Below are 46137 nucleotides of genomic sequence, written 5' to 3'. Positions count from 1 at the left end.
CTGGGAGAAAGGAAAAATCCAATTACCATCTAAGATAATTGGATTATACGTGACTGTTATGGACTGGTTTTCACCGATTGATCCATCCAAAAAGAACAGCGAGTTTATTGCCGTGGAGAGCAAAAGCTTCTGGAAAGCGGCGTGGGGAAGATTTAAGAAAAATCCAATGGCAGTCCTCGGACTGGTCGTCATCCTCCTTCTGGCAGTGATTTCCATTTTCGGGCCGATGATCAGCCCCTACGCATATGATGCACAGGACGCAGCCAATCAGTACGCAGGCTTTTCGGCACAGCACATTTTCGGAACCGACAAATTCGGCCGTGATGTATTTACAAGACTCTGCTACGGAGGCCGTATCAGCCTGGCGATCGGTTTCGGAGCAGCTGTCATCAACACCGTTCTCGGTGTGGTGATCGGTGGACTGTGCGGCTACATTGGTGGAAAATTTGATAACTTTGTGATGCGTATTGTGGATATCATCTACGCAATGCCATCTATGATCTACGTTATTCTGATCATGATGGTTCTCGGATCGAATGTACGAAGCATTTTGATCGGTATCTGCATTCCGGGCTGGATCGGCATGGCCCGTCAGGTAAGAGGCCAGCTGATCGCCTTAAAGGAGCAGGAATTTTCCATGGCAGCACTCGTCATCGGAGCAAGTGATGCGAGAATTCTCTTCCGTCACCTTTTGATCAATGCCATCGGACCGATCATTGTACAGATTACCTTCCTTGTTCCGAATGCCATTTTTACTGAAGCCTTCTTAAGCTTCATCGGAATCGGCATTTCCGCTCCGATGGCAAGCTGGGGTTCCATGGCGCAGGATGCCCGACAGGTGCTCACCATGCACCCGGGACAGCTGCTTTTGCCGACCATCTGCATCTGTATCACCATTTTCTCCCTGAACTTCCTCGGTGAGGGAATCGGCGATGCCTTTAATCCAAAGAAAACCAGGGGGTGAAGCGTATGAGTTTACTCGAAATCAGCCATCTCACAACAAAATTTGAAACGCCGCAGGGAACCGTCAGCGCAGTCCGCGATGTTTCCTACCATCTGGAAGAGGGCGAGGTACTTGGTATTGTCGGCGAGTCCGGTTCCGGAAAAAGTGTCGGCATGCTGACCCTGATGGGACTTCTGGCATCGAACGGCAGAGTAGAGGAAGGAGAAATCCTTTTCGACGGAGAAAACATTTCTCCGCCGCACACGAGGGATCGGAAAGAAAAACGGGCGTATGAAAAGAAAATGCAGCAGATCCGCGGAAATCGCATCGGCATGATTTTCCAGGATCCGATGACATTTCTGAATCCGATCCTGAAAATCGGAATTCAGATGACAGAGGGAATTCGAAAGCATCAGAATTGCTCCAAAAAAGAAGCGGAAGCGAAAGCCATTGAGCTGATGCGGCAGGTCGGAATTCCAAGTCCGGAAAAACGGCTCGATCAGTATCCATTTGAATTTTCCGGCGGCATGCGGCAGAGAATCATTATTGCGACGGCGCTGGCGTGTGATCCGAAGCTGATTATCGCAGATGAGCCGACAACCGCACTGGATGTGACGGTACAGGCACAGATCCTGGAGCTTTTGAAAAAGCTGACGAAGGAAAAAGGAACCTCTGTTATCATGATTACCCACGATCTCGGCGTTGTTGCTTCTATGTGTGACCGGATTGCTATTATGTATGCCGGCCAGATCGTAGAAGAGGGAACCATCGATGAGATTTTCTACGAACCGCATCATCCGTACACGAAAGGTCTTCTGAACAGTATCAACAATTCGGCAAAGGATAACGATGAACCGCTTGTTCCGATTCCGGGAACACCGCCGGACCTCTTAAAGCTTCCGAAGGGCTGCGCATTTATGAGCCGCTGTCCTTACACTATGAAGATCTGTGAGGTACAGGCCTCTCCGGTGACAACCTACAGCGAGACGCACTGCTGCAGATGCTGGCTGGAATGTATGGATGAAACAAAAATCACAGTTTCCGGGGAGGAGGCTGCCAATGAGTGAAAATGTACTGGAAGTAAAAAACCTGTGTAAATACTTTGATGTGAACAGAGGAATGAAGGGAGCACAGAAGGTCATTGCCGTAGATGGTATTTCCTTCGAGGTAAAAAAAGGGGAAACCTTCGGACTGGTCGGAGAATCCGGCTGTGGAAAAAGTACACTTGGCCGCACGATTTTACGGATCTATGAGCCGACAAAGGGCGAAATCGTTTTCGAGGGAGAAGATATCTCCAGGCTTTCCCGGAAAAAGATGCTTCCCTACCGGCAGAAGCTGCAGATGATCTTCCAGGATCCGTATGCATCCTTAAATCCCCGTTTTACTGTCGGTGAGATTATTGAGGAGCCGATGGTGATTCATCACATGTACGATGAAAAAAAGCGAAAAGAACGCGTGCAGGAGCTGCTGGAAACGGTTGGATTGAAACCGGACCACATCCGGAGATATCCGCATGAATTTTCCGGCGGCCAGAGACAGCGAATCGGAATTGCGAGAACGCTGGCACTCGAACCAGACTTTATCGTCTGCGACGAACCGATTTCGGCGCTCGACGTTTCCATCCAGGCACAGGTCATCAACCTTTTGGAGGATATTCAGAAAAAAGAGGGTATCAGCTATCTCTTTATCGCACACGATCTTGGCATGGTAAAGCATATCAGCCACCGGATCGGTGTCATGTATCTGGGACACATGGTAGAGATCGGAGAATCCAATGATGTTTACCGCCGTCCGCTTCACCCATATTCGAAGGCACTGCTTTCTGCAGAGCCGATTCCGGATCCGAAGACCGCAAGAAGCAGAAAACGAATCCTGCTGGAAGGCGAAATCCCGAGTCCGATCCATCCGCCGAAAGGATGCCCGTTCCACACGAGGTGCCCCTACGCTATGGAAGAATGCAGCCAGGCCCGCCCGGCAACGTATGATATTGAGGGCAGGAAAGTGGCTTGCTTCTTATATTCCCCGCGGTATTTGAGACAGAGGGAGGGTCTGGCAATCGAACCGCTGCTGGCCGGAGCAAAATAGAACCATTCCGGTGCGGCAGGTTTGGGAACAGAGGTTCCAGGGACCGGAGCTGTGTTTCAAACAAGCATCAGCAGCAAAAGGAGGAGAACATTATGAGGAAATTATGGAAAGCAACAGCGACACTGGCAGCGGCTGTTCTTCTGGCAGGATCCCTTGCCGGATGCGGAAGCAGCGGAGGAAGCAGCAGCTCTTTCGGAGGAGGCAAAAGCGGCAGTACTTCCGATATGATTGTAACAACGATGAATACCGAGGCCGGAAGCCTGGACAGCGCAGGAGAGAGCGGTTTATGGTGGTGGTCCTACGATGATGTGTGTATGGCCCCGATCATGGAAATGAAAGAGGACGGTTCCTGGGATTATATTCTGGCAGAAAGCGTTGATGTCAATGAGGATATGACACAGTACACCGTACACCTCCGCAGCGATGCAAAATGGAGCAACGGAGACGATGTGACAAGTGCCGATTTCAAAAATACCATTGTCCGCGCACTGGATCCGAACTGCAAGAGTGGTTATTCCTCAATGCTTTACCCGATTGCGGGAGCTGAGGAAATGTACAACGGAACCGGCGATGAGAGCGGTCTTGGCGTAGACACCAGCGATGACAAGACCATTGTGTTCAACTTAAAGGAGCCGTGCGCTTACTTCGAACAGCTCTTTGTACTTCCGGTTTATATGCCGACGCATCGTGAGCTTCAGACCGAGACCAACGGCGACTGGGCAATGGGAAATGACATGGATGCGCTGGTAAGCTGCGGACCGTACTACCTCGCAGAGTATGTACCGAACCAGTACAGCGTTTATAAGAAAAATGAAAATTACGTTCAGGCAGACCGGATCAAAACCGATACGATCAAAAAAATGGTTATGGACGATACACAGTCCATCATTAATGCGTATAAATCCGGTGAGCTGAACTTTATCTCAGCAGATTATACCGTTATGGACGAGTATAAAGACAGCGATGAGCTGATTACTTCTCCATCTCAGACTAGTTATTATGTACTGTTCAATGTAAATGAAGCACCATTTGACGATGTCCGCGTCCGCCAGGCGTTCTCTATGGCAGTCAACCGCGATGAGGTAGCTTCCGCGTGCGGTTCCTCTTATGAGGCAAGTGATTTCTTCGTAGCAAAACATCTGAAATCCTCCGCAAGCGGCAAGGACTGGGCAGAGGAAGCAGAGGAAGATCCGATCGGCTTTGATCCGGACAAGGCAAAAGAGCTTCTGGCAGAGGCCGGTTACCCGGATGGAGAAGGCTTCCCGGCCATCACCTACAAATATCCGAGCCTCCAGCTTGACAGCGATATGGCACAGGCCCTGCAGGCACAGTGGAAAACAAACCTTGGCATCGAGGTGGAGCTTCAGGCAGAAGAGCAGCAGGTACAGGTAGCAGAGAGAAGATCCGGCGATTTCCAGCTTGCCCGCATGAGATGGACCGCAGACTTTACCGATCCGTTCACCTTCCTTTCCATGTACCGCTCCAACGACAGCTACAACGATAACAAGACCAACTGCCCGGAGTATGATGAACTGATGGCACAGTCGAATGAGGAAAGCGATCCGGCCGCCAGATTTGAGCTGCTGCACCAGGCTGAGAGCGTACTGGTAAACGACTACTGTTTCGGCGTACCGGTACTGAATTCTTCCAATATTTATCTGGTAAGCACCGACATCACAAACTTTGAGATTGACCCGTCCAGAAACATGATCCGTACCAAATATCTGGTATTAGGAGACAGCTCTTCTGAGTCTTAAGCAAAAAATCGGAAAACGGGAAGGCTCCGCAGATGGCTTAGCAGCTGTTTCGAGGGGAGCCGTAAAACGGTAATTTTCCGGAAAAAAAACAATAGAAGCCGTGGAAACAGGAGGAAATGAATATGGAAGTAAATAAAATCATCAGCCACGCATTACAGAGTATGCCGCCGAGCAAACGTCAGAAAGCATTTGCGAAGGACACCTCAAAACTGATCCATATGGGATTAAACGAAAACAATTACGGAATGTCACCGAAGGCAGTGGCGGCACTGGAGGACTCCATGGCGGGAAGCCATTTTTATCCTGACTTTGCGGCAGTACTGCTGAAACAGAAGGTGGCAGAACAGTACGGATTAAAAGCAGAAAATGTACTGACCGGAGCCGGATCGAGTGCGATGATCGATATGATCGGACTGACCTTTCTGGACGAGGGAGATGAGGTACTGTTTTCCGCTCCGACCTACGGGGCATTTGCCGACATGGCGTATTTAAATGGCGGTGTGCCGGTTTCCGTACCGGTAACCGAGGAGCAGAAATTTAATCTGCCTGCCATGAAAGAAAAAATCGGTGAAAAAACAAAAATTGTGGTGATCTGCAATCCGAATAACCCGACCGGAACGTATGTGCCGATCGGGGAGCTGGAGGCATTCGCAGATACCCTTCCGGAGGACGTGCTGCTGGTGATGGATGAGGCATACATGGAGTTTGCTACCGAGCCGGACTGCTGCAGTATGGTTGATTATATGAAAGCGCATCCGGAAAAACCGATTCTGGTTCTCCGCACCTTTTCCAAATATTATGCGATGGCAGGCCTTCGTGTCGGCTATGCGCTGGGATCCGAAGAGCTGATTGGAATCATGCGGAAATGTTCCGCTTCCTGGAACCTGAATGTCTGTGCCCAGAAAGCGGCAGTGGCAGGCCTGGCAGACCAGGAATATTATCAGGAGCAGAAAGCCAAAATCGTGGAGGGAAGAGAATATCTGGAAAAAGAGATGGCAGCGCTTGGCTGCAGGGTTTATCCGTCCCAGTCGAATTTCATCTACTTCGATACCGGAAAAGATCCTGCCTGGATTCAGGAACAGCTGATGGAAAAGGGCATCCGTATCGGCGCTTTTGAGATGAGCCGTGTGAGCGTGGGAACGATGGAGGAGTGTAAACTTTATATCAAAGCATTAAAAGAAATTCTGGAAGCGGCAGAGTGAAAAAAGGTTTTACGGTAAACGTTAAAAGATAGAATGAAAGAGAAAAAGACCGGATGAGAAGTAAAAAATCTGGTCTTTTTCTGCTGGTATGAGAACAGAAAAAGCGGATCAGCAGGTTGCATATTTCAGGTAAAAAAGGTATACTTATAAGTGATAAAAAGAGAAATATGTTAGCAGCAGCTAATAAGAAAAAAACAGAGAAAAAACATGGTTTTTGCAAATTAGTGCTTGCCATTCCATGAAAATTGGAATATTATATGTGCAAACGCCTATAGATGAAAAAAGATGTATCACATCCTGAAAGGGGAAAGAAAATATGCTTTTTAAAACATACCAGAAGATCACGACGTTATTTAAAGAACATCATGGATATATGAGCTTCGCAGACCTCAGAGATCATCAGGTGACCGTACTGCAGCTGGCAGAAATGGAAGAGGAAGGAAGTCTGGAACGATTTGCACGCGGCTGGTACTGGTGCAAGGACTGTGGTTATGAAAAACCGGAAGACTATCAATATATTGAAATTGCGAAAGTAAACCCACGCGCAGTCATCTGCATGGACAGTGCTGCATGGCTTGCCGGAATGCTGAAAGAAGAGCCGGCTACGATTGCAGTTGCAACAGCACGGACAGACCGAAAAAAAATGGATCTGGAAAATTTTGAAATCAGACGTTTTTATTTCCAGAATGCCGATGTTCCGGGCGAAATCTGTGAGAAAAAGACAGAGTTTGGTTCCTACAAATATTATTCTCCGAAGAGAACCTTCTGTGACTGTCTGCGCATGAACAACAAGATGCCGGAGGAAGTAAAAGAAGAAATCCTCACCTGGTGCCGGAAACAGAAATATTCCAAAGAAGAGATTCTGGAATACGCGAACAAGCTCCGTGCGGTAAAAAATATCGAGGAAGAGTATCAGAAATAAAATTTCACAGGAATAGATAAGGGAAACTCCCGACGGAAGATCTTATACGAGAAATTCTGCCGGGAGTTTCTGCGTGTATATCGGATGGTTACGCATACACGATTTCCTCGTATGTTCCCCTGTGTCATTCGCAAAAATCGCATAAAATGAGAAGCAAAGAGCAATACTTGACTAGCCGAACGGGAAACGTGGCGATACAATAGAGGCAACAAATTTCGGGAGGATTTTACCTATGAGTAAAGAGACGAGAGAGTATGCAAAACAGCTGGTTTCCCAGATGACGCTGGAAGAAAAAATGAGCCAGATGGTCTATCAGTCACCGGCGATCGAGCGTCTTGGCATTCCGGCATACAACTGGTGGAATGAAGCGCTGCACGGCGTGGCAAGAGCTGGTGTAGCAACGGTATTTCCGCAGGCTATTGGCCTTGCAGCAACGTTTGATAAAGAGCTGCTGCAGGAGATCGGTGATGTTGTTTCTACCGAGGGACGTGCAAAATTCAACGAGTTTTCGAGAAAAGGCGACCGCGGCATCTACAAAGGCCTGACCTTCTGGGCACCGAACGTCAACATTTTCCGTGATCCGAGATGGGGCCGCGGCCATGAGACATATGGTGAGGACCCGTATCTGACCGGTGAGCTCGGATGCGCCTACATCCGCGGATTACAGGGACCGGACCCGGATCACCCGAAGGCAGCGGCGTGTGCCAAACATTTCGCCGTCCACAGCGGCCCAGAGGCGATCCGCCATGAGTTTGACGCAAGAGTCAGCAAACATGATCTGTATGACACCTATCTGTATGCCTTCAAACGCTGTGTCAAGGATGCAAAAGTCGAGGCAGTCATGGGCGCGTATAACCGTGTCAACGGTGAACCGGCATGCGGAAGCAAGACATTGTTAAAGGACATCCTGCGCGATGAGTTCGGCTTTGAAGGCCATGTTGTCTCCGACTGCTGGGCAATCATAGATTTCCATGAGCATCACAGAGTGACCAAAAATGTAGAGGAGTCCGCAGCGCGTGCCGTCAACAACGGCTGTGACCTGAACTGCGGCGTTGCTTTCCTGCATCTGCCGAAAGCATACGAGGATGGCCTGGTATCCGAAGAGGCAATCACCGCGGCAGTTGAGCGCCTGATGGAAATCCGCATCCGCCTCGGTATGATGAAAGACTATCCGTCACCGTACGAAGATCTGTCCTACGATCTAGTCGAGTGCAAGGAGCATGTTGATCTGTCCGTCAAGGCAGCGAGAAGAAGTATGGTTCTGCTGAAAAATGAAAACAACATGCTGCCGCTCGATGTGAAGAAGATCCGCAGTATCGCCGTGATCGGACCGAACGCGAACTCGAGAGCAGCGCTGGTTGGAAACTATCAGGGAACATCGTCCAGATACATCACACCGCTGGAAGGAATTCAGCAGTATGTCGGTGATGATGTGAGAGTGACATACGCAGAGGGCTGCCATCTGTATAAAAATAAAGTCGAAGGACTCGGCGAGGACAAAGACCGTTTCAAAGAGGCTGTCATTGCCGCTGAGCACGCAGACGTTGTCGTTCTGTGCCTTGGACTTGATGCAACTGTTGAGGGCGAGGAAGGCGATGCCGGAAACGAATACGCGAGCGGCGATAAGCTGGGCCTCAATCTGCCGGGCTTACAGGAGGAACTGCTTGAGACAATCACAGCGGTTGGAAAACCGGTAGTCCTCGTTCTCTCGGCAGGAAGTGCCATCGACCTGTCCTGGGCTGAGGAGCATGTACCGGCTATTCTTGACAGCTGGTATCCGGGTGCGCGCGGCGGAAAAGCCGTGGCAGAGGCGCTGTTCGGCGATTATGCACCGAACGGAAAACTGCCGGTGACTTTCTATCAGGGAACAGAAAATCTGCCGGAGTTCACTGATTACAGCATGGCAGGACGAACCTACCGCTATACTGATAAAAATATTCTGTATCCATTTGGATATGGACTGACGTATGGAACAATTTCCTACAGCGGCGCAAAAACGGAGCAGGAGACGAGCGCGGTGCTCGACGATGTGACCGTGTGCACGAAGGTGAAGAATGAGAGTGCATATCCGCTGCATGAGAGCGTAGAGGTTTATGTGAAATACAAAAACGCACAGCCGGGTGAGCCAGGCTTCCAGTTAAAAGGCATCGCGTGCGTGGAACTGCAGGCAGGAGAAGAAAAAGAGGTTTCCGTGACACTGCATGCAAGAGATTTTGCTGTTATCACAGAGGACGGCGGATGTGTCGTACGGCCGGGCGAGTATGAAATCTCCATCGGCGGACAGCAGCCGGGCGAAAGAAGCCGCGCGCTGACAGGACGTGAGACAGAGATTCTGACGGTCAGAAAAGAAGGAAATGAAGAGAACGTCGAGTATTAAGTATTAGATAGAAATTGAAAAACGAAGAGGGAGGTGGAATCGTCTGCCTCCCTCTTTTGGTGACAGAATGGACGGCTTGGTGCGATGATCGCTGGAAATCTGCCGAACCTGCTTCATTTCCAGACCGGCGGACTGTATGGTGCTGCATCTTCGTGCACCGAAGGGAAAAGTGTCGGTTGAGGGGATGCTGAACCGTGCAAAATATTTTGACCGTACAGGAAAGGTCAACGATCACACGATTTATCTGAGCGGAAACCTCGGAAAAAATGCCCTGGAATTTGCCATGTGCCTGTCGGCAAAAGCAATGGGCGGCCGTGTGTATACCATGGGTCATACTCTGGTGATCGAAGAGGCAGATGAGGCCGTGTTGTACTTCGGCGCGGACAGTACGTTCCGTTCTGCGAAGGAAGAGGTTGCCGCATGGGAGCCGCGTGTGCAGGATGTGCTGGCAGAGAAGATTACCGAAAAGCTGGAGCGCGCGATGGTGCAGAGCAGAGAACACAAAATCATTCTCCTTCCGGCGCTGCCGAAGGCGTGGGATCATGGAGAAGTGAAAGGCCTGCGGCTGGTTGGAAATGCATCGATTGCACTTGCGTGGGAGAATGGAAAACTGACACGGTGTGCGGTTACGGCGGATCAGGCGTATGAAGGGGAAGTTGTGTATGAAGAGATGCGTCAAGCGGTAAAACTGGAAAAAGGTGAGACAGTTATGCTGGATGCGGTATTGCAGCTGCTTGAATCATAAACATGAAGATAGAAAATGCCGGGCAGAGAAAAATCTGTCCGGCGTTTTCAGCATATGTAAAGATTATAAGGCGATGGAGGAAAAAGAAGCTTCTTCTGCCAGCAGCAGGTGATAGTAATGCTCGGAATAGCGGCAGAGATAACCAGGCATTCCCCGATAAGAACTGGTTTCTAAAAACGCGGCTGCGACGCAGGTGCGGCATATCGGTTGCAAACGGCATTGACAGCATTGGGAACTTAGGGAAATCTTCTGTGCAGCGGCGGAAACTTTTTCCCAGGCGGAAATAAATCCAAGATCAAAAACAGGGGCGGAGATTTCGGATAACATCACACAGGGGAAAAGAAAGCCCTGCCAGTTGATGAAGAAGGAGCAGTTTCCGGCAAGACAGGAGATATGACCATTGCCCCGTGGAAAAGACGGATTGTTGACGCGGTGGATGGATTCATGAACGTACTGCCGGAAAATATCGCTGGTCAGCTGCAGTTTCAGTGTCTGCAGGGCAAGCGCAGCGGCGTCTTCCGGGTTCAGGCGGACCTGAGCATCAAAAGGAAGGGAGCGTTCCCGGACGGCGGGCATCATATAGTGATCGGCATGAACGGGGACTCCAAGCTTTTCTCCGAGAACAAAGATTTTTGGAAAATCATGCGCGTTCTTTTTAGTGACGCTACAGCTGATTTTGACATCAACGTTTCGTTCGCGGAGCAGACGGATGGCGCGGACGGTCTGATCAAAGCCCTGGGGGTAATGGCAGAGACGGTTATAGGAAGCGGCATCGGCACCGTAGAGCGTGATGTTAATGCGGCGCGGCCTGTACTCAGCAAAAAAATCAGCCCAGGATTCGCCCAGCAGGGTTCCATTGGTGTTGATGGTAAGAATCATGCCCATGTTTCGAAGCTCAAGATATAGTGTTTTGAAATCAGGAAAGAGAAGTGGTTCACCGCCGGTCAGAAGAAGAAAAAGTGTACCGGCTTTTTGCATCTGCTGTGCAAGCAGAATCCATTCATCAACTGTGCGGAGTTGTCCCTGACATTCCATTTCTGAACGGGACAGACGGACATAACACATGTCGCAGTTCATATTGCAGAGTGGCAGAAGTTCAAGCGCGCCGGTAATAGGAATGTGCTGCTGGCGCGCTTTCTGGAGAAAAGAACGCTCGAAGGTGGAAGCGTCGTCCATGTAGTTCATAAAGGTTCCTCCGAAAAAAGTGGTTTGATGAACCAATTATTAATAGGTATAGTAAAGGATCGAAACGAGTGGGTTCGATCCTTTTGCTGTGGTTTGAAAAATTATTATTTAGTGGAAAAATCAGGATTTGGCGGTTTCCCAAGTATTGATGTCTAATCTGGTAGTACAATGAACGTTTGTACCATTTTCGGTCCAGATGACAACGGGGGTTGCTTCATCATCGCGGGTAGACTGGTCATCTATAAAACCACTGATAAATCCACTATCAGATTCCGCTTCATGAGTCTTGTTACAAGGATGATATCCAGAAAATTGAGCTTGAGAGCCCCAGCCTCCCCATGAGCCTTCTTTTGCGATATATTTTTTTTGCCCAGATCCATCATAATAATAAACATTATAATTATGACCGTATTGTCCAGCATCGCAGACAAATTTATAAACTTTCCCGCTATCCCCGCAGGCCGCCACATATTCATTTGCAGCAAATTCCTGAACCTCAACAACAGGTTCCATCCACTCTTTCTTCATAACGATATAACCTCCTCTAATAATGCATACCTTAAAGTATCATGCACAAAATTTAAAGCAGAATTTTGAATCGTATCTTCCGCAGCCTCATATTCCTCTAACGCCTGTGCAACGACTTCCGAAATGGTACGTGGCTGCTGAAAAGCATTCCAGAGAAATGCGGCGGTATCGTTTGGAACCATCACTGCATTCGAAATCTGACAGGCAGTCCCAACGGGAATAATCGCATATTCCCCTGCAATTTCACGCAGCAGATAATCGGAATTGACACGATATTTTTTTTCATTTATCTTTTGTAACAAATCCGACCGGGTCGGAGAAGCAATCGGTTCCATCACAAACTCCCCTCTTGCAAAATGCTGTGCCTTTTCAGGCAGAAAGTATTTCTGCAGTCAGCAAGAAAAATATGTAGAATGTTCGCAGAAATAAATTACATTTATCATTACAAAAAGATTATAAAAGAAGAACTAGGAAAAGTCAAGTAAAAACTGGAAAAAGATGGGAATGTAATCTGCTCAAAAACGAATTTTGCGATGTTTACTTTTAGTAGAGATGAAAAGGAGGTTTCGTGATAAGATAGAGAAAGAATTTGAAACGGAGGTACGGACAGTATGGGAAGCTATTTGAACCCCGGAAGTGATCTTTTTGAGATGGCGCTTCGGTCGCAGATTTTTGTGGACAAAAGCGGTCTGATAGAAAAAACAAATCGCTGCGTGCGGACACTCCAGCGATATCTGTGCGTGAGCCGTCCGAGACGATTTGGAAAATCTATGGCAGCGGATATGCTGGCGGCTTATTATAACAGAAGCACAGACACCGATGCACTATTTCGGAATTTGAAAATCGGCAGAAGTGAAACATATTAAAAAACATCGGAATCAGTATGATGTAATAAAAATCAATATGCAAGAATTTTTAAGCGCAACAAGCGGCATTGACGAAATGCTGCGCATGCTGAACGACTATCTGATTTTTGATCTCAGAGAGCAGTACAGTCAGGTGCGCTTCCGTGATGAAAAGAATCTGGTACAGGTAATGAAAGATCTGACATACGATAACGAAAAAGAAAACGTATCCATTCCAAACCGCGAAGTATCCCAGGAGTATATCAACGCAATCAGCAGATTTCCATTCTGCAATACAACGATGAAGACTCGCTGTGGAAGAATATTTTTATCATTATTCTCGGTTCCTGCGTGTTCCGTGTGATCTGGGTGTACACGATTTTCGCGTATTTCCATGCCATTACGTCACTGTATCTGCTATATATCTTTTCGTGGACAATTACCGGTGCGGCGGAGATCCTGTATTTCCGGCATGGCTATAAAACGCTGCAGATCAGTTGAAATAAAATTACGTATTTAATTACAAAATAGACTCTGAAGATTGACGGAGTCTCTTTTTTTTGTTATCATAAATGCGGAAAAAGGGATCGTGATACGCTGCGGAGAGAAGGGAAGATCATGGGGAGAAAGAAGAGTTTTTGATGGAAAAAACATTTCAGACAGGGAGTTTTTCCTTCCGGCTGAAGTTTCCGGAAGAGCTGGTACTTCCGGTGGATATGGAAAAATTTTTGGTGGAAACGGATTCTGTGGACTATACATATATCATTACGGCCGTCGACATATTGCCGGAAGCGGAGGGAGAGCTGATTGTGGATCGGGTCGATCTGCAGGTGTTTCATACAAAAGAAGGATTGGAGAGCCGCCGGATCGGTGTGAAAGGAGAAGCACGTCCTTATGCATTCTACCGTGAGACTGCGCAAAATCGTGCGGAGGTTTTCGTCGGCAGGTGGTATCTGGCAGAAGTTGAAAAGTATGAAGTTGTTTTTCTTTCCCTCCTTGCCCTGGAGCGCCGTCTGGCAGAGCAGCCGTGCCTGATTCTGCACTGTGCATACACGGAGTATCAGGGGAAAGCAATGCTCTTTTCTGCACCATCGGGAACGGGCAAAACCACGCAGGCGGGACTCTGGGAACAGTACCGGGGAAGCCGTACCGTAAATGGGGATAAGGCATTGCTGGAATATGACGGCACAGCGTGGACAGCAAACGGCTGGCCGGTCTGCGGAACATCAGGAGTCTGCGAAAACAAAAAGCTCCCGGTCGGATGCATTGTAATGCTGAGCCAGGCAAAGACGAATCAGGCGTGGCGGCTGCGTCCGGCAGAGGCATTTACGAGTCTGTACGGACAGATCACCATGAACCGCTGGGACAGGGAGGGACTGGTGCACAGTCTCGACCTTCTCGAACAGCTTGCTGGAAAAGTTCCGGTGTATCATCTGGCGTGCGGCATTTCAGAAGATGCGGTGAAAACGCTGGAGCAGGAGATCGGGACCGGTTCGTTCGAAAGTGAAACATATGCAGCTGCACTGCACAAAAACATGATTCAGAAAAGGGAGAAACATGCATGAAAATGATGGATACACGTGCCTATGTCGGAATGCTGAAAGAACTTGTAGAGCAGGGCAGAGAAGTGCGTATGGTGATTTCCGGGAGCAGCATGGCGCCGTTTCTGATTCATGGACGCGACAGTATTTTCTTCCGAGCGCCGGCGCGGGAACTTCGGAAAGGTGATATCGTATTTTACGAGCGGCCAGGCGGACAGTTTGTCGTGCATCGGATCTGCCGCGTTCATGCAGAGGGTTATGACATAATCGGGGATGCACAGACGGAAATCGAGCATCATGTGCAACGGAAGCAGATCTTTGCACGGGTGACAAAAGTGGAACGAAAAGGAAAAATACTTGTGCCGGGAACGTTCTGGTGGGAGTTTTTTGCACAGGTCTGGATTCGCATCATCCCGCTTCGCCCGATTCTGATACATGGATATGCCCGGTTATTCGGTGTGGATAAAAAGAAAAATGATGCGTGCAGAGAAAATGAAAGGAAAAGAAGATGATTACAGCAACAGAAACCGCATTCCTTGCGGTGGTTCGTGCGTTTTTGACGGAAGAAAAAGCAGCTCTGGAAGAACTTGCGGCGCTGACAGAAAAACAATGGAATCATCTGTTTGTCCTCGCGGCACAGCATTCGCTGCTGCCGGCGGTCTACGATGTTGTGGGCAAAACACCGGAATTTGCAGAGCTTCCGGATGAGCTTCGCAGACAGGTAAAAACGCAGGCGATGCAGAGCATTTTGCAGCAGGTTTCGCGTACCGCGCTGTTTCTTACGGATGAAAAGGAGCTGACGCAGCTGGGCGTGCAGCCGCTGGTGATGAAAGGAATTGTGTGCAGAAATCTCTATCCGAAGCCGGATCTGCGCCCGTCCGGGGATGAGGATCTGCTGATTCCGGAAAAGGATTTTGCAGCAGTGGATGCCTATTTTATGAGGAAAGGCTTTGTGCGGGACAAAGAAACCGCAATGCCAAATGGTGCCAAAGACGGTGATGTCCCGGAAGAGATGGGCTATATTCATCCGAAAACAGGAGCCTTCTATGAAATACATACCAGGCTGTTCAGCACAGAATCCTCTGCCTATGGTTATCTGAATCGTGCATTTTCCGATGTTTTCGCGCATCCATCCAAAGTGGAAGTGCAGGGGCAGAGCATCTTTACCTTAGAAGAAACGCATCATCTTTTCTATCTTCTCTGTCACAGCTTCAAGCACTTTCTTCACGGCGGTGTCGGGATCCGTCAGATCTGTGATATGGTACAGATGATTCGTGTATATGGAAGAAAAATAGACTGGGAAATGTTCTGGCAGCTGTGTGAAGAGTATCATATGACGTGCTTCTGTATCAATCTGCTGGATATCGGCGAGCGGTATCTGGGCTTTTCCTATGAAGCAAGTGGGGCAGTCCGTGCCGCAAAGAAGCTTCACCCGGATTCCGAAGCGCTTCTGATCGATATTCTCGATGCCGGTTCGTTCGGGAAATCGAGTGTGGGAAGGATCCACAGTGCAAACATTACCCTGTATGCGGCAGAAACCGGAACGGAAAAGCACACAGCCGGGGGAATCTGGAAATCGCTGGTTCCGGAAGCTTCCTATATGAAAAACAAGTATCCCTATGCGGCGAGGTATCCGTTTTTGCTCCCGGCTGCATACGTGGAGCGAATCCTGAAATGGCTGGGGCAGGGAGAAAAAGGACAGAAATCGAGCATTGAAGTGGGTGCGGGACGTGTCGAGCTGCTGAAAAAATACGATATGATCCGTACCGCAGACGGGAAAAAGAGAGGAGACGCGCATGCAGGAAGAATCCAAAGAGAAAAGTAAAGACGCTCCCTTCGAGTCTCTCCGTATCCTGTCGGAGCGATGGAAAAACGGAACGTTCTCGGAAATCATCGATGACTGGAAATGGATTTTTGGCTACAGCGCGCGCTATAAGGGTGCGATTGTTTTTTATACGATTCTCGGTATCTTAAGCACTTCGCTTGGGCTTGTCGGCAGCGTGGCAGGAAAATACCTGATTGATATCATCACCGGATACCAGATACAGAAGCTCCCGCTGCTGCTTTGCATCATGATCGGAAGCACCGTGTTCAGCCTTGGGTTTGAGAGTGTCATCAACCGCATTTCAACGAAGCTTGGTATCGCCATCAACAACGACATCCAGGCGGATATTTTTGACAAAATCGTTGATGCGGACTGGCTGGAAATCAGCAAATACGCAAACGGTGACGTACTCAATCGTTTCAACGGCGACATTGGAACGGTCAGCGGCAACGCAATCAGCTGGCTCCCGACGATTATCATTGCCGTGTATCGGTTTATTGCCACCTTTTTCGTAATCCTGCATTATGACTGGGTCATGGCACTGATTGCTTTTTTAAGCGCACCGTTTCTGCTTCTGATGTCCCGTTTTATGATCCGCCGTCAGCGGGAATACAGCAAAGAAGTACGCGAGATGAGCAGTAATCTGATGAGCTTTGAGGTAGAAGCGTTCTACAATTTTGATACGATCAAGTCGTTTGGCATCGCACCGTATTACAGCAAAAAGATGCGTTGGTGGCAGGGACTCTTCAAGGACATCAGCCTGAAATATAATCTGTTTACGATTAAAACCAATATCGTAATGTCTATTCTCGGGAGTGCGGTGGAGTTTACGGCGTTCGGATACTGCCTGTTCCGTCTGTGGACGCACGACATTACCTATGGAACCATGACGCTGTTCCTGCAGCAGCGGAGTAACCTTTCCGGCGCGTTTGGAAACGTAATTTCAATTATTCCGTCCTTCCTCAACAGCTCCGTCTCGGCGCACCGGATCCGTGAGCTCGTAGAGCTGCCAAAAGAGGTCCATATCCCGGAGAGCGCCAAGCTCGATCCGCTGGCAAAGGATGGATTCCGGGTACAGATGCATGGGGTAGAATTTTCTTATATAGAAGGAAATAAAGTAATCACCAGATCGGAGTTTCAGGCCGCCCCCGGCGAGATTGTAGCGCTGGTTGGCCCGTCCGGCGAGGGAAAAACAACGATGATCCGCCTGATTCTCGGCCTTATCCGCCCGCAGGAGGGGGAAACCGTGATCATTGCCTCAAACGGAAAAACGGTTCCCATGAACGCCGAAACGCGTCATCTCTTCGCCTATGTGCCGCAGGGAAATACGATCCTTTCCGGCACAATCGCCGAAAATATGCGCATGGTAAAAGAGGATGCGACCGACGAGGAGATCATCGAAGCGCTCAAAATCTCCTGCGCCTGGGATTTTGTTCAGCATCTGCCGGATACCATTAACAGCCGCGTCGGGGAACGTGGCCGCGGTTTCTCCGAAGGCCAGTCCCAGCGGCTTGCCATCGCCCGTGCCGTCCTTCGCGATGCCCCGGTGCTGCTTCTGGATGAAGCCACCTCGGCACTGGACGTTACGACGGAACGAAACGTTCTCCGAAACATCATCCGCCAGCGTCCCAACAAAACCTGCATCGTTACGACGCACCGCCCGAGTGTCCTCGGCCTCTGCCAGAGAGTTTACCGTGTCATGAATGGAACCGTGACCGAACTCGATGGGGCAGAAGGGGCAAAGATGGTGGAAGATTTTTGACAGAAAAAAGACACAAAAAAGACACAAAGGTCGGAAGAGTGATACTTCAAAGTCAAATCAGTTATAGAGTTGCAAGTCAAAATCCTGCTATAATACAACCATCAAAGGTCACACAACACGATACGTGAAAAGGAGAAAAAGTATGAAGAAAAAAGTGTTAGCAGGCATTCTTGCAGCAACTATGGCATTTTCCATGGCAGCATGCGGAAGCACAGGATCCAGTTCTGATTCCGGTTCCTCCGCAGCTTCCGGAAGCACAGCAAAGACAGAGGAAAAAGGCGAGCCGTACACTGTAACTATGGTACTGCAGGGCAGCCAGCAGCAGGATGAAGAGAGAATCGAAGAAAAAATCAACGAGATTCTGGAGCCGGAGCTGAATGCAAAGCTCGATATCGTTGTTCTTCCGTGGGCAAGCGCATCTCAGCAGTTACAGCTGATGCTTTCCGGCGATGAGAAAATCGATCTTCTGTACACAAATGCAACAACAGCTGTACAGTATATGCATTCCGGCCAGATCATGGATATGTCTGAACTGATTGACAAATACGGCACAAACCTGAAAGATATCTATGGCGAGGATATTGCAAAAACAAATCAGATTGATGGGTTTGTCTATGGCGTTCCGAACCAGATCGAACGAGGCAGCATTCCAGCCATCTTCATGAGAAAAGACCTGGTAGAAAAGTATAATATCAATACCGATGAAATCAAAGAGCCGAAGGATATGGAGAAAGTATTTGAGACCGTACAGGCAGGCGAGCCTGATATGACAATGCTGTTCTCCAGCAACAACAGTGATACGCCTCTGAGCCGTCTGTCCCGCGCTGATGGACTTGGCGATGCCAACACGGGCGCTCTGATGGATCAGACCAACAGCACAACCGTAGAAAACTACTTTGCAAGCGACTGGTACAAGGAGACTGCAACTATGCTGCATGACTGGTATCAGAAAGGCTATATCAGCAAGGATGCCGGAACAAACACAGAAAACTGGAGAACCGTATGCAAAGCAGGAAATCTCTTCTCCTTGTTCTTTGCTTATCATCCAGGTACCCCGGTTGAGTTCCAGAGCTCCACAGGATATGAGTTTGAAATCGTACCGTTCTATGATCAGCCGATCATCAACTCATCCTCTTACGGCGGAATTATCTTCTCTGTAGCACAGAACTCCGAAAATCCGGAAAAAGCAATGCAGGTTCTCGATTATATCTATGGCAGCCCGGAGGTCATGAACCTTCTGAACTGGGGCGAAGAGGGAACCGACTACGTAGTAGAAGATGAAGAAAACGGAATCATCAACTACCCGGACGGTGTAACAGCAGACAATGCAGGCTACAGCTTTAACTGTGGATGGGAGCTTCCGAACCAGTTCATCGCATACAAATGGGATGGATCTGACCCGCAGCTCTGGGACAAAATGCAGGAGTTCAACGCTTCCGGTATCGAGTCGAAAGCACTGGGATTTGTCTTTGATAACAGCGAATATGCGGATCAGGTATCAGCCCTGAACAACGTAATCAGCCAGTACAACGGCGCACTTAGCAGCGGCTCCGGAGATCCGGAAGAACTGCTTCCACAGTTCCTGGAGGCACTGGACGATGCGGGAATCGATGATGTCATTGCTGCAAAGCAGGAGCAGCTGGATGCATTTCTTGCAAAGAAATAGGCTAATTTGTAAAAAGAACACGACCGGGGCGGAAGAAAATCCGGTGTGATACAGTAACCGAAGGCTCCACTCTTACTAGAAAAGATGTGGAGCCTTCTCTGTGAAAGAACCTGAAAAAACAGCCCTCATAAAAGGAGACACGCTTTATGAAAAAAGCAGAGGTTAAAAAAGGAAAAAAGAAAAACGTGCTGAAGGAATACTGGCCGCTTTATCTGATGATGCTTCCGGCACTTCTGTATCTGCTGATCAACAACTATATCCCGATGGCAGGTATGGTGATTGCGTTTAAAAAACTGAATTTTGCGAAAGGTATCTGGGCAAGCCCGTGGGCAGGACTTAAAAACTTCAAGTTCCTGTTTGCTTCCAAGGATGCATGGATTATTACAAGAAACACGTTGCTGTATAACGTTGCATTTATTCTTGTAAACATGGTAGTCGGAATTGCCATTGCGATTCTGATTACGGAGGTAAGAAACACAAAGCTCAAAAAGATATATCAGAGTGCGATTCTTCTTCCGTTCCTGATGTCCATGGTTATCTTAAGCTACATCGTATATGCGCTTCTGAGTGCAGAAAATGGTCTTGTCAACAACTCGATCCTTCCGTTGTTCCACATTGACCCGATTCAGTGGTACCAGAAACCGAAATACTGGCCGGCGGTCCTGATCATCGCGAACTGCTGGAAGGGCGTAGGATACGGATGCCTGATCTACATTGCATCGCTGATCGGTATCGATCCTTCCTTCTATGAGGCTGCCAGACTGGACGGCGCAAGCAAATGGCAGGAGATTACGAAAATCACACTGCCGAGCCTCGTTCCGACCATCATCACCCTGCTGCTTCTCAGCATCGGAAGAATTTTCTATTCCGATTTCGGTCTGTTCTATCAGGTACCAATGAACTCCGGTGTTCTGTTCCCGACCACAAACGTTATCGATACCTATGTATACCGCGCCCTGATTGAGCAGGGAAATATCAGTATGTCATCTGCAGCCGGTGTATACCAGTCTCTGGTAGGCTTCTGTGTCGTAATGTTGAGCAACTGGATTGTCCGCAAAGTAGACAAAGACCAGGCATTATTCTAGGAGGATGGAAGTATGACAAATTCAAAAAAAGCAAAACGTTTCCAGTTCTGGATTAATGTAGTACTCATTCTGATTACGTTATCCATTATACTGCCGTTTGTACTCGTATTTATTTCCTCACTGACCGATGAAAACACACTGATCCGCAACGGATATTCGTTCTTCCCGGAGAAATTCAGCTTCTATGCTTACTCCTATATCATCCGCCAGGGCGAGAAAATCCTGAGAGCATACGGAATTACCATTTTTGTAACCATCGTCGGTACCGCTGCAAACCTTGCGATGTCCGCTCTGTTGGCATATCCGCTTTCGATTAAAAAGCTGCCGTACCGCAGAGCAATTACCTTTTTCGTATTCTTCACGATGCTGTTCAACGGCGGACTGGTGCCGACCTACTTGATGTATGTAAAGTATTTTCACATCAAAAACACGATCTGGGCATTGATTGTTCCAGGCTTCCTGTTAAGCGCAAACAACGTGCTGATGATCCGAAGCTACTTTAACACCAGTATCCCGGACGCGCTGTTCGAGGCAGCCAAAATCGATGGCGCCGGACACATGAAGATTTTCACCAGCATCACACTGCCGCTTGGAAAACCGATTCTGGTAACAATGGGACTGTTTTCCGCACTTGGCTATTGGAATGACTGGACAAATGGTTTATACTATTTATCAGGAAATGAAGGCCAGAAGCTTTACAGCATCCAGAACCTGCTGAATCAGATGATCACCGATATTCAGTACCTGGCAAGTGGAAAAGTAACCGGAAATATCGGCGCGGAGGTGGCAAAGCTGCCGACAACCTCGATCCGTATGGCAATCGCATTTATCGCCATGCTGCCGCTGTTTATCATCTATCCGTTCCTTCAGAAATACTTCGCAGAAGGTATCACACTTGGTGCGGTAAAGGGATGATTTTCCATGCAGGAATAAAAAAGAGAAACATTTCGGTGTTTCCGACATAAATCAGAAAAACAGTACAGACTCATGGAAACATGAGGTGTACTGCTTTTCTGCTGTATTATATTCAGAAAAAAAGATCAGTTCGTAAAATCAAACACGGAAAAATTTCGAGCGTACCGGAACAGAAAAAAGGAGGAAACTTCATGCATATTTCAAAACAGACGAAAAAAACAACACTGGCGCAGCAGGGGCGTTATCTTTTGATCTGCCTGCTGAGTATGCTGCTGCTTTTTCTGGCTGGGAGCGTGCTTATTCTGAACCGGACGCAGCGGCAGGTATATGAGCAGCTGGAAGAGATTTCAAAGCTGTATACGGATGAGCTGGATAACCGTTTTTTTCGAATCAGCCGAAACCTGTTCTCGACTGTAATGGACAGCTCCAACCCGGATTCTGCGTTCTGGAAATATATGGATCTGATGGAGAAGGATCAGTATGAGGAATATGTCATTACGCAGCTGCGAAGGAATTATGTATCTGCAGCGTGGGATTTTGGAACGGATTACAATGTTTTTCTCTATACGCAGAAGGATGACAGCTTATATCAGCTGAGCATTTCATCCGACGGGCTTTACGCCGTTGATCCCTATTTGCAGGAAGCGCTGAAGCGCAGGATCAAAAGCCTGTCGCAGCAGACGTATGCAGTTAAGAAAAAATGGACCGTGATGTGCCAGGGAGACGATGTTTATATGCTCAAGGTAGCGCAGAGTCAGGGCGTTGGACTCGGCTGCTACGTCAATCTGAAGACAATTCTGGAACCGTTCTCTGAACTGTCTCTTGGAAAGAGCGGCTATGTCAGTCTCGTTGACCAGAACGGGAAAAGCATCGGAACACTGACGGAAAAAGGAATTGTAACGGACAATTCGAAAATTAATACCGACAATTACACCTTCCGGCAGGAACTTTCGCAGGCGCCGTTTGAAATCCGGATTAAAATCTCCTGGACGGGAGTCTTAAATCTGATGACGGGAAGTGTGTTTGCCCTTCTTGGCGTTGCTTTTCTGATGGTGATTGCCGGTTCCGTGCTGCTGTTCCATCTGAAAACAAAAATCTTAAAGCCGGTCGCTATGTTTACGGAAAATCTTCAAAAATATGACAATGGGGATCTCACCTATCAGATGTCGGAAGGAAATCTGGTAGAGCTGGAGCAGATTGACGATAAATTCCGAAACATGATTCATCAGATCCGACGTCTGAAGATCACGCTGTATGAGCAGGAGCTGGAAAAACAGAAAATCGAGATGGATTACCTGAAAATCCAGATTCGTCCGCATTTTTACATGAACTGTCTGAACTTTATTTACAGCATGATTGACTTCGGACAGTACGACCATGCAAAGTCGATGAGCCGTATTACGTCCGATTATCTCGCCTATATTTTCCGCAATACAAGCGAGATGGTGCCGGTGACGGCGGAGACGAATCACTGCGAAAATTACCTCAAAATTCTGCTGCTGCGCTATCCGGAAAAATTCACCTATTATTTTGAAGTCCATGAAGAAGTGAAAGACGCGGTAATCTTCCCGTTTCTGATTCAGGTGTTTGTAGAGAATGCGGCAAAACATGCCCTGACGCTGGAGACGGTTCCGCTGATTTCCGTGACGGTTTACCCGGAGGACCGCGGCGAAGAAAAGTATGTCAACATTTATATTTCGGACACCGGAAACGGCTTCCCGGAGGAGACGCTGCAAAGGCTGAAAGCAGGGGAAGATATTTCCGAGCATGGAAAGCATATCGGGATTGAAAACTGCCTGAAACGATTCCGTTATTATTATGGTGATACAGGAGAGATTCATTTCGATAACAGCCCGCTCGGCGGAGCGATTGTAGATATCCATATTCCATACAAGACAGGGGGAGAAGAACATGAAACTATTGCTCGTGGATGATGAAGAGTACGTGATTGAAAGTATCAAAAGAAATCTCGATCTTACAGAGACCGGGGTGAGCGAGGTGTACACTGCGTTTTCCGTACAGCAGGCGAAGAACATCATGGGAATGGTGGATATTGATATTGTAATCAGCGATATCGTGATGCCGGGCGGAACGGGATTCGATTTTGTGGAGTGGGTCAGGAAAGAGGAGCTGAAGGTCCAGGTCATCTTCCTGACAAGCTATGCGGAGTTTGACTATGCCAGAAGAGCGATACAGCTGAACAGTGTCGATTATCTGCTGAAGCCCATTGATTTTGAAAAGCTGAAGGCGGCCGTGCAGCGTGCGGCGGAATCTGTTGCGAAAGAAAAGAAAATACAGGATCTCAGGCAGGAAAGCATCAAGTGGAATCAGAACAGAAAAATTCTGCAGCAGGATATCTGGAAAAATGTGCTGAAAAGCGGCTTCTCCGAGGAAAAATTCTGCGAAACGGCAGCACAGCGCCAGCTTTCATACGGACCGGGACACTATTTCCGGCTGATTTGTCTGATGCCGGAAATAAAGAGCAATAAGCGGGAAATGTGGGATACGGCGACCATGGAATTTGTGATCGAAAATGTGCTGTCGGAACTGTATGAGGAAACGGACATTGCGGTAGATACTGTTTTTTACCAGGAACCGGGCAGCTACTGGATTGTTACACAGTCAAAGGAAAAAGCATTCCCGCATGACGGTGAGCGGGACTGTGAAATTCTGCGGCAGTTTGTTGCGTGGATGAATGAAAAAATCTATCCGGAGCTGTGGTGCGGTGCCGGACAGTGGGAATCTGTGCGGGGGATGCAAAAGCAGAGCCGGAATCTTCAGAAAATGCGGGAGGGAAGCCTTTCCGTGCGGAACGAGGTGCTGTTTCTGAACGAATTTCAGGCTCCGCAGACCAGCTACGAAAATAAGGAGCTGGATGTGTGGAAAGCTCTGCTTTCGGAGGAAAAACCGGAGGAGCTGCTGGAGCGGCTGCAGAAATACCTTGACCGGACGGAGCGGGAAGGAATGATTACCAGGGAGCTTCTGGTAGCACTCCGTACCGATCTGACGCAGGTGGTGTATGCATGGCTTTCGGAACGGGAGATCAAGGCGTACGCACTGTTTGCAGATGCGGATATGGAAAATCTGCATCGAAATTCTCTTTACGGAAGAGAAGAGATGATGGAATATGCGGGGGTACTGGTTCGGAAAGCAGTGCAGTACAGACAGTACATCAACAAATCAGATTCGGTTACGAGTCAGGTATGCGCTTATATCGATGCACATTACCGGGAGGAGATTCACCGGGAGGAGCTTGGGGAGCTTGTCTTTTTGAATACGGATTATCTGTCCCGGATTTTTAAAAAAGAAAAGGGTATTTCGATCAGTAATTATATCATCCAAAAGCGGGTGGAGGAGGCAAAAAAGCTTCTGACACAGAGCACGCTGCCGATTAATACGGTGTCGCTGTATGTGGGGTACAGCAATTTCTCATACTTTACGAAGATGTTTAAGGATAATACGGGATACGCACCGCTGGAATACCGAAGAAGCTTTAGTGAAAAATAGCGGAAAGCCACCCTTCACATGTCCGGGAAATAACAGAGGATTTTATCACTTTCTTACGCACCGGAACAACAGCAAACAGGTCAGAATAGTGAAAGAAAAAGGTCGGATCAGGGGATATTTTTTTCAGATCAGATGTGGTAAAATTTCAGTATAAGATTCAGAAAAAACGGAAAAACGATATTTTTCTGACATTTTAGGGGTTTCTGAAGAAGCAGATACAGCAAAAACGAGGTATGGAGGAGAAAAAATGACCGAGCAGAAATTAAAAGAGCTTCTGGCCGACATGACGCTGGAAGAAAAAGTGAACCAGATGAGCCAGGTGGTGGGTGCCTTCTTCAATAAAGATATGGACATCACAGCCATGGGACCGATGGCGGATAAAGGCTTTACGCCGGAAAATGTAGCGCTTTCCGGTTCCATCCTGGGCAGCATGGGTGCAGAAACGTTAAAGAAAATCCAGAAGGATTTTGTGGAGCAGCACCCGCATCACATCCCGATGCTGTTCATGCTGGATGTCATCAACGGCTTCAAGACCATTTTCCCGATTCCACTGGGACAGGGCGCAACGTTTGAACCGGAGCTGTCCGAAAAGTGTGCGGCAGTTGCTGCAAAAGAGGCAGCTGTTTCCGGCCTTCACGTAACCTTCGCACCGATGACCGACCTGGTCCGCGATGCAAGATGGGGCCGTGTCATGGAGTCTACCGGTGAGGATCCGTATCTGAACGGTCTGTTCTGTGCCGGAATGGTGCGCGGATTCCAGGGAGACGATCTGAAGGAGCCGTACAAGATTGCTTCCTGTGTGAAGCATTTCGCAGGCTATGGTGCTCCGACAGCAGGAAGAGACTACAATACGGTAGAGCTTTCCGAGCATACCTTCCGTGACTTCTATCTGCCATCCTACAAAGCCGGTATCGATGCAGGCGCAGCGATGGTAATGACTTCCTTCAACACGGTAAACGGTGTTCCGGCAACCGGAAACAAGAAACTGATGCGCGGCATCCTGCGTGACGAGATGGGATTTGACGGAGTTCTGATTTCCGACTGGGCGGCAATCGAGGAGATTATTTACCACGGCTACTGCGCAGACCGTGAGGAGGCAGCTGTCCGCTCCGCCGAGGCAGGCGTCGATATCGATATGATGACCGGCATTTACTGCGAAAACCTGTGCCGTCTTGTAAGAGAGGGTAAGCTTTCCGAGGATCTGATCGACGAGTCCTGCATGCGTATTCTGGAACTGAAAAACAAACTGGGACTGTTTGAAAATCCGTATAAAGACGCAGACGAGACGAAAGAAAAAGAAGTCATTCTCTGCAAAGAGCACCGCGCCCTGGCAAGAGAAGCCGCAAGAAAATCGTTTGTCCTGCTGAAAAACGAAGAGAAAATCCTGCCGCTTGGCAAGGAGAAAAAAATTGCCTGGGTCGGACCGTATGTCCACAGCAGAAACCTGATGGGCTCCTGGTCCTTCATCGGAGATGCAAAGGATGTGACAAATCTGGAAGAGGCCGTAAAAGCGCAGGCAGATACGACAAACATGAGCTTCCATGCAGGCTCTCCGATGCTTGGCTCCGACATCCGCCTGGAGGGCTTCGGCGAGGCGATGGAGCAGTCCACCACGCCAGAAGAGGAAGAAGCAATGCTTCTTGAGGCTGTAAACGCAGCAAAAGAGGCCGATGTTGTCGTTCTTGCGATCGGTGAGGATCGTCTGCAGTCCGGCGAGGCAACCAGCAACGCGAACATCCGTATCCCGGAAATCCAGCAGAGACTGCTTGAGCGCGTTTCAAAAGTCAATGAAAACGTTGTCGTTGTCCTCTTCAATGGCCGTCCGCTCGACCTGCGCGATGTCGTATCGAAAGCAAAAGCTGTTCTTGAAGTGTGGATGCCGGGTACCGAGGGTGCCAATGCAATCGCAGACGTTGTTTTTGGTGCATACGCTCCAAGCGGCAAGCTGACCATGAGTTTCCCGTACTCTGTAGGCCAGGTGCCGGTTCACTACAACGAGTATTCCACCGGAAGACCGCACGTGCCGGGCAAGGACAAAGACCGTTTCCGTTCCAAATACCTCGACATCCCGAACGCACCACTGTTCCCGTTCGGATATGGCCTTGGCTACACCAGCTTTGCAATTTCAGATGTGAAACTGGACAAGGCAGAGCTTGGCATGGAAGATGAGATTAAAGCCTCCGTAACCGTGAAAAACACCGGCGATACAAAGGGAACCGAGACCGTACAGCTTTACATCCACGACGTAGCCGCATCCGTGGTACGCCCGGTGAAAGAGCTGAAAGATTTCTGCAAGGTAACCCTTCAGCCGGGAGAAGAAACCGAAGTCATCTTCAAAATCACAGAAGAAGAGCTTCGCTTCCTGACAGAAAATGAGCGTGTAGAAAGTGAAAACGGTGTTTTCGAAGTCTTCATCGGAAGCGACAGCACGACAGAGAATAAGGCAGAATTTGTGCTGAAAAAATAAGAAGCAATACTGGGATGTAGCGTAAGCGGAATCAAGATGGGGGTCTGAATCGCTACGGAAAGATAAAAGAAAAGCCAGCCACAAAAAGCGAAAAGAATTTTGCTTTTGCGGCTGGCTTTTTTCTGCCGGTACCGTATTGACCCTTCTGTTAAAACAAAGTAAAATAGAAATTGGTATTGGGACGAAAGAGAGGAAAAGAAATGGGGTACTTAGGAAACAAGTTACAGGGGAAATACCACAAAGACACATTCCAGACCGCCGTCAACATGGCGTGGCCGGCGATCGTGGAGTCGTTTTTTATTGCATTTGCGGGTCTTGTGGATTCGCTGATGGTAAGCTCGCTTGGCTCTTACGCAGTTGCCGCGGTCGGCCTGACGACACAGCCGAAGCTGCTTGGCCTGGCGTTTTTCTTTGCACTGAATGTGTCGATTTCCGCCCTTGTTGCGCGGCGGCGAGGGGAACAAAGACAGAGTGCGGCGAATGAGACTCTGGTAACTGCGCTTGTATTTATTATCCTTGCGGCAGCTGCATTCAGTGTTGGATTTGTGGCGTTTGCAAGTCCGATCATCCATCTGTGCGGCTCAACGGCGGAGACGCATAACGGCGCAGTAACATATTTCCGTATCATCATGGGCGGTATGATTTTTAACTGTATCCAGATGGGGATCAACTCGGCACAGCGCGGTGCGGGCAATACAAAAATCACGATGCGCACAAATGTAACATCAAATACGATTAATATTATTCTGAATTATCTTCTGATCAACGGCCATTTCGGGTTCCCGGCACTCGGCATTCAGGGTGCGGCACTGGCAACCGTCACAGGAACGATTGTCGGATGTGTGATGAGCATCCTTTCCATCACAAAGCAAGACGGATTCCTGAATCTTGGCTATATTCTGAAGAACAAAATTAAACCGACGATTGCAGCGTTCATTAGCCTGGTCAGGGTCGGGTACAGTGTGTTTTTCGAGCAGGTTTTCATGCGGATCGGCTTTATGATGACGGCGATCATGGCGGCCAAACAGGGAACCGATGCGATGGCGGCACACCAGGTCGGCATGAATATTATGTCGCTTTCGTTTGCGTTCGGCGATGGCCTCCAGTCCGCAGCGGTTGCACTGATCGGCCGGAGCCTCGGCGCAAAAAAGCCGGATCTTGCGAAAGAGTACGGCAGAACGTGCCGTCTGATCGGCGCGGGCATCGCAGTATGCCTCGTTGCGATTTATCTCTTCGGCGGAAGATGGCTGTACAGTCTGTTTTTCGAAGAACAGCATATCATTGAAATCGGTGTCAGCATCATCCATGTCATTATTTTCGTCGTCATTTTCCAGATCTGTCAGGTTATTTACATGGGATGCCTGCGCGGTGCGGGAGATACGCTTTATACGGCAGTTGCATCTATGATCAGCGTTACATTTATTCGTACGATCGTTTCGTATCTCGGCGGTTACACGCTGGGGCTTGGCATCGTCGGAATCTGGTTCGGCGTGCTGGCGGATCAGATGTCACGGTTTATCTTTGCGACGATCCGATTCAAACAGGGAAAATGGGTGAAAATTAAGATTTAATCGAATCAAGCAGCGAAGCGGATTGCGAATATCCGCTTGACGTAACGATTCAGAGCCATGCGAAATGGTACTCTGAATCATTACCAATATAAAACTAAAACAGGAGGAAGCAAAACGATGTACAAATTTGACAGAGAAGCCTATGACAGGCGGATGGAGTGGTACCGCGACGCACGTTTCGGCATGTTTATCCACTGGGGACTTTATGCCATCCCGGCACGCGGAGAATGGGTGCGGAGTACCGAGCAGATTCCAAAAGAAGATTACATGAAATATTTTGAGGAGTTCAATCCTGTTGATTTCGAGCCGCGGAAATGGGCCAAGGCGGCGAAAGAGGCCGGTATGAAATACGTGGTTCTGACTGCCAAGCATCACGATGGATTCTGCCTCTTCGACAGCCAGTATACCGATTTCAAATCCACCAACACGAAATGCGGCCGCGACCTCGTTGCAGAGTACGTTGATGCCGTCCGCGCAGAAGGACTGAAGGTCGGTTTGTATTTCTCCCTGCTCGACTGGTTCCACGACGATTTCCCACATTACGGCGACCGGAACCACCCGATGCGGAACAACCCGGCATACAAAAACGATGACCGCGATTTCGACCGCTATCTGACCTACATGCACAATCAGGTACGCGAGATCTGCACAAACTACGGAAAGCTCGATGTGCTGTGGTTTGACTTTTCCTACGATACGCTGCGCGGCGAAGCATGGAAAGCGACGGAGCTGATCAATATGGTGCGGAAGCTCCAGCCGGATGTCATCATCGACAACCGTCTCGAGGTGAGCGGAGAGGGCTACGGTTCTCTGGCGGCCGGAAATCCGACCTCGTACCACGGCGACTTTGTGAGCCCGGAGCAGATGATTCCGCCGAACGGCATCCAGGATGTAAATGGAAACGATATCGCCTGGGAATCCTGCGTTACGATGAACAATCACTGGGGCTATTGTGCCAATGACCACTTCTTCAAACCGGCACCGATGCTGATCAAAAAGCTGGTCGAGTGCGTATCGAAGGGTGGAAACCTGCTTTTGAATGTCGGCCCGGACGCCAGGGGAAATATCCCGGAGGAGTCGATCGAACGGCTGGCTGAGATTGGAAAGTGGATGAAGAAAAACGGAGAGAGCATTTACGGCTGCGGAAAAGCCGGTATTGAGAAACCGGACTTTGGCCGTGTGACGCGCCACGGAAACCATCTGTATTTCCATGTCTATGAAAATACCGTTGGGCCACTGCCGCTGCCCGGCGTGAAAAAAGAAGAAATTCAGGCGATCCGCTACGTCGCAACCGGCGCGGAAATCCCGGTTTCCACAAGCTGGGTACACAGCGATTATCCGACCATGGCATTCGCCGATCTCGGCGAAGACCCGGTATTGCCGGATGGAGTCGATACAGTCATCGATGTGATTCTGAAAAAGTAGAGGGTAAAGCATCAGCCACAGTTTTCCGAAAGGGTTTCTGTGGCTGATTTTTTGCGTGGCAGGAAAGTTCGCTGAAGTTTCCTGCCACGTAAAATCGGATTTGATCCTGGAGCGTATCTGAAAAAGCATTTCCGCAAGCTGCAAGCCCCACTTTGCGGTATAGTTTGCCCTCATTCGGTTGCCGTAGCGGTCTTAAGCCGCCTTCATTCGGACAAAATCTCCCACAAACTGGGACTCGCAGCTTGCGAAAACCGTTTTTCAGACACGCTCTAAAAGTCTTACAAGTTCTTACAAAATTCTGTATTTTTCGCTCCGACGATTGACAGTTCTGACAGAAAAATGCATACTGAAAAAAACGCAAGATCACAGCCCGTGCTTCGAGATTTAACCGAATCAAGCAAGTAGCGAAGCGGATTGCGAATATCCGCCTGACTCCTTTTCCTGCGAGGGAAGGATAAGAGCTTTCGGAGTGAGAAAAGGGCAGTCTGTTTTTAGAAACGAAGCAAGAGAATGATAGCTTTGCTTTACAAAGAAAAAAGAGGGGGAATAAAACATGATTCGTCTGAACCACGTCAGTAAGATTTACGGAGACGGAAGCAAAAAAGCCGTCGACGATCTTTTCTGGGATATCGAGGATGGAAAGATCACCGGATTTATCGGCCCAAACGGAGCCGGGAAAACGACAACATTAAAAATGATCACCGGCATCCTGGCACCGTCCGAGGGAACGATTGAAATCAATGGAAAAGATATCCAGAAGGATCCGCTTGAAGCCAAGCGCCAGTTCGGTTTTGTGCCCGACGACCCGGATGCGTTTCTTCGCGTCAGGGGAATTGAATATCTGAATTTTATGGCAGATATCTACGGTGTCGGAACGGAAGAGCGTCAGCGTTTTATCGAAGAAACCGCAAAACGCTTTGAGATGGAAGAGAACCTTTCGAGCCGTATCATGAGCTACTCGCATGGCATGCGTCAGAAAATCATGGTGATGGGCGCACTGATCCACAAGCCGCCGGTCTGGATTCTCGATGAGCCGCTGACCGGCCTTGACCCGCGCTCCGCGCACGAGCTCAAACAGATGATGCGTGAACACGCCGATGCCGGAAACGCCGTGCTGTTTTCCACCCATGTGCTGGAAGTAGCGGAAAAACTCTGCGACCGCATCGCCATCATCCATCACGGCCGCCAGGTATACCTGGGTACCCTGGAAGAATTAAAAGCGGCCTATCCGGATCAGACACTTGAAAATATCTTTCTGGAGATCACTGAACATGCGTAACTTATGGATTCTCACCCGTTTCCTTCTGAAAAGCGGACCAGGAAAAAGCAATCAGAAGAGCGGAAAAAAGAAAGCATTTTCGGACGGAGGACGTATCGTTGTATACCTTCTGCTTGGTGTCTGCCTCCTTCCCGTGTCGGTCTTACTGTTTCTTCTGGGATATTCCGGCTATACCTTCCTGCAGCCGCTCGGGCTGGAAACCCTGCTGATCGAGTTCGTCTGTGCCATCGGCATGATGGTCATTTTCTTCTATGGCCTGCCGCTGTTTCTGAGCGAGTATTACATGGACTCTGACCTCGTAAAGCTTTTGCCGCTGCCGTTTACCCCGGCGCAGATTGTCGGTGCGAAAGGCTTCTGCTGTCTGCTGAACGAATACTATCTTATTGTACTGCTGTTCTTTCCGTTTCTGTTAGGGTACGGGATCAGCGCCAAAATGGGCATTTTTTACTGGATCAATATGATCCTCGCCTGCCTTATTTTCCCGGTTGTGCCGCTCGTTTACGCCGCAGTTTTGACGATGCTCGTGATGCGTCTTTTCAAAAATATCCGAAACAAGGATTTCTTAAGCTACCTCGGATTCGCCGCATCCCTGATTTTTGCGATCGGTATCAACGTATTTTCGCGCAGTATCGGAAATTTTGAAATGCAGGATATTATGAACCTGATGGAAAGCCAGAAGGGCACTCTGCGCGCCTTCCGGACCATTTTTCCGAACCTGCCCCTGATGACCGGAAGCCTTGCAGATGCATCCTTTCTCAAAATGATACTCTACATCGCTACAACAGCCGTCATCCTTGCTGTCTTTTTCGCCCTCGCCTGGAAAATCTACCTCCCGGCTGTCCTCGGCATGAGCGAGACCACCAGCGAAAAACGCATTTTATCCAAAGAAGAAGTGACCCGAACCGTCAAAAGCAAAAATCCGGTCCGCACCTACGCGATGATTGAATGGAAAAAACTGTACCGCACACCGGCCTGGTTCATGAATTGTGTTCTGATGCCTCTCATCTGGCCGGTCTTCATGCTTGGTATTGCCCTCATTTCAATCATTTCCAGCCTTGGCATGGCTAAAACCACTGGCCTTTGGACCCGGCTTGCCGCCGATGGCACTATATTCCGCCTCCTGAAAGGGGAACTGCCCGTCGCAGTTGCCGTCCTTACTGCCGCCGGAATTGCCGTCATGATGTCCATGTTCTGCGTGATCTCCGCCACAGCGATGTCCCGAAAGGGCAGCGAATACATCTATATGAAATGCATTCCGATGAGCTATCATGACCAGATCCGTGCCATGCTGGTAAGCGGCATCCTGATCAGTCTCCTTGGCACCTTGCCGTACTCTCTGGTCTTCAACATGATTGCTGTCGTCTTCGGTCTGCACCCGGCGACCCTTCTTTACACCACGGCGATCACGGTTTTATTTACCCTGTTCGTCAACTATGAACAGCTCCTTTTTGACCTTGCATTTCCGAAATTAAACTGGGAAAACGAAACCGCCGCCATAAAATCCAACAACCGCTCCCTGATCTCCGTCCTCATCGACCTCACCGTCGGCGCAATCCTGATCGGAGCCGGCTACCTGCTGTACGGAAAACTTCAGCTCAACATCCACATCACCACGAGCGTGATGATTCTGCTTACCGCAGTCCTGACCTTCGCCATGCGAACCGCCCTTTTTAAATGGGGCGTTCAAGTGATGGAACATCTGGAAAGCGCTTAACAGTTTCGAGACATAATAACAATATTAAAATGTGATAGAAAAGAGATTTCAGCCAATGTGCGGATCTCTTTTTTTTGCGCTCCTTTCCAATTTCGCTGCGTACCTTGTGATCGGCGCCAGGGCTCTGTACGGCGTTCTCCCCATTGGGGATGTTCTTCTGTATGCCGGTTCCGTGACACGCGCCATGAGTGATCTTCAGACATTGGCCGCAGATGTCATCGTAAACATCGCTTCCCACGATCGGACGCGGATAGCCGGATTCCCGGATTTTCTTTTCAATCATTTTATAAAATTCCTTCATATTCTGCCCGCGTTTTCTTTTATCGATTATGCTTCATTGTACTACTAAAAGACCTGTGTGGGCAATCCATTGCCGCTATTCCCCGAAAATTTTAAAAGACGGACAAAAAACAGAGGATTTCTCTCTGCATTTTGTCCGTCTCTCTACAACGTATTTATTGGATTCTCCGTTTACGGAAATGATGAACTAATTCATCGCCTCACCCTTCAGCAGTCTGCTGATGTGCTTGTACAGAAGCATGGTTACCAGTGATACCACAACACCTTTGATGATATTAAACGGTACAACGGCAAACAGAACAAAGGTCGGAAGGCTTGTAATTGCTTTGTTGACTGCGGACCCCATTCCCACAAGGGCATCCATCGGCATTCCAAAGGCTGCTGCATAAGCCGGAAGCAGTACAAAAGCGTTCAGAAGACCGCCGGCTGCTGCCAGAAATACGGTTCCGACTGCCATACCGATCATGGCATTTTTCTTGGTTTTCTGTGTTTTGTAGATCCATGCGGCCGGCATAACATACGCGCAGCCGATCAGGAAGTTTGCTACTTCGCCAACACCTGCGGTGGTACTTCCTTTCATAACAAGGTTCAGCAGAATCTTAATCAGCTCAATCGCAGCTCCGGCAAGAGGTCCCATCGCAAAGGCTCCGATCAGCACCGGAACTTCGCTTAAATCAATCTTGTAGAAACTCGGGGCAAACGGAAGCGGGATGTCAAAAAACATCAATACGACTGCGGCGGCGCCGAGCATTGCCACCTGTACCATGTAACGGGTTTTTCCGATTTGCGACATCTTTGATGTCTGTTTTGCTGTTGTCTGTGCATTCATAACTGCATTTCTCCTTCTTTCTGGAGATCTTGACCGGTTCTGCCGGAAGTAACGAGTCCAAATACGCTCCACGAATTTGAACTCGTTTTCGCGGCAGTCGCCAAGGTCTCGTGCAAGCACGGACTTTGGCTCGTTGCCCGCGAAAAAAAGTGCCCTGAATTCCTTTTCTTGAATTCAGGGCACCAAAAATATTTCCATGCAAATAAACTTTATTTCATCTTCTTTCATCCAGACTTTAACTGTTGGTCCCGGAGTTGCACCGAGTCAGCCGCTGTTTGATATCGCAGCGGGTCGCGGACTATACCGCCAGTAGGGAATCACACCCTGCCCTGAAGATCTCCGTATTTTGTTTTTACAGGAATATTTTATTCATATTCACACAATTTGTCAATACTTTTTTCAGACAATACATTATCTGGTTAGTTTGCTACGCCCATCTGAATTTTTCCTGTGCTCTTATTTTTCAGCACACGCAGATAGCAGATCCGCATATCTCCCTTCAGGACGAGACGGATCTCAGATGCGCCGTCAGTCTGCGGTCTGTCTGCGAGGGAAATTTCAACATCCTCATAAACCGGCTCGCGGTACCGGTTGCGCTCTTTTACTTCTTCCTCCGCATAGCGGTCCAGTTTCGGGGCGCTGCGGAACTCACAGGTTCTTGTGTCACCGGTAAAGCTTCCCATCGAAACACCATCCACAAAGGCTTCCACACTGCCGCCGCGTTCGCTCTTCACATGAAGCGCCAGAACAGCAGCATCGGAAAGATCACAGTCACGGTAAACGAGAACACCTTCTTTCGTCTCATCCTGCACGCGGACTGCCTTGAAATTGAAGTGGCCTTCCGTCAGATACATGTTCTCGTAATCATCGTAGTGGTCTGCCGCGGTAAATGCACTCAGATCGCGTACTCCCCTTTTTCCGCCCGGAATAAAGATTTCTGCGGAAACGGCTTTATCCTTGCAGGATGCGCCCGCATAGATTTCATACGTTCCTTCTTCTACCATCAGTCTGCGGCTGATGACATCGTAGAAGCGAAGCTCCTCCACCGGGATTTCCAGTGCGATGTGTCTCGTCTCGCCCGGGGCAATGTTTTTCACACGGACAAAATCAAGCAGCTGGCAGATTGGTTTCTTTACGCAGGATTCCAGAGCGGAACCGTAGATCTGGACGACCTCGTCGCTTGCGGTATCGCCCGTATTTCTCACATCGAGAGAGATCTGCAGCAGACGGTCGTCTTTTAAGGAAACCTTATAGTTCTCATACGCAAATGTGGTATACGTCAGGCCATAGCCGAATGGATACAATACCTTCCCGTCGAAATAGCGGTACGTTCTTTTTCCTTTGATGATGTCGTAATCGTCAATGTCCGGCAGCTGATCGATACTCTCATACCAGGTCATATTCAGACGGCCGGCCGGTGCATAGATTCCAAGCACAGCCTCTGCCATTGCGCTTCCCATATCCTGGCTTCCCGTTGCAGACATGATGATCGCCGGCAGTTTTTCCATCGCTTTCTGAAGTGTGTACGGATAATTCGTAAACAGCACCAGAACGGTATTCGGATTGACCTCTGCGATCCGGTCAAGCAGCATCCCCTGCTCCTCTGGCAGCTCCAGTGTGTTGCGGTCGATCTCCTCTTTCGCATTGATCACGGAGTTACAGCCGAGCGCAAGTAAAACCTGCTTTTTGCCCCGGACTGCAGCAACTGCTTTTTCAATTCCGTTTTCGACAACCTCCATCGTAATCGGAATTCCCTCCGTCTGCTCGAAGGAGAAAAATCCCTCTGCATCCTTATAAACCGGGTAATGGAAACGGTTGGTCAGCACAACGCTGCCATCCTCCTGCGGCTCCACGTGGAAAATCTCCATCACGAACCAGTCGAAGGCTTCCTCGCGGTCTGCCGCGATCTGTCCCATTTTCGGCTTTTCTCCCTGCGACTCTGAGAGTCTTGCGCCGAGGTATTTTCCGGTACGGACACTCTTGAACGTATAGCTTCCCTCACCCCAGTATTCCTTGATAAACACATCCGGCTCATCTGCCATCTGAAGTGTTCCGTCTTCTGCTACGGCAAGACCTTTTCCATCACAGCGGAAAACAACGCGATCCAGACCATCCGCGAATGTAATGTTCTCCTGCTTCAGTACTTCCATCCCCTGCAGGAAGGTTGTGCGGTATGGTGCCGTTCCGCCGTACCAGTCCTGATACCATGCATCACCAAGCGGTCCGACAATGGCAATATCTTCTGCTTTCAGGGCTTTGTCAAGTGGCAGCGCTCCGTTCTCATTTTTCAGAAGTACGATCGATTCGCGGCTCAGCTCTTTACAGATTTCACGTGCCTTCGGGGAATCGATATCGTCCTCGGTCACACGGTCATACGGATTCAGATTTTCCCGATCATAAACGCCGAGACGAAGCTTCGTCTCCATCATACAGCGAATAGAGCGGTCCATATCCTCTTCTTTCAGAATGCCAAGCTCATATGCCTCGCGTGCCGCCTGCTCTACCATACGCGGATCGTCAGACATGGCATCCACACCGGCTTTCAGCGCCGTTGCGATCGTCTCCGCATGCTGTCCGAAATAGTGATGCAGCGTCACGACAAGACCCATCGCACCGCCGTCACTGACAACGTGACGGAGACCGTACTGTTTTTTCAGAATATCGGTCACTTCCGGATTCAGGATACCGATCGTTCCGTTGATCTTGTTATATGCCGTCATAATGCCCTCTGCGCCGCCATCCTCAATACATCTGCGAAATGGCTCCAGATACAGCTCATATTTGTTCCGCGGGTCAATGGAAGAATTTTTCCATCCGCGGCCGACCTCCGTATTGTTTCCATAGAAATGCTTTAAGGTCGCTGCACAGCGCAGATACTTCGGATCATCGCCCTGCATTCCCCGGATATAAGCACCGGCCATTTTTCCGGTCAGCACAGGATCCTCTCCGTAACCTTCTTCGTTTCTTCCCCATCTCGGATCGCGCTCAAGATCAACGGTCGGAGCCCATCTGCTGAGTCCATGGCCCTGATGGCGGTGCCATACGACGCGCGCCTCGGTTCCTGTTATTTCACCGGCCTGTCTGATCAGCTCCGGGTCCCAGGATGCACTCATACCGATCGGCTGTGGGAAGGATGTTGTCACATCCGGTTTTTCAAGACCGTTCTGATCGTTTCTGCCCTCAACGCCGTGTGCCGCCTCACCGCCCACAGAGACTCCCGGAATGCCAAGGCGCGGCAGATCCGGGGAAGAGCTGGCGAGGTATCCCAGTTTTTCTTCGACCGTCATTTCTTTTAACAGCCAGTCGATTCTTTCCTGATCCGTCAGTGATGCATCCCAGAACGGTGTGTTTTTGTTTACCTGAAACTCCTTCTTTTCTGTCATTTTCCAAAAACCTCCCTATGATTTTGTCTCATGAAATTGTTTGCAGATTTTCCATATACTGTTATCTTTTTACAATGTTTCACATTTCCCATTACTGTCGCTGTATTTTAAAACATGGCCTGATATTTAATAATATCAGACCATGTTTTTATGCCGCCTTCCGTTCAACGGCAAAACCTTATGTTTTTGCTTTACTTACTCTACATCAACAAGTTTGGTAGCAAGGAACTCTGTCATAGCTTCTTCTGCATCTGCCAGACCATTGTCTGTCAGCTCCTGTACCATGCTCTCCCAGTTTCCATCAAACTCATCTTCGGTACCAGTTACGCATTTAACAAGTCCCGGCCAAGCAATTTCGTCCAGAATTGTCTGTTTCTCAGCAAGTTCCTGTGGCTGCTGATATGCCCACAGTGCAGAGTATGGAAGAAGATCGAACTCTTCCGGCTGTGCAAACATGTCGGTCAGCATCTCAAATCCCATCGCTTCGCATCCTTCTTTTTCTGCTGTATTGTAGTTTGCAATAACAGACTCTTTGGTAGTTGGAGTATATGGGAATCCGTCTTCAGAGTAGGAACCTGTTCCGTAGATCGGGAATCCAGTGTAGTTGTCAATACCGGTATTCTTTGCATAATCCGGATCAGACTGAGCTTTTGCAACTTCTTCATCGGTACGATATGGCTGTCCGTTATCATCGAGGAAGTAGTTCTCGCCTTCAATACCCCAGTGATACAGGATCTGTCCTTCATCGGAGCACAGATAGTCAAGGAATTTGATGGCACGAACCGGATCTTCACAGCTCTTGGTAATTCCAATACCCCAGCCAACGGTAGTTCCCTGATACAGAAGGGCTTTTTCTACCTGATCTTCTCTTAAGGTTACAGGAAGTCCAACATAAGTCTGATCTACTTTTCCGTCTGCTACCAGAGTAGCTTCGCACTGGCTGTAATGCCACTCAGCATCGGTGATGGCAACAACACGGCCGCTGGCAACTTTTGCAATATAGTCATCATCTGTCTGCGTTGCAAAGTTCGGATCCAGGATACCTTCGTTGTACATACGGCACAGCCATTTGAAGTATTCTTTCTCTTCATCTGTTACATGTTTGTAATGTACGTTGTACTCGTCGTCAATGATCCACTGTCCATTATCCGGGGATGCATCAGCGATCAGTCCTGCCGGGTTTCCAAGGGTAATCATCCAGTGCCAGTCAGAAGCACTCATGGTGATACCGATCATATCCAGACCATCTTCTGTTTTTGGATGTGCTGCAAGATAGCTCTTGATCATTTTTTCATACTCATCCAGTGTCTTCGGATATTTATAATCGTTCTCTTTTAATGCAGCCCACTGAATCTGGCAGCTTCCGCCTGTTGTCAGGGTTTTCTGGTTTACACCTGCGTAGGAAAGCTGATAGATTCCAGGATCATCCTGGCTCCATTTCAGTTTTTCCATCTCTGCTCCGTACATTTTTTTGATGTTTGGACCATATTTTTCAATCAGGTCTGTCATATCAATCAGCGCGCCTGCCTGATACAAATCCGTTGCTGAGCCTTTTGCATAAATCATGTCCGGATACTCATCATTTGCGATCATCAGCGCAATATCTTCTTTTGCATCACCCTGGGATGCTACCGGATAGGAAACATCCAGTGTAACGCCTGTTGCCTCTGTGATTGCTTTTGCTACCGGGTTATCCCAGTTGCCGTTTTTACCATCAGCGTTAAAATACTCAAAGGTAATCGGAGATTTGTCATCTGCTGTCTCGCCTGAAGAACTTGCCTCTGCCGCTGATCCAGTCTCTGTGCTGGATCCTCCCTTGCTGCTGCCACTGTCGGAACCGCATCCTGCGAGCATTCCGGCCACCATAGCAGATACTAACATGAGTGATACTACTTTTCTTTTCATAAAAGCCCTCCTTAAAATGGTTTATGTTATCCTGCACTCTTTCTTTCGCCTGGCAGGAATAAACATCATCTTTTTCTAAAAATTTTTTAATACTGTTTTTTATCAGTCTTTAACAGAACCAAGTGTCATACCGCCGATAAAGTATTTCTGAAGGAACGGATATACAATAACGATCGGCACAGTTGCTACAATCGTTACGGCCATACGTACGGACATTGGTGTTACGGCCGTCTGTACATTGGTTCCTGCATGAACGTCCATTTTCATGGTCGCCTGGTTCATAATCTCATACAGTTTGTACTGCAGAGTCGGGAGTTTTTTCGCATACAGGTAAGTATCCATGAAGGAGTTCCACTGACCTACTGCATAGTACAGACCTACGGTTGCGATAACCGGTTTACAAAGCGGCATAACGACTTTATACCAGATCTGAAAATCGTTTGCTCCGTCGAGCTTTGCTGCCTCCTGCAGAGCCATCGGCAGTCCGTCGATATAAGAGCGGACCAGAATCATATTATAAACCCACATCAGACCAGGCAGAATGTATACCATGAAGTTATTGCCCAGCTTTAAGGTACGGATAATCAGAAGGTATTCCGGAATCATTCCGCCACCGACATACATGGTAACAACGAACAGAAGCTGGAATGGTTTGCGGAGTACGAAGTCTCTGCGGCTTAATGTGTAAGCAACCATCGAGGTACATACAATACCTACGATTGTTCCGATGATGGTTCTTGTTACAGAAATCACAGCCGGCATTGCAATGCCGCCGTCTTTAAATACATATTTATAGTTGCTTAATGTAAACTTTCTCGGAATGATGAAGTTTACATTCTTAATGGTATCCGTAGAATCGTTGAACGAAATCGCCAGTACGTTCAGGAACGGATAAATGGTGATGATGACGAGGAATACGAAGATTACCGCCAGTACGTAGTCAAATTTTTTTGCTTTCTTGTTCATATTCGCGTCCTCCTACATAAGTTTATCTTCGCCTACCAGACCGGCAATCTTATTGGCGATCAGCAGCAGGGTAACGCTGACTGCAGACTGGAATACACCGATTGCGGTACCAAGACCGTAGTTGCTGTTTCCGATACCTCTCTTATAAGAGAACCAGGAAAGTACCATCGTGTGATCCTCAACCAGCGGGTTACTAAGAAGCATCTGACGCTCCATACCTACGTTCAGGGCGCCACCGATACTCATAATCAGCAGTACGATGATGGTCGGTCGGATACCCGGCAGAGTGATGTGCCAGATCTTCTGCAGACGGCTTGCACCGTCCATATCAGCGGCCTCGTAAAGACCAGGATCAATACCTGCCATGGCGGACAGATAAATAATTGCGTTCCAGCCAACCTCTTTCCAGCAGTTAATCAGGATAATGGTTACCCAGATAAGCGGTGAGTTGGAACTCATCAGGTGCAGGTTCTTGCCGAAGATACTGTCAACAACACCGCCGTCGTTGAAAATATTCTTTGCAATACTTGCAATAATAACCCAGGATACAAAGTGCGGCAGATAAGAAATGGTCTGCGTTACTTTTTTGAACTTCATAAAGAACATCTCGTTCAGAAGAACCGCAAATGCGATTGCTGCGATCGTTCCAACCGCGATGTCAAGGAAGCTTACTCCCAATGTGTTGATTAATGTCTGTGTGAACAGACGGTCTTTGAATGCATCTGTAAAATTTTGAAATCCAACCCAGGTTCTCTCCCAGATCGGAAGTGCAAATGTCGCAGGTTTTACCTCCTGAAATGCCATGGTCCATCCCCACAGTGGAATGTACTTGAAGATAATCAGCCAGATTACAAATGGTACTGACATCACAAGCAGCCAACGCTGTTTCCACAAGATTGCAGGGGTAATTTTCTCTCCTTTTTTCTTTTTCATTTTTTCCTTCGCCATACTCCCCATCCTTTCCGTTGTTTTGTGCGTTTTTATTACGCATTTTCTTTGATTATTTGTGATGTTTACACTATATCAAATAAAATCCCCGTTTGATATTGTGTATTTTGTCCACTTATATTGACTTTTTTTATCTTTTTCCACATTTTCAGTTGCTATGGCAGGCATTTTTACTAATTTATATGCGTTTGTTTTTATTTTTTACACCAGCTTACAATTCTACCAATCAGTGTTTTTTTTGTAAAAAAAGCAGGAAAACGTAATGGGGGATTACATTTTAAGAAAAATGTCAGTTTTTTATCCAAATAATCTCCGTTTTCTCTGCTATGATAAACACTATAGAACCAAGAGGGGAAAAACAAGATGAACCAATACAACATATTAGTCGTAGACGACGACCAGGAAATCGTAAGGTCTCTCGGCAAACTATTAGAACTGGAAGGCTACAAGGTAAAAAAAGCCTACAACGGCATGGAGGCGCTCGACATCCTCATGACAGAACAGATCCATCTGATTCTGCTCGATGTCATGATGCCCAAAATGAACGGCCTTTCCGCCCTGATGAAAATAAGAGAAAAAAACAACATTCCGATTATCATGCTCTCCGCGAAAACCGAAGAGAGCGACAAAGTCATCGGACTTTCGATGGGCGCCGATGATTACGTAACAAAACCATACAACACCGCCGAACTCATGGCCCGTGTCAAATCCCAGCTCCGCCGTTACTTCTCCTTAGGCGCCGCAAACGGAACCACGCAAAGCCAGGATATCCTGAAAAACGGCGGTCTGCTGCTGAACCGAAACACCAAAGAACTCCTGGTGGACGGCGAATCCGTCCGCCTGACTGCAACCGAGTACAAAATCATGGAGCTTCTGATGGAGCATCCCGGCTACGTATTTTCAGCCGAAGAAATCTACAGCCAGGTCTGGCAGGAGGATGCTTACAGCGTAGAAAATACCGTCATGGTTCATATCCGGCGCATTCGTGAGAAAATAGAAATTGCGCCGAAAAATCCAAAATATTTAAAGGTGGTGTGGGGAATTGGATACAAAATTGAAAAAATTAACGGAAACTGAAAAACGCATCCTGCTGTGGATGCTTACCGATCTTTCTATGGTACTGATTTTGTGCGGAAAGCTTCTGCGGAAATGGGCCAGTGAATTCGAATGGGGCATGTGGCGCAACATCGAATGGGGAATCGGCATCGGAGTGACGGTAGTCGGCGTTTTGGGCATAGCCGCAGCCTTGTATCTGGTATGGAAATTCCGAAAAAATACCGGGAACTCGAAAATGACTGCTTTTGCCGGCAGCGAATCGGAAAAAGCGGGAAAAACAGCAAAAAGCAGCGAAGGGGCAGCCGCAGATAAGTCCGAGACAGATGAAATAGAAAAATCCCGGCAGATGCAGTTTGAGGCAAGAGCCGCTGCGGAAGCAGAGAAAGAGCAGCTGTTTCTGAAAAAATCCGAAAAGGTGCCAAATGAGCTTCTGGTTCTTGTCGGAGGATTTGCTTTTTTCGGATGGCTTCAGCCGCTCCGGCACAGCTATGCCAGATACCGCATTGTTGCCGAATGGGGTACTGTAATAGAGTGTGTGCAGACAGGTCTTCTGTTTTTTGGAATCTGTGGCGTTTTCCTTCTCAGTGCCGGCATTCTTGTCTGTCGCTATGAAAAGAAACAACTGAGAGAAATGTCCTTTTTTTGCAGAGAAAGGAAGCGTTACAGAGATCGGACCAGCCTGGAACGGCAGCTTGCCGGTCAGAGTAAATGGCCGTTCCGTGTGGCACTGATTGCGGAACTTCTAATCGTGATTACCATGATCACCGGACTGATAAACGGAATGGATGGCGAGGTGCTGTTTGTCATTCTTCTTGGGCTGACCACGCTGATTTTAATTCTGTTTGCCTGGAAAACATACCGCAGTCGCCTGAACCGGGAGATGGGCCTTTTGATGGAACAGATCCATACGATGGCAGAAGGCAGCATGGAAAGCCGGATCCATGAAATATCCGAAAAATCCCTGCTGTATCCGGCGTTTGCAGAGCTGGAAAATATTGAGAGCGCTATGCAGAAGAGCGTAGAAAAACAGATGCAGGCGGAGCGTCTCAAAATTGACCTGATTACCAACGTATCGCACGATCTGAAAACCCCGCTCACCTCGATGGTCGGCTATACGGATCTTCTGAAAAAAGAGGATCTGACACCGGCGGCACAGGATTACGTCGAAGTGATTTCTGTGAAACAGGAACAGCTAAAGGAGATGATCCAAAGCCTCTTCGAGCTCTCCAAATCGACAAGCGGAACCGAAAAATTCCAGATGGAAAAAATGGATATGAAACGGTTGATCGAGCAGACCCTCGCCGATATGGACGATGCGATTGCGCAGAGCAATCTGTCGTTCCGCACGGCGCTCGGAGATGAGCCGCTGCCGTTCCTTGGGGATAATGGGAAAATGTACCGCGTGATACAGAATCTCGTGGAAAATATCCTGAAATACAGCCTGGGCGGAACGAGAGTTTACATTGACGCAGGGAAGGAAAACGGGGAGATTTTCGTGACGATGAAAAACATTTCCGCCTATGAGATGAATTTTGAAGCGGAGGAAATGATGGAACGCTTTGTGCGCGGCGACGAATCACGGACGAGCGAGGGGCACGGCCTTGGCCTTGCGATTGCATCAAGCTACACGGCCAACATGGGCGGCCGCATGGAGCTTGCGGCAGACGGCGATCTGTTTAAAGTCATCCTGCGTTTCCCGGAGGCAGGCGAGGATTCTGCAGCGGGAGAAACAGCCACAAAAACCTGACTTGCATAAGAATGAGACAGAAGCGGGATTACAGCGGGCAGGATCTGTAGAAGGATTCTGAGAGAGTATGTAATCCCCGGGAGGAAAAAAATGGAGACAATCAGTATTATCATACCATGCTACAACGAAGAGGAAGCAATTCCGGTTTACTACGAGACGATGGTACGTCAGATGGATGAGATGGAAGAACAGCAGAAGGTTCAGTTCGAGCTGATCTTTGTTGACGACGGCTCGAAGGATCACAGCCTGTTTGAGATGCGCCGGCTTGCGCAGAAGGATATGCGCTGCCGTTACCTCTCGTTTTCGAGAAATTTCGGAAAAGAGGCAGCCATGTACGCCGGACTGCAGGCGGCCAAAGGCGATTACGTAACGGTGATGGATGTCGACCTTCAGGATCCGCCGTCCCTTCTTCCGAAAATGTACGCGATGCTGCAGAGCGGCACCTGTGACTGTGTAGCGGCACGCCGCAGTTCACGGGAGGGCGAGGGAAAAATCAAATCCTTCTTATCAAATGCCTTCTACGGTGTGATCAACCGCCTTTCCAGAACAGAGATTGTAAGCGGTGCACGGGACTACCGTCTGATGAGCCGCAAAATGGTGGATGCCGTGCTGGAAATGAGTGAGTACAACCGCTTTTCCAAAGGGATTTTCGGATGGGTCGGTTTTCACACAGAATGGCTGGAATTTGAGCACGAGGACCGCTGCGCCGGAACATCAAAGTGGCCACTTCGAAAGCTCCTTGCGTACTCAATCGACGGCATCACAGGTTTTTCCGTAGCCCCGCTGTCACTTGCATCTGTCATGGGCGTGCTTTTTTTCCTGATTTCTATGATTCTGATCGTGTTCATCATCGGAAGAACGCTGCTGTTTGGCGATCCCGTTGCGGGCTGGCCGTCGATGGCATGCATCCTTTTTCTGGTGAGCGGTGTACAGCTTTTCTGCACGGGCATTGTAGGCATTTATCTTTCCAAGACATATCTTGAAACAAAGCACCGTCCGATCTATCTCTTAAAGGAGACGAGTGAAGAGACGGTCAAGATGCACAGTGTGCAGCCGGTGAAAAAGCAGGAGAGTGCTGCAAAGAGAAGAAAAGATACCCATACGGCAGAAAAGAAAAACGTGTATTTTCCAGAGTATGCCGACAAACGCCATGCGTCTGAAAGAGGAGAAATCCGGGCATGAAAAAGGAAATCTTAAAGGAAATAAGAGAGCCGGGAAAATCACGGAAAAAGAAAGGCCAGCCGAAAGGACGGCGGAACGGCTTTTTAGAAGGTCTTACCGGAAAGGATTTTACGGCGGCTGGTCTGTTTTTCTTTTCTTTGCTTTTGTGCCGGCTGTTCGTCCTGCAATACGGCGTATTCGGCTCCTCGATTGACTGGATCAGCCAGCACAGCACCCTTGCCGATTACTTCCGGAAGCGGTTTTACGCGACCGGAAACCTCTTCCCGGATTTCGCATGGAATCTGGGAGGAGGTCAGAATATTTACCATTTTGCCTACTACGGACTGCTGAGTCCGACCATGCTGTTATCCTACCTTTTCCCGTTCATCCCGATGGACCTGTGGGTGATGGGTTCCTCCGCGCTGCTGTATGCGGCGGATGCAGTGCTTTTTTATCAATGGATCAGCAAAAAGGGTCTGCATTACGGCAACTGTCT

At 48.6% G+C, this 46137-nt stretch carries 37 protein-coding genes, 1 pseudogene and 1 riboswitch (1 of these 39 only partly in view); of the genes and pseudogenes, 29 read left to right on the top strand and 9 right to left on the bottom strand.

What is annotated here, in order from left to right; genetic code table 11:
* Window positions 1-58: 58 nt before the first annotated feature.
* From DWX26_RS06795 to DWX26_RS06760, 8 genes are all read left to right on the top strand, one after another.
* A complete protein-coding gene (locus DWX26_RS06795; RefSeq protein WP_118601125.1) occupies window positions 59-964 on the top strand; it encodes an ABC transporter permease in 906 nt (301 codons plus the stop codon).
* Between the two features lie 5 nt (window positions 965-969).
* On the top strand, window positions 970-2010 hold the full coding sequence (locus DWX26_RS06790; protein ID WP_118601122.1) for an ABC transporter ATP-binding protein: 1041 nt from the start codon (window positions 970-972) through the stop codon (window positions 2008-2010).
* Complete coding sequence (locus tag DWX26_RS06785) at window positions 2003-3028, top strand: ABC transporter ATP-binding protein (RefSeq protein WP_117804663.1); 1026 nt, start codon at window positions 2003-2005, stop codon at window positions 3026-3028. Before DWX26_RS06790 ends, DWX26_RS06785 begins: the two co-directional genes overlap by 8 nt.
* A gap of 92 nt (window positions 3029-3120) precedes the next feature.
* Window positions 3121-4785: a peptide ABC transporter substrate-binding protein gene (locus DWX26_RS06780; RefSeq protein WP_118601121.1), complete on the top strand. Its 1665-nt coding sequence runs from the start codon at window positions 3121-3123 to the stop codon at window positions 4783-4785.
* Between the two features lie 122 nt (window positions 4786-4907).
* Entirely contained in the window at window positions 4908-5987 is a 1080-nt protein-coding gene (gene hisC, locus DWX26_RS06775; protein WP_158579800.1) for a histidinol-phosphate transaminase, read from the top strand.
* A 316-nt stretch (window positions 5988-6303) separates the two neighbouring features.
* Window positions 6304-6909: a type IV toxin-antitoxin system AbiEi family antitoxin domain-containing protein gene (locus DWX26_RS06770; RefSeq protein WP_022462444.1), complete on the top strand. Its 606-nt coding sequence runs from the start codon at window positions 6304-6306 to the stop codon at window positions 6907-6909.
* A gap of 232 nt (window positions 6910-7141) precedes the next feature.
* A complete protein-coding gene (locus DWX26_RS06765) occupies window positions 7142-9286 on the top strand; it encodes a glycoside hydrolase family 3 C-terminal domain-containing protein (protein WP_118601119.1) in 2145 nt (714 codons plus the stop codon).
* A gap of 91 nt (window positions 9287-9377) precedes the next feature.
* The gene (locus DWX26_RS06760) at window positions 9378-10031 is read left to right on the top strand and encodes a glycoside hydrolase family 95-like protein (RefSeq protein ID WP_330422991.1); all 654 of its coding nucleotides are present in this window, start codon (window positions 9378-9380) and stop codon (window positions 10029-10031) included.
* A 63-nt stretch (window positions 10032-10094) separates the two neighbouring features.
* Here DWX26_RS06760 and DWX26_RS06755 read toward each other — a convergent pair whose 3' ends face one another.
* The 3 genes from DWX26_RS06755 to DWX26_RS06745 all read right to left on the bottom strand — a co-directional run bounded on the left by DWX26_RS06755 (window position 10095) and on the right by DWX26_RS06745 (window position 12079).
* Window positions 10095-11216: a radical SAM protein gene (locus DWX26_RS06755; protein WP_022462366.1), complete on the bottom strand. Its 1122-nt coding sequence runs from the start codon at window positions 11214-11216 to the stop codon at window positions 10095-10097.
* 120 nt (window positions 11217-11336) lie between these two features.
* The gene (locus tag DWX26_RS06750; RefSeq protein WP_055221839.1) at window positions 11337-11744 is read right to left on the bottom strand and encodes a hypothetical protein; all 408 of its coding nucleotides are present in this window, start codon (window positions 11742-11744) and stop codon (window positions 11337-11339) included.
* Entirely contained in the window at window positions 11741-12079 is a 339-nt protein-coding gene (locus tag DWX26_RS06745) for a PqqD family protein (RefSeq protein WP_022462364.1), read from the bottom strand. The genes DWX26_RS06750 and DWX26_RS06745 overlap by 4 nt, the downstream gene beginning before the upstream one ends.
* Window positions 12080-12355: 276 nt before the next feature.
* Between DWX26_RS06745 and DWX26_RS17110 the strand changes: the two genes are divergently transcribed.
* The 17 genes and pseudogenes from DWX26_RS17110 (at window position 12356) to DWX26_RS06665 (ending at window position 33346) form a co-directional block, all read left to right on the top strand.
* The gene (locus DWX26_RS17110) at window positions 12356-12610 is read left to right on the top strand and encodes an AAA family ATPase (protein WP_243030563.1); all 255 of its coding nucleotides are present in this window, start codon (window positions 12356-12358) and stop codon (window positions 12608-12610) included.
* The gene (locus tag DWX26_RS17105) at window positions 12597-12953 is read left to right on the top strand and encodes a hypothetical protein (protein WP_243030562.1); all 357 of its coding nucleotides are present in this window, start codon (window positions 12597-12599) and stop codon (window positions 12951-12953) included. The genes DWX26_RS17110 and DWX26_RS17105 overlap by 14 nt, the downstream gene beginning before the upstream one ends.
* 277 nt (window positions 12954-13230) lie before the next feature.
* A complete protein-coding gene (locus tag DWX26_RS06730; protein WP_118601117.1) occupies window positions 13231-14154 on the top strand; it encodes a hypothetical protein in 924 nt (307 codons plus the stop codon).
* Window positions 14151-14642: a S24/S26 family peptidase gene (locus DWX26_RS06725; RefSeq protein WP_118601116.1), complete on the top strand. Its 492-nt coding sequence runs from the start codon at window positions 14151-14153 to the stop codon at window positions 14640-14642. Before DWX26_RS06730 ends, DWX26_RS06725 begins: the two co-directional genes overlap by 4 nt.
* Complete coding sequence (locus tag DWX26_RS06720) at window positions 14639-15955, top strand: nucleotidyltransferase domain-containing protein (protein WP_118601115.1); 1317 nt, start codon at window positions 14639-14641, stop codon at window positions 15953-15955. Before DWX26_RS06725 ends, DWX26_RS06720 begins: the two co-directional genes overlap by 4 nt.
* Entirely contained in the window at window positions 15927-17717 is a 1791-nt protein-coding gene (locus DWX26_RS06715) for an ABC transporter ATP-binding protein (RefSeq protein ID WP_118601114.1), read from the top strand. Before DWX26_RS06720 ends, DWX26_RS06715 begins: the two co-directional genes overlap by 29 nt.
* A gap of 142 nt (window positions 17718-17859) precedes the next feature.
* Window positions 17860-19383, top strand: coding sequence for an ABC transporter substrate-binding protein (locus tag DWX26_RS06710; protein WP_118601113.1), 1524 nt, complete (start codon window positions 17860-17862; stop codon window positions 19381-19383).
* A 146-nt stretch (window positions 19384-19529) separates the two neighbouring features.
* A complete protein-coding gene (locus DWX26_RS06705; protein WP_118601112.1) occupies window positions 19530-20468 on the top strand; it encodes an ABC transporter permease in 939 nt (312 codons plus the stop codon).
* Between the two features lie 12 nt (window positions 20469-20480).
* Window positions 20481-21383 carry a carbohydrate ABC transporter permease gene (locus tag DWX26_RS06700; RefSeq protein WP_117804654.1) on the top strand — a complete coding sequence of 301 codons (903 nt, stop codon included), beginning with the start codon at window positions 20481-20483 and terminating at the stop codon, window positions 21381-21383.
* A gap of 191 nt (window positions 21384-21574) precedes the next feature.
* On the top strand, window positions 21575-23317 hold the full coding sequence (locus DWX26_RS06695; protein WP_118601124.1) for a cache domain-containing sensor histidine kinase: 1743 nt from the start codon (window positions 21575-21577) through the stop codon (window positions 23315-23317).
* Window positions 23295-24890 carry a response regulator transcription factor gene (locus DWX26_RS06690; protein WP_118601111.1) on the top strand — a complete coding sequence of 532 codons (1596 nt, stop codon included), beginning with the start codon at window positions 23295-23297 and terminating at the stop codon, window positions 24888-24890. The genes DWX26_RS06695 and DWX26_RS06690 overlap by 23 nt, the downstream gene beginning before the upstream one ends.
* Window positions 24891-25137: 247 nt before the next feature.
* Window positions 25138-27357, top strand: a complete 2220-nt coding sequence (gene bglX, locus DWX26_RS06685; RefSeq protein WP_118601110.1) for a beta-glucosidase BglX — start codon at window positions 25138-25140, stop codon at window positions 27355-27357.
* 200 nt (window positions 27358-27557) lie between these two features.
* Window positions 27558-28928 carry an MATE family efflux transporter gene (locus DWX26_RS06680; protein WP_117812975.1) on the top strand — a complete coding sequence of 457 codons (1371 nt, stop codon included), beginning with the start codon at window positions 27558-27560 and terminating at the stop codon, window positions 28926-28928.
* A 117-nt stretch (window positions 28929-29045) separates the two neighbouring features.
* Window positions 29046-30353, top strand: a complete 1308-nt coding sequence (locus tag DWX26_RS06675) for an alpha-L-fucosidase (protein WP_118601109.1) — start codon at window positions 29046-29048, stop codon at window positions 30351-30353.
* A 241-nt stretch (window positions 30354-30594) separates the two neighbouring features.
* A pseudogene (locus tag DWX26_RS17855) lies at window positions 30595-30741 on the top strand (hypothetical protein); the annotation flags it as partial.
* Window positions 30742-30906: 165 nt separating this feature from the next.
* The gene (locus DWX26_RS06670) at window positions 30907-31632 is read left to right on the top strand and encodes an ABC transporter ATP-binding protein (protein WP_118601108.1); all 726 of its coding nucleotides are present in this window, start codon (window positions 30907-30909) and stop codon (window positions 31630-31632) included.
* Window positions 31625-33346, top strand: coding sequence for a putative ABC transporter permease subunit (locus tag DWX26_RS06665; protein WP_118601107.1), 1722 nt, complete (start codon window positions 31625-31627; stop codon window positions 33344-33346). Before DWX26_RS06670 ends, DWX26_RS06665 begins: the two co-directional genes overlap by 8 nt.
* Here DWX26_RS06665 and DWX26_RS06660 read toward each other — a convergent pair.
* The 6 genes from DWX26_RS06660 to DWX26_RS06635 all read right to left on the bottom strand — a co-directional run bounded on the left by DWX26_RS06660 (window position 33303) and on the right by DWX26_RS06635 (window position 41677).
* On the bottom strand, window positions 33303-33629 hold the full coding sequence (locus DWX26_RS06660) for a hypothetical protein (protein ID WP_199676796.1): 327 nt from the start codon (window positions 33627-33629) through the stop codon (window positions 33303-33305). The genes DWX26_RS06665 and DWX26_RS06660 overlap by 44 nt on opposite strands.
* Before the next feature lie 204 nt (window positions 33630-33833).
* On the bottom strand, window positions 33834-34475 hold the full coding sequence (locus DWX26_RS06655; protein ID WP_022461231.1) for an ECF transporter S component: 642 nt from the start codon (window positions 34473-34475) through the stop codon (window positions 33834-33836).
* Window positions 34476-34687: 212 nt separating this feature from the next.
* Window positions 34688-34816: riboswitch (FMN riboswitch) on the bottom strand.
* A gap of 78 nt (window positions 34817-34894) precedes the next feature.
* Window positions 34895-37858, bottom strand: coding sequence for a beta-glucosidase (locus DWX26_RS06650; RefSeq protein ID WP_118601105.1), 2964 nt, complete (start codon window positions 37856-37858; stop codon window positions 34895-34897).
* A 195-nt stretch (window positions 37859-38053) separates the two neighbouring features.
* Window positions 38054-39763 (bottom strand): extracellular solute-binding protein, encoded by a 1710-nt coding sequence (locus DWX26_RS06645; protein ID WP_118601104.1) that lies wholly within the window; start codon window positions 39761-39763, stop codon window positions 38054-38056.
* Between the two features lie 102 nt (window positions 39764-39865).
* Window positions 39866-40729 carry a carbohydrate ABC transporter permease gene (locus DWX26_RS06640; RefSeq protein WP_117510366.1) on the bottom strand — a complete coding sequence of 288 codons (864 nt, stop codon included), beginning with the start codon at window positions 40727-40729 and terminating at the stop codon, window positions 39866-39868.
* A gap of 12 nt (window positions 40730-40741) precedes the next feature.
* Window positions 40742-41677, bottom strand: coding sequence for an ABC transporter permease (locus tag DWX26_RS06635; RefSeq protein ID WP_226906422.1), 936 nt, complete (start codon window positions 41675-41677; stop codon window positions 40742-40744).
* A gap of 363 nt (window positions 41678-42040) precedes the next feature.
* Between DWX26_RS06635 and DWX26_RS06630 the strand changes: the two genes are divergently transcribed.
* The 4 genes from DWX26_RS06630 to DWX26_RS06615 form a co-directional block, all read left to right on the top strand.
* The gene (locus DWX26_RS06630) at window positions 42041-42754 is read left to right on the top strand and encodes a response regulator transcription factor (protein WP_118601102.1); all 714 of its coding nucleotides are present in this window, start codon (window positions 42041-42043) and stop codon (window positions 42752-42754) included.
* The gene (locus DWX26_RS06625) at window positions 42720-44480 is read left to right on the top strand and encodes a sensor histidine kinase (protein ID WP_118601101.1); all 1761 of its coding nucleotides are present in this window, start codon (window positions 42720-42722) and stop codon (window positions 44478-44480) included. The genes DWX26_RS06630 and DWX26_RS06625 overlap by 35 nt, the downstream gene beginning before the upstream one ends.
* A gap of 90 nt (window positions 44481-44570) precedes the next feature.
* Window positions 44571-45662, top strand: a complete 1092-nt coding sequence (locus tag DWX26_RS06620; RefSeq protein ID WP_118595911.1) for a glycosyltransferase family 2 protein — start codon at window positions 44571-44573, stop codon at window positions 45660-45662.
* On the top strand, window positions 45659-46137 hold the 5' portion of the coding sequence (locus DWX26_RS06615; protein ID WP_118601100.1) for a YfhO family protein. The gene runs 2542 nt beyond the window's last position; the window shows 479 of its 3021 coding nt (coding positions 1-479); its start codon is at window positions 45659-45661; its stop codon lies beyond the right edge, outside the window. The genes DWX26_RS06620 and DWX26_RS06615 overlap by 4 nt, the downstream gene beginning before the upstream one ends.

The organism is Blautia sp. AF19-1 (genome assembly GCF_003479155.1).
Taxonomy (GTDB): domain Bacteria; phylum Bacillota; class Clostridia; order Lachnospirales; family Lachnospiraceae; genus Fusicatenibacter; species Fusicatenibacter saccharivorans.
Note: the sequence above shows the minus strand (reverse complement) of the source record. Positions and strands in the feature narration are given on the sequence as shown.

What these genes read in the sequence shown, in the direction of transcription:
- DWX26_RS06795 (WP_118601125.1), top strand. Translation starts at nt 59, where the DNA reads ATGGACTGGTTTTCACCGATTGATCCATCCAAAAAGAACAGCGAGTTT.
- DWX26_RS06790 (WP_118601122.1), top strand. Translation starts at nt 970, where the DNA reads ATGAGTTTACTCGAAATCAGCCATCTCACAACAAAATTTGAAACGCCG.
- DWX26_RS06785 (WP_117804663.1), top strand. Translation starts at nt 2,003, where the DNA reads ATGAGTGAAAATGTACTGGAAGTAAAAAACCTGTGTAAATACTTTGAT.
- DWX26_RS06780 (WP_118601121.1), top strand. Translation starts at nt 3,121, where the DNA reads ATGAGGAAATTATGGAAAGCAACAGCGACACTGGCAGCGGCTGTTCTT.
- hisC (WP_158579800.1), top strand. Translation starts at nt 4,908, where the DNA reads ATGGAAGTAAATAAAATCATCAGCCACGCATTACAGAGTATGCCGCCG.
- DWX26_RS06770 (WP_022462444.1), top strand. Translation starts at nt 6,304, where the DNA reads ATGCTTTTTAAAACATACCAGAAGATCACGACGTTATTTAAAGAACAT.
- DWX26_RS06765 (WP_118601119.1), top strand. Translation starts at nt 7,142, where the DNA reads ATGAGTAAAGAGACGAGAGAGTATGCAAAACAGCTGGTTTCCCAGATG.
- DWX26_RS06755 (WP_022462366.1), bottom strand. Translation starts at nt 11,216, where the DNA reads ATGAACTACATGGACGACGCTTCCACCTTCGAGCGTTCTTTTCTCCAG.
- DWX26_RS06750 (WP_055221839.1), bottom strand. Translation starts at nt 11,744, where the DNA reads ATGAAGAAAGAGTGGATGGAACCTGTTGTTGAGGTTCAGGAATTTGCT.
- DWX26_RS06745 (WP_022462364.1), bottom strand. Translation starts at nt 12,079, where the DNA reads ATGGAACCGATTGCTTCTCCGACCCGGTCGGATTTGTTACAAAAGATA.
- DWX26_RS17110 (WP_243030563.1), top strand. Translation starts at nt 12,356, where the DNA reads ATGGGAAGCTATTTGAACCCCGGAAGTGATCTTTTTGAGATGGCGCTT.
- DWX26_RS06730 (WP_118601117.1), top strand. Translation starts at nt 13,231, where the DNA reads ATGGAAAAAACATTTCAGACAGGGAGTTTTTCCTTCCGGCTGAAGTTT.
- DWX26_RS06725 (WP_118601116.1), top strand. Translation starts at nt 14,151, where the DNA reads ATGAAAATGATGGATACACGTGCCTATGTCGGAATGCTGAAAGAACTT.
- DWX26_RS06720 (WP_118601115.1), top strand. Translation starts at nt 14,639, where the DNA reads ATGATTACAGCAACAGAAACCGCATTCCTTGCGGTGGTTCGTGCGTTT.
- DWX26_RS06715 (WP_118601114.1), top strand. Translation starts at nt 15,927, where the DNA reads ATGCAGGAAGAATCCAAAGAGAAAAGTAAAGACGCTCCCTTCGAGTCT.
- DWX26_RS06710 (WP_118601113.1), top strand. Translation starts at nt 17,860, where the DNA reads ATGAAGAAAAAAGTGTTAGCAGGCATTCTTGCAGCAACTATGGCATTT.
- DWX26_RS06705 (WP_118601112.1), top strand. Translation starts at nt 19,530, where the DNA reads ATGAAAAAAGCAGAGGTTAAAAAAGGAAAAAAGAAAAACGTGCTGAAG.
- DWX26_RS06700 (WP_117804654.1), top strand. Translation starts at nt 20,481, where the DNA reads ATGACAAATTCAAAAAAAGCAAAACGTTTCCAGTTCTGGATTAATGTA.
- DWX26_RS06695 (WP_118601124.1), top strand. Translation starts at nt 21,575, where the DNA reads ATGCATATTTCAAAACAGACGAAAAAAACAACACTGGCGCAGCAGGGG.
- DWX26_RS06690 (WP_118601111.1), top strand. Translation starts at nt 23,295, where the DNA reads ATGAAACTATTGCTCGTGGATGATGAAGAGTACGTGATTGAAAGTATC.
- bglX (WP_118601110.1), top strand. Translation starts at nt 25,138, where the DNA reads ATGACCGAGCAGAAATTAAAAGAGCTTCTGGCCGACATGACGCTGGAA.
- DWX26_RS06680 (WP_117812975.1), top strand. Translation starts at nt 27,558, where the DNA reads ATGGGGTACTTAGGAAACAAGTTACAGGGGAAATACCACAAAGACACA.
- DWX26_RS06675 (WP_118601109.1), top strand. Translation starts at nt 29,046, where the DNA reads ATGTACAAATTTGACAGAGAAGCCTATGACAGGCGGATGGAGTGGTAC.
- DWX26_RS06670 (WP_118601108.1), top strand. Translation starts at nt 30,907, where the DNA reads ATGATTCGTCTGAACCACGTCAGTAAGATTTACGGAGACGGAAGCAAA.
- DWX26_RS06665 (WP_118601107.1), top strand. Translation starts at nt 31,625, where the DNA reads ATGCGTAACTTATGGATTCTCACCCGTTTCCTTCTGAAAAGCGGACCA.
- DWX26_RS06660 (WP_199676796.1), bottom strand. Translation starts at nt 33,629, where the DNA reads ATGATTGAAAAGAAAATCCGGGAATCCGGCTATCCGCGTCCGATCGTG.
- DWX26_RS06655 (WP_022461231.1), bottom strand. Translation starts at nt 34,475, where the DNA reads ATGAATGCACAGACAACAGCAAAACAGACATCAAAGATGTCGCAAATC.
- DWX26_RS06650 (WP_118601105.1), bottom strand. Translation starts at nt 37,858, where the DNA reads ATGACAGAAAAGAAGGAGTTTCAGGTAAACAAAAACACACCGTTCTGG.
- DWX26_RS06645 (WP_118601104.1), bottom strand. Translation starts at nt 39,763, where the DNA reads ATGAAAAGAAAAGTAGTATCACTCATGTTAGTATCTGCTATGGTGGCC.
- DWX26_RS06640 (WP_117510366.1), bottom strand. Translation starts at nt 40,729, where the DNA reads ATGAACAAGAAAGCAAAAAAATTTGACTACGTACTGGCGGTAATCTTC.
- DWX26_RS06635 (WP_226906422.1), bottom strand. Translation starts at nt 41,677, where the DNA reads ATGGCGAAGGAAAAAATGAAAAAGAAAAAAGGAGAGAAAATTACCCCT.
- DWX26_RS06630 (WP_118601102.1), top strand. Translation starts at nt 42,041, where the DNA reads ATGAACCAATACAACATATTAGTCGTAGACGACGACCAGGAAATCGTA.
- DWX26_RS06620 (WP_118595911.1), top strand. Translation starts at nt 44,571, where the DNA reads ATGGAGACAATCAGTATTATCATACCATGCTACAACGAAGAGGAAGCA.